At 74.5% G+C, this 56413-nt stretch carries 52 protein-coding genes, 1 tRNA gene and 1 pseudogene (2 of these 54 running past the window's edge); 30 read left to right on the forward strand and 24 right to left on the reverse strand.

Annotation, left to right across the window (positions count from 1 at the left end; all coding sequences use genetic code 11):
- The 3 genes from radA to C5N14_RS00535 all read right to left on the reverse strand — a co-directional run.
- Positions 1–1068, reverse strand: partial view of a DNA repair protein RadA gene (radA, locus tag C5N14_RS00525; protein WP_117664811.1) — the 5' portion only. 381 nt of this gene lie to the left of the window's left edge; only the first 1068 of its 1449 coding nucleotides appear in the window; its start codon is at positions 1066–1068; its stop codon lies off the left edge, out of view.
- Positions 1069–1160: 92 nt separating this feature from the next.
- The gene (locus tag C5N14_RS00530) at positions 1161–1937 is read right to left on the reverse strand and encodes a hypothetical protein (RefSeq protein WP_117664939.1); all 777 of its coding nucleotides are present in this window, start codon (positions 1935–1937) and stop codon (positions 1161–1163) included.
- 137 nt (positions 1938–2074) lie between these two features.
- Positions 2075–2950 carry a UbiA family prenyltransferase gene (locus tag C5N14_RS00535; RefSeq protein ID WP_207892565.1) on the reverse strand — a complete coding sequence of 292 codons (876 nt, stop codon included), beginning with the start codon at positions 2948–2950 and terminating at the stop codon, positions 2075–2077.
- On the opposite strand from C5N14_RS00535, the gene C5N14_RS00540 reads away from it, so the two are divergent.
- The 3 genes from C5N14_RS00540 (at position 2949) to C5N14_RS00555 (ending at position 5739) form a co-directional block, all read left to right on the forward strand.
- Complete coding sequence (locus C5N14_RS00540; RefSeq protein ID WP_117664813.1) at positions 2949–3719, forward strand: methyltransferase domain-containing protein; 771 nt, start codon at positions 2949–2951, stop codon at positions 3717–3719. The genes C5N14_RS00535 and C5N14_RS00540 overlap by 2 nt on opposite strands.
- 200 nt (positions 3720–3919) lie before the next feature.
- On the forward strand, positions 3920–4969 hold the full coding sequence (locus C5N14_RS00550) for a type III polyketide synthase (RefSeq protein ID WP_117664940.1): 1050 nt from the start codon (positions 3920–3922) through the stop codon (positions 4967–4969).
- A 77-nt stretch (positions 4970–5046) separates the two neighbouring features.
- The gene (locus C5N14_RS00555) at positions 5047–5739 is read left to right on the forward strand and encodes a hypothetical protein (RefSeq protein WP_117664815.1); all 693 of its coding nucleotides are present in this window, start codon (positions 5047–5049) and stop codon (positions 5737–5739) included.
- A gap of 14 nt (positions 5740–5753) precedes the next feature.
- On the opposite strand, the gene C5N14_RS00560 is transcribed toward C5N14_RS00555, so the two are convergent.
- Positions 5754–6485, reverse strand: coding sequence for a hypothetical protein (locus tag C5N14_RS00560; protein WP_117664816.1), 732 nt, complete (start codon positions 6483–6485; stop codon positions 5754–5756).
- A gap of 329 nt (positions 6486–6814) precedes the next feature.
- Here C5N14_RS00560 and C5N14_RS00565 point away from each other — a divergent pair, with 329 nt between their 5' ends.
- Genes C5N14_RS00565 through C5N14_RS00580 form a run of 4 tightly spaced genes read left to right on the forward strand, consistent with a single transcriptional unit; the run spans position 6815 to position 9620 of the window.
- Positions 6815–7300, forward strand: coding sequence for a CarD family transcriptional regulator (locus C5N14_RS00565; RefSeq protein ID WP_013288937.1), 486 nt, complete (start codon positions 6815–6817; stop codon positions 7298–7300).
- A 54-nt stretch (positions 7301–7354) separates the two neighbouring features.
- The gene (gene ispD, locus C5N14_RS00570) at positions 7355–8050 is read left to right on the forward strand and encodes a 2-C-methyl-D-erythritol 4-phosphate cytidylyltransferase (RefSeq protein ID WP_117664817.1); all 696 of its coding nucleotides are present in this window, start codon (positions 7355–7357) and stop codon (positions 8048–8050) included.
- A 16-nt stretch (positions 8051–8066) separates the two neighbouring features.
- Complete coding sequence (gene ispF / locus C5N14_RS00575; protein ID WP_117664818.1) at positions 8067–8549, forward strand: 2-C-methyl-D-erythritol 2,4-cyclodiphosphate synthase; 483 nt, start codon at positions 8067–8069, stop codon at positions 8547–8549.
- A gap of 9 nt (positions 8550–8558) precedes the next feature.
- Complete coding sequence (locus C5N14_RS00580) at positions 8559–9620, forward strand: tetratricopeptide repeat protein (protein ID WP_117664819.1); 1062 nt, start codon at positions 8559–8561, stop codon at positions 9618–9620.
- 335 nt (positions 9621–9955) lie between these two features.
- On the opposite strand, the gene C5N14_RS00585 is transcribed toward C5N14_RS00580, so the two are convergent.
- Together C5N14_RS00585 and C5N14_RS00590 are read right to left on the reverse strand one after the other, a co-directional pair.
- The gene (locus C5N14_RS00585; protein WP_243639013.1) at positions 9956–10900 is read right to left on the reverse strand and encodes a hypothetical protein; all 945 of its coding nucleotides are present in this window, start codon (positions 10898–10900) and stop codon (positions 9956–9958) included.
- A gap of 104 nt (positions 10901–11004) precedes the next feature.
- Positions 11005–12192, reverse strand: coding sequence for a homogentisate 1,2-dioxygenase (locus C5N14_RS00590; protein WP_117664941.1), 1188 nt, complete (start codon positions 12190–12192; stop codon positions 11005–11007).
- 94 nt (positions 12193–12286) lie between these two features.
- Between C5N14_RS00590 and C5N14_RS00595 the strand changes: the two genes are divergently transcribed.
- The 5 genes from C5N14_RS00595 to C5N14_RS00615 all read left to right on the forward strand — a co-directional run bounded on the left by C5N14_RS00595 (position 12287) and on the right by C5N14_RS00615 (position 16672).
- Positions 12287–13153 (forward strand): hypothetical protein, encoded by an 867-nt coding sequence (locus C5N14_RS00595; RefSeq protein ID WP_117664821.1) that lies wholly within the window; start codon positions 12287–12289, stop codon positions 13151–13153.
- A complete protein-coding gene (gene fahA / locus C5N14_RS00600) occupies positions 13150–14346 on the forward strand; it encodes a fumarylacetoacetase (protein ID WP_117664822.1) in 1197 nt (398 codons plus the stop codon). Before C5N14_RS00595 ends, fahA begins: the two co-directional genes overlap by 4 nt.
- Before the next feature lie 204 nt (positions 14347–14550).
- Complete coding sequence (locus C5N14_RS00605) at positions 14551–14760, forward strand: DUF397 domain-containing protein (protein ID WP_117664823.1); 210 nt, start codon at positions 14551–14553, stop codon at positions 14758–14760.
- Positions 14761–14886: 126 nt separating this feature from the next.
- The gene (locus C5N14_RS00610) at positions 14887–15369 is read left to right on the forward strand and encodes an SRPBCC family protein (RefSeq protein ID WP_117664824.1); all 483 of its coding nucleotides are present in this window, start codon (positions 14887–14889) and stop codon (positions 15367–15369) included.
- A gap of 49 nt (positions 15370–15418) precedes the next feature.
- Positions 15419–16672 carry a PQQ-binding-like beta-propeller repeat protein gene (locus tag C5N14_RS00615; protein ID WP_117664825.1) on the forward strand — a complete coding sequence of 418 codons (1254 nt, stop codon included), beginning with the start codon at positions 15419–15421 and terminating at the stop codon, positions 16670–16672.
- Between the two features lie 39 nt (positions 16673–16711).
- Here C5N14_RS00615 and hisC read toward each other — a convergent pair whose 3' ends face one another.
- The 4 genes from hisC to hppD are packed head-to-tail and all read right to left on the reverse strand — an operon-like array spanning position 16712 to position 20811.
- Positions 16712–17815 (reverse strand): histidinol-phosphate transaminase, encoded by a 1104-nt coding sequence (gene hisC, locus C5N14_RS00620; protein ID WP_117664826.1) that lies wholly within the window; start codon positions 17813–17815, stop codon positions 16712–16714.
- The gene (locus C5N14_RS00625; protein WP_117664827.1) at positions 17812–18795 is read right to left on the reverse strand and encodes an RDD family protein; all 984 of its coding nucleotides are present in this window, start codon (positions 18793–18795) and stop codon (positions 17812–17814) included. The genes hisC and C5N14_RS00625 overlap by 4 nt, the downstream gene beginning before the upstream one ends.
- The gene (locus tag C5N14_RS00630; RefSeq protein WP_117664828.1) at positions 18792–19583 is read right to left on the reverse strand and encodes an RDD family protein; all 792 of its coding nucleotides are present in this window, start codon (positions 19581–19583) and stop codon (positions 18792–18794) included. The genes C5N14_RS00625 and C5N14_RS00630 overlap by 4 nt, the downstream gene beginning before the upstream one ends.
- A gap of 22 nt (positions 19584–19605) precedes the next feature.
- Complete coding sequence (hppD, locus tag C5N14_RS00635) at positions 19606–20811, reverse strand: 4-hydroxyphenylpyruvate dioxygenase (RefSeq protein ID WP_117664829.1); 1206 nt, start codon at positions 20809–20811, stop codon at positions 19606–19608.
- Between the two features lie 139 nt (positions 20812–20950).
- Here hppD and C5N14_RS00640 point away from each other — a divergent pair, with 139 nt between their 5' ends.
- The 7 genes from C5N14_RS00640 to C5N14_RS00670 all read left to right on the forward strand — a co-directional run bounded on the left by C5N14_RS00640 (position 20951) and on the right by C5N14_RS00670 (position 30671).
- Positions 20951–21454: an Lrp/AsnC family transcriptional regulator gene (locus tag C5N14_RS00640; RefSeq protein WP_117664830.1), complete on the forward strand. Its 504-nt coding sequence runs from the start codon at positions 20951–20953 to the stop codon at positions 21452–21454.
- A 111-nt stretch (positions 21455–21565) separates the two neighbouring features.
- The gene (locus C5N14_RS00645; protein ID WP_371685778.1) at positions 21566–23032 is read left to right on the forward strand and encodes a hypothetical protein; all 1467 of its coding nucleotides are present in this window, start codon (positions 21566–21568) and stop codon (positions 23030–23032) included.
- Positions 23033–23112: 80 nt separating this feature from the next.
- Positions 23113–24780: a fumarate hydratase gene (locus C5N14_RS00650; RefSeq protein WP_117664831.1), complete on the forward strand. Its 1668-nt coding sequence runs from the start codon at positions 23113–23115 to the stop codon at positions 24778–24780.
- Positions 24781–24978: 198 nt separating this feature from the next.
- Positions 24979–27960: an AfsR/SARP family transcriptional regulator gene (locus tag C5N14_RS00655; protein ID WP_117664832.1), complete on the forward strand. Its 2982-nt coding sequence runs from the start codon at positions 24979–24981 to the stop codon at positions 27958–27960.
- Positions 27961–27995: 35 nt separating this feature from the next.
- Positions 27996–29405 (forward strand): class II fumarate hydratase, encoded by a 1410-nt coding sequence (locus C5N14_RS00660; RefSeq protein ID WP_207892566.1) that lies wholly within the window; start codon positions 27996–27998, stop codon positions 29403–29405.
- A gap of 319 nt (positions 29406–29724) precedes the next feature.
- Entirely contained in the window at positions 29725–30039 is a 315-nt protein-coding gene (locus C5N14_RS00665) for a hypothetical protein (RefSeq protein ID WP_128763498.1), read from the forward strand.
- Entirely contained in the window at positions 30036–30671 is a 636-nt protein-coding gene (locus C5N14_RS00670) for a GNAT family N-acetyltransferase (RefSeq protein ID WP_243639015.1), read from the forward strand. Before C5N14_RS00665 ends, C5N14_RS00670 begins: the two co-directional genes overlap by 4 nt.
- On the opposite strand, the gene C5N14_RS00675 is transcribed toward C5N14_RS00670, so the two are convergent.
- On the reverse strand, positions 30638–31183 hold the full coding sequence (locus tag C5N14_RS00675) for a CGNR zinc finger domain-containing protein (protein ID WP_117664835.1): 546 nt from the start codon (positions 31181–31183) through the stop codon (positions 30638–30640). The genes C5N14_RS00670 and C5N14_RS00675 overlap by 34 nt on opposite strands.
- 76 nt (positions 31184–31259) lie before the next feature.
- On the opposite strand from C5N14_RS00675, the gene C5N14_RS00680 reads away from it, so the two are divergent.
- The 3 genes and pseudogenes from C5N14_RS00680 to C5N14_RS00690 form a co-directional block, all read left to right on the forward strand.
- A complete protein-coding gene (locus C5N14_RS00680; RefSeq protein ID WP_117664836.1) occupies positions 31260–32234 on the forward strand; it encodes a DMT family transporter in 975 nt (324 codons plus the stop codon).
- Positions 32235–32273: 39 nt separating this feature from the next.
- A complete protein-coding gene (locus C5N14_RS00685) occupies positions 32274–32975 on the forward strand; it encodes an HAD family hydrolase (protein WP_117664837.1) in 702 nt (233 codons plus the stop codon).
- Positions 32976–33140: 165 nt separating this feature from the next.
- Positions 33141–33584: pseudogene (locus C5N14_RS00690) on the forward strand (S8 family serine peptidase); the annotation flags it as partial.
- Between the two features lie 261 nt (positions 33585–33845).
- On the opposite strand, the gene C5N14_RS32565 reads toward C5N14_RS00690, so the two are convergent.
- Both C5N14_RS32565 and C5N14_RS00705 read right to left on the reverse strand, forming a co-directional pair.
- Positions 33846–35045 carry a hypothetical protein gene (locus C5N14_RS32565; protein ID WP_207892567.1) on the reverse strand — a complete coding sequence of 400 codons (1200 nt, stop codon included), beginning with the start codon at positions 35043–35045 and terminating at the stop codon, positions 33846–33848.
- A 258-nt stretch (positions 35046–35303) separates the two neighbouring features.
- Complete coding sequence (locus C5N14_RS00705; protein WP_117664838.1) at positions 35304–35993, reverse strand: IclR family transcriptional regulator; 690 nt, start codon at positions 35991–35993, stop codon at positions 35304–35306.
- 63 nt (positions 35994–36056) lie between these two features.
- Between C5N14_RS00705 and cysS the strand changes: the two genes are divergently transcribed.
- Positions 36057–37472, forward strand: a complete 1416-nt coding sequence (gene cysS / locus C5N14_RS00710) for a cysteine--tRNA ligase (protein ID WP_117664839.1) — start codon at positions 36057–36059, stop codon at positions 37470–37472.
- Positions 37472–38620, forward strand: coding sequence for a 23S rRNA (guanosine(2251)-2'-O)-methyltransferase RlmB (gene rlmB / locus C5N14_RS00715; RefSeq protein WP_117664840.1), 1149 nt, complete (start codon positions 37472–37474; stop codon positions 38618–38620). The genes cysS and rlmB overlap by 1 nt, the downstream gene beginning before the upstream one ends.
- A gap of 170 nt (positions 38621–38790) precedes the next feature.
- On the opposite strand, the gene C5N14_RS00720 is transcribed toward rlmB, so the two are convergent.
- Entirely contained in the window at positions 38791–39882 is a 1092-nt protein-coding gene (locus tag C5N14_RS00720; protein ID WP_117664841.1) for an ABC transporter ATP-binding protein, read from the reverse strand.
- Between the two features lie 366 nt (positions 39883–40248).
- On the opposite strand from C5N14_RS00720, the gene C5N14_RS00725 reads away from it, so the two are divergent.
- The 3 genes from C5N14_RS00725 (at position 40249) to C5N14_RS00735 (ending at position 41262) form a co-directional block, all read left to right on the forward strand.
- Positions 40249–40325 (forward strand) — tRNA-Thr (locus tag C5N14_RS00725).
- Between the two features lie 84 nt (positions 40326–40409).
- The gene (locus C5N14_RS00730) at positions 40410–40808 is read left to right on the forward strand and encodes a helix-turn-helix domain-containing protein (protein WP_117664842.1); all 399 of its coding nucleotides are present in this window, start codon (positions 40410–40412) and stop codon (positions 40806–40808) included.
- A gap of 34 nt (positions 40809–40842) precedes the next feature.
- Positions 40843–41262, forward strand: a complete 420-nt coding sequence (locus C5N14_RS00735; protein WP_117664843.1) for a VOC family protein — start codon at positions 40843–40845, stop codon at positions 41260–41262.
- A 177-nt stretch (positions 41263–41439) separates the two neighbouring features.
- Here the strand turns inward: C5N14_RS00735 and C5N14_RS31915 are convergent, their stop codons facing one another.
- Positions 41440–41964: a hypothetical protein gene (locus tag C5N14_RS31915; protein WP_165878007.1), complete on the reverse strand. Its 525-nt coding sequence runs from the start codon at positions 41962–41964 to the stop codon at positions 41440–41442.
- A gap of 166 nt (positions 41965–42130) precedes the next feature.
- Between C5N14_RS31915 and C5N14_RS00750 the strand changes: the two genes are divergently transcribed.
- Positions 42131–44509, forward strand: a complete 2379-nt coding sequence (locus tag C5N14_RS00750) for a M4 family metallopeptidase (RefSeq protein ID WP_117664846.1) — start codon at positions 42131–42133, stop codon at positions 44507–44509.
- A 159-nt stretch (positions 44510–44668) separates the two neighbouring features.
- On the opposite strand, the gene C5N14_RS00755 is transcribed toward C5N14_RS00750, so the two are convergent.
- The 4 genes from C5N14_RS00755 to C5N14_RS00770 form a co-directional block, all read right to left on the reverse strand.
- Entirely contained in the window at positions 44669–45112 is a 444-nt protein-coding gene (locus tag C5N14_RS00755) for an HNH endonuclease (RefSeq protein ID WP_117664847.1), read from the reverse strand.
- 223 nt (positions 45113–45335) lie between these two features.
- The gene (locus C5N14_RS00760; RefSeq protein ID WP_243639017.1) at positions 45336–46529 is read right to left on the reverse strand and encodes a hypothetical protein; all 1194 of its coding nucleotides are present in this window, start codon (positions 46527–46529) and stop codon (positions 45336–45338) included.
- A gap of 77 nt (positions 46530–46606) precedes the next feature.
- Complete coding sequence (locus tag C5N14_RS00765) at positions 46607–48148, reverse strand: FAD-dependent oxidoreductase (RefSeq protein ID WP_117664848.1); 1542 nt, start codon at positions 48146–48148, stop codon at positions 46607–46609.
- Between the two features lie 70 nt (positions 48149–48218).
- Complete coding sequence (locus C5N14_RS00770) at positions 48219–48701, reverse strand: MSMEG_6728 family protein (RefSeq protein WP_117664849.1); 483 nt, start codon at positions 48699–48701, stop codon at positions 48219–48221.
- 87 nt (positions 48702–48788) lie between these two features.
- On the opposite strand from C5N14_RS00770, the gene C5N14_RS00775 reads away from it, so the two are divergent.
- On the forward strand, positions 48789–50585 hold the full coding sequence (locus C5N14_RS00775) for a potassium channel protein (protein ID WP_207892568.1): 1797 nt from the start codon (positions 48789–48791) through the stop codon (positions 50583–50585).
- 53 nt (positions 50586–50638) lie between these two features.
- On the opposite strand, the gene C5N14_RS00780 is transcribed toward C5N14_RS00775, so the two are convergent.
- Together C5N14_RS00780 and C5N14_RS00785 are read right to left on the reverse strand one after the other, a co-directional pair.
- The gene (locus C5N14_RS00780) at positions 50639–51889 is read right to left on the reverse strand and encodes an APC family permease (protein ID WP_117664851.1); all 1251 of its coding nucleotides are present in this window, start codon (positions 51887–51889) and stop codon (positions 50639–50641) included.
- 9 nt (positions 51890–51898) lie between these two features.
- Positions 51899–52642, reverse strand: coding sequence for a phosphatase PAP2 family protein (locus C5N14_RS00785; protein ID WP_207892578.1), 744 nt, complete (start codon positions 52640–52642; stop codon positions 51899–51901).
- A 120-nt stretch (positions 52643–52762) separates the two neighbouring features.
- Between C5N14_RS00785 and C5N14_RS00790 the strand changes: the two genes are divergently transcribed.
- Positions 52763–53974: a DUF4032 domain-containing protein gene (locus C5N14_RS00790; protein WP_371685779.1), complete on the forward strand. Its 1212-nt coding sequence runs from the start codon at positions 52763–52765 to the stop codon at positions 53972–53974.
- 230 nt (positions 53975–54204) lie between these two features.
- Here the strand turns inward: C5N14_RS00790 and nagA are convergent, their stop codons facing one another.
- The 3 genes in view from nagA to C5N14_RS00805 are tightly spaced (each overlapping or abutting the next) and all read right to left on the reverse strand, a layout consistent with a single transcriptional unit that may run on beyond the window.
- Positions 54205–55314, reverse strand: coding sequence for an N-acetylglucosamine-6-phosphate deacetylase (gene nagA, locus C5N14_RS00795; protein ID WP_117664854.1), 1110 nt, complete (start codon positions 55312–55314; stop codon positions 54205–54207).
- Positions 55314–56234, reverse strand: a complete 921-nt coding sequence (locus tag C5N14_RS00800; protein WP_117664855.1) for an ROK family protein — start codon at positions 56232–56234, stop codon at positions 55314–55316. Before C5N14_RS00800 ends, nagA begins: the two co-directional genes overlap by 1 nt.
- On the reverse strand, positions 56231–56413 hold the final stretch of the coding sequence (locus tag C5N14_RS00805; protein ID WP_117664856.1) for an SIS domain-containing protein. It continues 747 nt past the right edge of the window; only the last 183 of its 930 coding nucleotides appear in the window; its start codon lies off the right edge, out of view; its stop codon occupies positions 56231–56233. The genes C5N14_RS00800 and C5N14_RS00805 overlap by 4 nt, the downstream gene beginning before the upstream one ends.

Raw genomic sequence — 56413 nt, forward strand, 5'->3', positions numbered from 1 at the left:
CACCATCGCCAGCCGGGCCCCGTCCAGCCCGGACACCGTGCGCCGGGGCGAGCCCGCGACCGTCGCGCCGATCAGCGCCTGAACCTCGGTGACCAGCGCCCGCCGCCCCTCCATCGCCACCGTGACGCAGGTGCCCGGCACCGGCTCCGAGTAGCGGGTCAGGAACAGCCCGGACGGGTCGGCGAGGCTGCTGATCCCGCCCTCGTGCATCTCGAAGCAGCCGACCTCGTCGGCGGCGCCGAACCGGTTCTTCACGCCGCGCACCATCCGCAGCGAGGAGTGCTTGTCGCCCTCGAAGTGCAGCACCACGTCGACCAGGTGCTCCAGCACCCGGGGGCCGGCCACCTGGCCGTCCTTCGTGACGTGACCGACCAGCACGGTGGCGACGCCGCGTTCCTTGGCCACCGCGACGAGGGCGGCGGTGACCGCCCGCACCTGGGTCACCCCGCCGGGCACCCCCTCCGTGCCGGGGGTGGAGATCGTCTGCACCGAGTCGAGCACCAGCAGCCCCGGCTTCACCGCGTCGAGGTGGCCGAGGACCGCGCCCAGGTCGCTCTCGGCGGCCAGCCAGAGCTGGTCGTGCAGGGCGCCCATCCGCTCCGCGCGCAGCCGCACCTGGCTGACCGACTCCTCGCCGCTGACCACCAGGGACGGGCTGCCGGCGGTGGCCGCCCACTGCTGGGCCACGTCGAGCAGCAACGTGGACTTGCCCACGCCCGGCTCGCCGGCGAGCAGCACCACCGCGCCGGGCACCAGGCCACCGCCGAGTACCCGGTCCAGCTCGCTGACCCCGGTCGGCCGGGCCTTGGCCGGGGCGGCGCTGATGGTGGCGATGGGGCGGGCGGGCTCGGCCGGCATCCGGGAGCTGACCACCCGGCCCGAGACGGTCGGACCGGTCACGGTGCATTCGACCACCGAGCCCCACTCGCCGCACTCCGGGCAACGCCCCACCCACTTCGGGGGCTGGTGCCCGCAGGCGTCGCACTCGTAGGCCGGACGGGGCTCACGGGCGCCCCGGCCCGCGCGCGAGGTCGCTCGGGAGGGCGTCGATCGGGAGGGCGTCGTCACACCGGAACGCTAGTCCCCCCGTACGACGAAACACCGCCGGCGTGGCGGGTGCCACGCCGGCGGTGTTGTCGACGGTCGAGTGGTGCGGGGGGTCAGCCGCCGTGGCCGGCACCGGCCTCGGTGCCGCCCGGCTCGCCGTGCGCGCCCTCGCGCTCGACGATCTGGGAGGGCTGCGGGAGCGGGGTCAGCGGGACGCCGATCGGGGCCGGGGTGCTGACGGTCCGGCCGTTGCCGAAGTCGAAGGTCAGGTTGACCTGCTGCCCGACGAGCAGGGCCTCGTTCAGGCCGACGAGTTGGAGGGACCGGCCGCCCTGCACGTTGAGCTGGACGTAGCTGAGGGCCGGGATCTCGATCCGGGCCGGCTCCCCGGCGGGGGCCGAGGGGCTGGCCGAGGCGGACGGGCTCTCCGAGGCGCCCTCGGACGGGGACGGCGTGCCGCCCTCCGACGGGCTGGCGGACCCGGACGGGCTGGCGGACCCGGACGGCGACGCGCTCTCCGACGGCGACGCGCTGCCCGACGCGGACGGGCTGGCCGACCCGGACGCGCCGCCGGAGATCACGATCTCCCGCGCGCTGTCCGTGGTGACGGTCACCGTCACGGGGTTCTGCGTGTCGTTGTAGATCACCGCGTTGACGGCGGCGTTCGCGCCGGACTGGTAGCTACCGCTGCCCGGGTACTCGACGTACAGGCCGCGGACCTTGTAGGCGTTGTCCGGAGTCTGGACGTTGACGCCCTGGACCGACGGGGCCTTCTTGGCGGTCTCGGCCACCTGGCCGGCGCCGCAACCGGTCGCCAGCAGGCCGGTCGCCGCCGCCACGCCGGACAGCAGCAGGGCCGCCCGCCGGGAACCCCTGATCGAGCGCGTCACGTCGGTCCTCCTCGTCACGATCCCCACCCGGCCGTCACCGGGCACGGTGGCCATACCCGCGCAGACCGGCTTCAGGGTAGTTGGGGCTGATCGGGACCCGCACGGCGACCCGGCACCACCACCTTCCCGGGGACCCCTCAGACCACCCGGCCGTTCGCCACCAGCAGCACCACGTCGATCAGCGCCACCAGCATCACCGCCCGGAACGCGGCCACCCCCCGGCGGGCGCCGCGGCCGGCGTACCAGGTCAGGGGCGGCACCAGGGCGGCGGTCGCGACGGCCGACAGCCCGGCCCACGACGGTGGCCCGGGCGGCCCGACGACCAGGGTGACGGTCGCCGCGAGCAGCAGCCCGGCGGCGGCCACCCGGCTGCCCGCCGCGCCGAGCCGGTGCGGCAGCCCGCGCACCCCGGTCCGGGCGTCGTCGGCCAGGTCGGGCAGCACGTTGGCGAAGTGCGCCCCGGCCCCCAGCAGGGCGGCGGCGGCCACCAGCCAGGCCGGCGGGGCGGGCGCGCCGGGCAGGGCCAGCACCACGAAGGCGGGCAGCGCGCCGAAGGAGACCGCGTACGGCAGCACCGAGACCGGGGTCGACTTCAGCGGCCAGTTGTAGGACAACGCGGAGACCAGGGCCACGGCCGCCCAGACCGTCGCCGTCCGGTTGGTCGCCGCCGCCAGCAGGACCGTGGCCAGGGCCGCAGCCAGCGCCGCCAGGCCGACCGCCCGCACGCTGACCGCGCCGGTCGCGACCGGCTTGTCGGTACGCCCCACCACGGCGTCCCGGTCGGCGTCCAGGTGGTCGTTGGACCAGCCGACCGCGAGCTGGCTGGCGAGCACCGTGAGCGCCACCGCGGCGATTCCGGACGGGCCGTGCCCCACGCCCCGGGCGAGCAGCCCGGCGACCACGGTCACCGCCACGGCGGGCTCGGGATGACTCGCCCTGACCAGCCCTAACACCGTCGTCGACATAAGGGAAGTCTGGTCGTTACCGTCCAGTCGTGCCACGCTCGGTGCCATGCGTGACGGTTCGTCCCCGGTGTCCGACCGCCCCCGCCTGCTGCCCGCGAACGATCCCCGGCAGTACGACGACCTGGCCGACGAGTGGTGGCGCCCCGACGGAGCGTTCGCCATGTTGCACTGGCTGGCCCGGGCCCGGGCGGCCCTGGTACCGCCGGCCGCCCGGCCCGACGCCCTGCTGGTCGACCTGGGCTGCGGCGCCGGCCTGCTCGCCCCGCACCTGGCCGGCAAGGGCTACCGGCACGTCGGGGTCGACCTCACCCGCTCGGCCCTGGCCCAGGCCGCCGCGCACGGGGTGCGGCCGGTCAACGGCGACGCCACCGCCGTGCCGCTGGCCGACGGCTGCGCCGACGTGGTGGCCGCCGGCGAACTGCTGGAGCACGTGCCCGACTGGCGGCGCGCGGTGGCCGAGGCGTGCCGGCTGCTCCGTCCGGGCGGGCTGCTGGTCCTGGACACCCTCAACGACACCGCGCTGAGCCGGTTGGTCGCGGTCCAGATCGGCGAGCGGCTGCCGGCGGTGCCCCGGGGCATCCACGATCCACGGTTGTTCGTGGACCACCGGGAGCTGATCGCCGAGTGCGCCCGGCACGGCGTCGACCTGCGGGTCCGGGGCGTCCGCCCGGGGCTGCGCGGGACCCTGGCCTGGCTGCTGCGCCGGATCCGGTCCGGTGGTCGTCCACAGCCGACGCCGTCCGGGCGGGCCCCGCGGATCAGGCCGACCTGGTCGACCGCGGTGCTGTACCAGGGGTGGGGGGTCCGGCGCGGGTAGCCGGGTCGGCCCGGGGTACCAGGGGCGCCGGGAGGGGCCGACGAGGATGCGGGCCGCCGGTGCCCCGCCCGTGGCGCGGGCGGTGCCCGGACCGCGCCGACGCGGCCCTCGTTGGTGAACGTGAGGAAGGCGGTCCCGTGGTCGTCGGACGGAGGCGACGCGGGGACGACATGGGGGTTCGCGGACGAGAGGTGGGGAACGTGGCCGTACCGGTGATCGCGGGCATGGGGACGGCGCAGCCGCCAGGTGCCACGCAGGACGAGCTCTGGCAGGGCTTCTTCTCGAAGCACTTCTCGGGCCGGACCCAGACGCTGGCAGAACGGATCTTCGCCAACTCCGGGGTGAACCGGCGGCAGGCGGCGGTCAACCCGTTGCTGGAGGACGTCTCGGACTGGTCGACCGAGCGCCGGCTGCGCCGCTACCAGGTCGAGGCGCTGCCGCTCGGCAAGGAGGCGGTCGGCCGGGCGCTCACCGCCGCCGGCCTGGACGCCCGCGACGTCGGCCTGTTCGTCGTCTGCTCGTGCACCGGGTACGCCACCCCCGGGCTGGACATCCTGCTCGCCCGGGACCTGGGTATGGCGCCGGACACCCAGCGCATGTTCGTGGGGCACATGGGCTGCTACGCCGCCCTGCCGGGGCTCGGCGCGGCCGGCGACTTCGTCACCGCCCGGCAGCGCCCCGCGCTGCTGCTCTGCGCGGAACTGACCAGCCTGCACATCCAGCCGGCCACGGCCCGGCTGGACACCCAGCAGATCGTCTCCCACGCGCTCTTCTCGGACGCCGCCGTCGCCGCCGTGGTCCTCCCCGGCGGCCGGGGGTACGCGCTGCGTGAGGTCACCTCGGTCACCGACACCTCGACGGCCGACCACATGACCTGGGAGGTCACCGACACCGGTTTCCGGATGGGGCTGTCGCCGCAGGTGCCGCAGGTGCTCTCGACCCACGTCCGGGGGCTGGTCGACGCCCTGCTGGCCCGGCACGGCGCCCAGCTCGCCGAGGTGGACGGCTGGGCGGTGCACCCGGGCGGCCCGCGCATCCTCGACGTGGTGGAACGCGAGCTGGCCCTGCCACCGCGGGCGCTGTCCGCGTCCCGGGCCACGCTGGAGGAACACGGCAACTGCTCCTCGCCGACGGTGCTGCTGATCCTCGACCGGCTGCTGCGGGCGGCGCAGCCGCCCGACCGGGTGCTGATCCTCGCCTTCGGGCCGGGCCTGACCCTCTACGCGGCCCTCCTCGACCGCGCCGCCTGACCGCCCCGCCCCGCGCCGAGCGCCGGCCGGCGTGGGGCGGCCGGCGGGACCGGTGCCGGGTGGCTAGGCTCGACCGCGTGGGCGGCGACGTGGTTGACCGGCTCCGGGGCGGAGGACTCGCCGCGCTGGCCGTCCTCGTCGTGGCCGCCGGTGTCGGATGGTGGCGGGCCGAGGCCCCGGCGGTCGGCCCGGTGGGCGGTCCCACCGCGACGTCCGGCGTCGACGGGCCGGCTCGCGGTCCCGGGGACGGCGCCGGGACCCCGCGCACCGGGTCCACGTCCGGCGATCTCGTCCGGGTGTCCCCGGGCGAGCCCCTGGTCTTCATGGTCGACCCGGCCACCGGCCGGGTGACCTCCGCCGGCCCTCGCCGGCGCGCCGTCGTCGTCACGGAGCCCGGACGGGTGACCGTGCGGTACGACGCGGGCACCGCCTACGACGAAAACCCCGACGGCGGGCTCGGCGGGTTGTCGACCGGGACCGTCTGGCAGGCCCGGCTGACGCTGCGCCCCGGCCAGCCCTCGCAGCGACGGGTCGTCGAAGCCACCACGCGACCGCACCTGGTCCAGTACCGGTGCGTCGGTCCGGGGCAGCTCCTGCTGGTGACCGTCCGCGCCGGCCACCGGGACAGCCGCCGGGCGACCTGCGACGGCTCGCTCGCCACGATGTGGCTGAACCGGGGGGACGGTCCGATCCGGATCGAGCTGGCCGCGGGCGCGCCGGGAGCCGTCCCGATCGTGGTCGACGCCCGGGTGGCGGCCCTGACGTTCTGACCACCCTGACCGGGTCAGGTGCCGAGGCGGGCCAGGTCGGCGCGGTAGTCGTCGGCGGAGCGCAGGTCCGGCACCACCCGGACCAGGGTGCCGGTGCGGCCGACCAGCAGCGCGGTCGCGGTGTCGGGGCGGGACGACAGGCGCAGGAACGCGCGCAGCCCGCCGCCCGGATCGGCGAGCGGGCGTACGACCGCGCCGGACGGCACCGGGGTGGGGCGCGGCGCGCGGGTGCCGTGGACGGTGACCACGGTGACCCCCGGCGGCGCGAGCGCGGCGGCCTCGGCCACCCGGTCGGGGCAGGGACAGCCGTCCACCAGGATGATCACCGCGGGGAGCAGCGCGCGCAGCGACACGGTCGACTCCTCGGCGTCGACCAGTTCCAGGGCCGGCAGCGCCCGGCCGGTCAGATCGGTCGCCGTCGGGTACGGCACGACGGTGGGGCGGTCGCCGGAACGGGGGGTGCGGGGCCAGGTGACGGCGAACAGCCCGGCGACCGTGGTGAGCAACGCCACCATCAGCACCAGCAGCGGCAGGCCGAGCGGTGGCCGTCCGGCCCGCCGGGCGGCCAGGCCGAGCAGCCGCCGCCACCGGCTCCGGCCGGCCTGCCGGCGTAGCTCGCGCCGGACCTGCGCGGCCTCCTCGGCCAGCGCGGACGCGTCGTCCGGCACCACCACCCGGCCCCACTCCGGGGGCAGGCCGGGCAGCCCGTCGGTGGGGCCGTGACCATCTGCGTCGGGCATGCCCATCGGACCCCCTCGAACCGGTTCGGTGTGCGGACGGCGGTTCGCCTCAAGGGTCCCGCACCGGCCCCTCCTCCCGCTACACCTGGGCGGGGCTGGTGCGGCCGGGCTACCATGGAAGGAGCGCATCGCCCGAGAAATCCACGCTTCGACCACCCCCCACCGGGGTGTCATAGATCAGTCACGGAGCGTGTTCGGACCATCGGTTTGGCCGCCTGTCAAGCTGAAGAAATACCTCTCACAGGGCCCCTGAGCTGCGCCAACGGTCAGGACAGCGGTGGGACATCGGTGCCTGAGCGTGTTACTCTAGACACAGCGAAAGGGGTTTCGAACCTATGGTTTTCAGTGTCGGCGAGACCGTTGTTTACCCCCACCACGGGGCCGCACTCATCGAGGCAATCGAGACTCGGGTCATCAAGGGCGAGCCCAGGGAGTACCTCGTCCTGCGGGTCGCGCAGGGTGACCTGACCGTCCGGGTGCCCGCTGAGAACGCCGAGATCGTGGGCGTGCGTGAGGTGGTCGGCGAAGAGGGCCTCGGCAAGGTCTTCGACGTTCTCCGGGCTCCGCACACCGAGGAGCCGACCAACTGGTCGCGGCGTTACAAGGCGAATCTGGAGAAGCTGGCCTCCGGCAACCCGCTGAAGGTGGCCGAGGTCGTCCGCGACCTGTGGCGTCGGGAGCGGGAGCGGGGCCTGTCCGCAGGCGAGAAGCGCATGCTCGCCAAGGCCCGCGACATCCTCGTCGGCGAGGTCGCGCTGGCCGAGAAGAGCACCAAGGACGAGGCGGAGACGTTGCTCGACAAGGTGCTGACCGAGGCCTAGTTCGCACAGCATCGTCGTACCCACCCCGTAGCAAAGAAACCCGAGGACCGCGACGTGACCGCGCAGCTCAATCCGCGCGGTGACGTCGCGGTCCTCGTGCCTGCGGCCGGTGCCGGCGTACGGCTCGGCCCGGGCGCCCCCAAGGCCCTGCGCCTGCTCGCCGGCGAGCCGTTGCTCGTGCACGCGGTCCGCCGGATCGCCGCCGCCGGCTCCGTGCACACCATCGTGGTGGCCGCCCCGGCCGGCGAGGTCGGGGCGGTCCGCCAACTCCTCGCCCCGGTCGCCCCGGTGCTGGTCGTCCCCGGCGGGGCGGAACGGCAGGCGTCGGTGGCCGCCGCGCTCGCGGCCGTCCCCGCCGGCCCGGAGATCGTCCTGGTGCACGACGCGGCCCGCGCCCTGACCCCGCCCGAGCTGGTCGAGTCGGTGGCCGAGGCGGTGCGCTCCGGACACGAGGCGGTGATCCCCGTCCTCCCGGTGGTCGACACGATCAAGGAGGTCGGCACCGGCGAGGTGGTCCTCGGCACCGTGGACCGGTCCGCCCTGCGGGCCGTGCAGACGCCGCAGGGGTTCCGCCGGTCGGTGCTGGCCGCTGCCCACGCGGCGGCCGGCGACCCGCTCACCGACGACGCCGGCCTCGTGGAGAAGCAGGGCGTCCCGGTGGTGTGCGTCCCCGGCTCCGAGTACGCCCTCAAGGTCACCCGCCCGTTCGACCTGGCGCTCGCCGAGCACCTGCTGGCCGCAGGCGCGTGACGCGTACCCTCGGCGCATGATCGTTCCTCGGGTGGCCATCGGCACCGACGTGCACGCCTTCGAGGCTGGCCGGCCCTGCTGGGTGGCCGGCCTGCACTGGCCCGACCAGGACGGCCTGGCCGGTCACTCCGACGCCGACGTGGCCGCGCACGCGGCGTGCAACGCGCTGCTCTCCGCCGCCGGGCTGGGCGACCTCGGGTCGAACTTCGGGGTGGCCGAACCGCAGTGGGCGGGCGCGTCGGGGGTGGCGCTGCTGACCGAGAGCGCCCGCCGGGTCCGGGCGGCCGGCTTCCAGATCGGCAACGTGTCGGTGCAGGTGATCGGCAACCGGCCGAAGATCGGGCCCCGTCGGGCCGAGGCCGAGGCGGTGCTGTCCGAGGCGGTCGGCGCCCCCGTCACCGTCTCCGCCGCCACCACCGACGGCCTGGGCTTCACCGGGCGCGGCGAGGGGCTCACCGGGATCGCGGTCGCCCTGGTCCACCAGGCTCCGGCCGCCTAGGCCCGCCGGATGTCCAGCGACGCCACCGCCGAGGGTTACCTCCAGCGCGCCCAACTCCTCGCCGACCTCGGCCGCTACGACGAGGCGGCCGGCGAGGTCGGCTTCGCGCTGGCCCTGGAACCGGCGAACGCCGTCGCGCTGACCACCCTCGGCCGGGTGCACCTCGCCGGCGGGCGGCCCGCCGAGGCGCGTGCCGCCGCCGACGCCGCCCTGGCCGTCGCCCCGGACGCGGTCGACCCGCTGGTGGTGCGCGGGCTGGCGCTGGCCGACCTGGGCGAGTACGCCGAGTCGGCGCGGACCGCCGAGCGGCTCCTCGCCGTGGGTCCCGCCGACGCGTACGCCCAGCGCAGCGCCGCCGCGCTCCTGTCCGGCGCGCGTAACGGGCAGCCGGCGCTCAACGCGGCCTGGCGCGGGGTGGAGCTGGCCCCGGAGGAGGCCCAGGCGCACCTGGTGCTCGGCCTGGTGGCCGCCCGGCTGCGGCTCTACGACCTGGCCGAGCGGGCGTACCGGGAGGCGCTGCGGCTCGACCCGGAACTGGACGGGGCCGCCGCCGAGCCCGGGGTGATCCGGCTGGAGCGGCGCCGGTACGCCGAGGCGCTGGCGGAGCTGGCCGAGAGCGTCCCGCTCGGCCCGGCGCCGCCCGACCCGCGCCGGGGGGCCGACTTTGACCCGCGCCGAGGCGCCGGCTTTGACCCGCGCCGGAGTGCCACCGACGAGCTGCGCCGCCTGGTGTTGTACGGCGCGGGATGGTCCCTGGTCGGCACCGTCCTGGTGGCGGTCGCGGCGGCATCGGGCGGGGCCGGCCCGTCCCGGTTCCTCGCGGTGCTGGTGGCGCTGAGCGGTGCGGTGCTGGGCTGGCTCCTCGCGGCGCGGGTGCCGGGGCTGACCCGTACCGTGCTGCCGGACCTGCTGCGCTCAGACCGGGCGCTGGCCCTGGCGGTGTACGCGGTGGCCGCCGCGCCGCTGTTGTTGCTGGTCTACGCGGCGGTGGGGACGCCGTGGCCGCTGGTGCTCGGGATCGTGGTGGCTGCGGTGGCGGAGTTGGCGGTGTTCTCCCGTACCGTCCGCTGAGCTCTTTGGTACCGGGTGGGGTACGCCTGGCCTGCTTCCGGGTGGGGGTTCGCCGGGGCCCGCCCGCTCCGGGCGGTCAGGCTTGATCCCTCCGCGGGCGGGCCCCGGCGAACCCCTGACGTGGTCGCCGTCCGCGCGGGTGGTAACCCTCGCAGATCTTGGACGCAACCAGCCCCTCTGGGAGCCATTTCGATTCCCAGATTCCTCGCCGGACTCTAGGGCGTGGGGAGGTCGGGGCGGTGTTGCTCGATCCACGCCTCCACGTCGGACTTCAACCACACCTTGCCCTGCATCAAATCGGCTACCGGGGCGTGCCTGTCGCCTCGGCTCGGCGGTCAGTCCGCAGGGCGGTTAGTGGCGGCGAGGGCGGCGAGGCGGTCGACCGACACGCAGGAGGTCAGGCAGCGTTCCTTGGCGTCGCTGGTGAGCTGGGCCGTCCACGTGGTGAACCCGCCGTCGCCGAGGTCGATGGCCTCGCCGTCGTGCGCTGCGGTGATCCGCAGGGCGGCGTCGACGTAGTAGCCCCGTCCGCGGGTGCGGTCGGGCTCCTCCACGAGCGGCACTCCGCCGGCCGCTAGGGCGGGCCGGACCGTGTCGGCGACGCGTTCCCGCACCACAGGGGAGTCGAGGACAGTGAACCGCAGCTGCGGTGCGGCGGACGGAACCAGGCGCGCGAGGACCCGCTGCCAGTAGCCGAGGTGCAGCGTCAGCAGCCGGGCCTCGGTGTGGCCCGAGCCGGTGTCGCGGGCGCTGGACACCAGGGCGAAGAGGCGGAAGTGTGCCTGCATCCCCGCGTCGAATCGCTGCGCCCGCAGTACCCGGTGGCTGGCGGCAAGGTGCACCTCGCCCGGCCCGCTCCCGCCCAGCCGCCGGTCGGCGGCCTCGACCGCCAGCGCGTTGGTGGGGTCGCTGACGACCTCGATCGGGCGCGTCGCCGTGACGATCCGGTTCTGGCTGCCCGGCGTGACCGCCGCACAAGTGCCCAGCGGTACGACGGGGGACAGCTCGACGCCCGCCACCTCCGTGGGCAGCAGGTCCCACAGCAGCGTCTGCACGGCGGCCGTCGCGCGCGGGTCGCAGTCGGCCGGGCGTACGAAACGGTCCTCCCGCCAGCGGCGCAGCACCTCGGCCGGCCGTACCCGCGCGGCCCGCGTCCGGGCCAGGGAGAGCAGGAGCGTGGTCAGGCCCGAGGCCGGCAGGGCGTCCAGCCTCTCGCGTACGTCGGCGGGCAGCGCCGCCCACACCCGCCGCTCGGCGTCCGACATTCCGTCACCGCTCATCCGGCCACGATGGCCGATGCCGGCCGGGCCGGTCCACCGACTTACGCCGGCCGTTGACCGGGGCACCCCGACCGCCGAGTGGACGAGACCGTGGTCGTCAGGCCCTAGCCGCGGCGGGACCAGGTCCAGGCGTAGCCCGGGTCCTCGCATTCCGACGCCGCGTTGCAGAGGTCGAGGGGGCGGAACGTGTCGACCATGACGGCCAGCTCGTCGAAGAAGTCGGCGCCGATCGACCGCTCGGCCGCGCCCGGCTGGGGGCCGTGGGTGAAGCCGGACGGGTGCAGCGAGATCGAGCCCTGCTCGATGCCGGAGCCGCGCCGGGCCTCGTAGTTGCCGCCGGTGTAGAAGAGCATCTCGTCGGAGTCGACGTTGTGGTGGTTGTACGGCACCGGGATGGCGGCCGGGTGGTAGTCCACCTTGCGTGGCACGAACGAGCAGATCACGAAGTTCGGGCCCTCGAACGTCTGGTGCACGGGCGGCGGCTGGTGGACCCGGCCGGTGATCGGCTCGAAGTCGTGGATGGAGAACGCCCACGGGTAGAGGTGGCCGTCCCAGCCGACCACGTCGAATGGGTGGCGGGCATAGACGTGCCGGGTCCAGGCGGTGCCGTCGCGTCCCGCCCGGGACCGGTGCCGGACCAGCACCTCCACGTCCTCGCCGTCCACCTGCAACGGCGCGTCCGGTCCCCGGACGTCCCGCTCGCAGTACGGCGAGTGCTCCAGGAACTGGCCCCGGACCGAGAGGTAGCGCTTGGGCGGGCCGATGTGCCCGGCGGCCTCGACGGCCAGCAGCCGGACGGGTCGGTCGCCGGTCGGCACGAGGCGGTGGATGGTCGAGGTGGGGATGACCACGTAGTCGCCGGCCACGGCGTCCAGCACGCCGAACGGCGACTCGACCCGTAGCGCGCCGGACTCCAGGTAGAGGCAGTGGTCGCCGGTGGCGTCGCGGAACAGCGGGGACGGCCGGTCGGCGAGCACGTACGCGATTCGGACGTCGTCGTTGGCGAGCAGGTACCGCCGGCCGAGCACCGGGTCGGCCCCGGTGCCGTCGAGCTTGTGGGTGCGCAGGTGGCGGGGCTTGAGCGGCAGGTTGGGCGCCCGGGTGACGGCGGGCGGGGCGTACTCCTCGGCGGCGACGATCGCGGTCGGGGCGTACCGGTGGTAGAGCAGGGACGAGTCGGAGGAGAAGCCCTCCTGGCCGACCAGCTCCTCTGCGTAGAGGGTGCCGTCGGGCTGGCGGAACTGGGTGTGCCGCTTCCGGGGCACCTCGCCGACGCTGCGGTAGTACGGCATGTCGCCTCCCGATTCGTCCCGTTCACCGGCCATTGGCGTCCGATAATCGGACACTGTTGTCCGTTCCTTGTAGCGTCCCGTATGTTCTTGTCTCGTGTCAACGCAGGTGCCCCGCCTCCTCGCCGGCCTCGTCGACGACGCCGCCGTCTTCCCGCCCGGCAACGCGTCGCTGCCCGACGCGGTCGCCGCCCACCGCCGGCACCGCGCCGCCTGGTACGCCGGCCTGGTCGGCCCGCTGCTCGTCCCGGCCTCGGCCGTCGTGGCCGGCGAGCTGGACCCGCTGGTCGACCCCGCCGAGGGCCTCGTGGTCGGGCTGATCGGCGACACCGGTGTGGAGGGACTGCCCGCCGCACTGTCGGCCCTGGCCCCGGCCGGCGTCACCGCCCGCCAGATCGAGGTGGCCGTCGCCAGGCGCGGCGAGGATCCGCAGCCCGGCCTGGCCGAGCTGCTGAAGCTGACCGGGCGGCGGGACGGCGTCGACGTCTACGCCGAGATCCCGCTGACCTTCGGGCTGATGGGGGCGCTGGACACGGTCGCCGCCGCCCGCGCCGACGGGCTGCCCGTCGCGGCCAAGTTCCGCACCGGTGGGCTGGCCGCCGAGCTGTTCCCGACCCCGGTCGAGCTGGCCGCCGTCATCTGCGCCTGCCGGGACCGGGAGCTGCCGTTCAAGCTGACCGCCGGGCTGCACCACGCCGTGCGGCACCGGGATCCGGAGACCGGCTTCACCCACCACGGCTTCGGCAACGTGCTCGCCGCGACGCTCGCCGCCGCCGGCGGCGTCGAGGTGGACGGGGTGGCCGCCCTGCTCGCCGCGACCGATCCGGTGCCGCTGGTCGAGCGGGCCCGTGCCGGGCGGGCCGGCGACCGGCCGCTGTGGGTGGGCTTCGGCTCGTGCAGCATCGAGGAACCACTGACCGATCTGATCCGGCTGGGGCTGGTGAACGGGGGGTACGAGGCATGACCTGGGTGACGGGGGCCGACGGCTCGGCGTACGGGGTGCGCAACCTGCCGTACGGGGTGTTCCGGTGGGGCGGGGACGACCCCCGGATCGGCGTACGCATCGGGGACTTCGTGCTCGACCTGGCCGGCGCCGAGGCGGCCGGGCTGGTGCTGGCCGCCGGGGCGCTGGGCCGGACCACCCTCAACGCGTTCCTGGCGCTGGGCCGTCCGCAGTGGACGGCCGTGCGGCAGCGGGTGACCGAGCTGCTCACCGACGAGGCCCACCGGTCGGCGGTGGAGCCGCTGCTCGTCCCGCTCGCCGAGGCCGAGCTGCTGTTGCCGTTCGAGGTCGCCGACTACGTCGACTTCTACTCCTCCGAGCAGCACGCCGGGAACGTCGGGCAGATCTTCCGCCCCGGCCAGCCGCCGCTGCTGCCCAACTGGAAGCACCTGCCGATCGGCTACCACGGCCGGGCCGGCACGGTGGTGGTCTCCGGCACGCCGATCGTCCGCCCCACCGGGCAGCGGGCCACCCCGCAGGGGCCGGTCTGCGGCCCGTCCGTGCGCCTCGACATCGAGGCCGAGGTCGGCTTCGTCGTCGGCGTGCCGAGCGCGCTCGGCGACCGGGTCGCCGCGGCCGACTTCGCCGACCACGTCTTCGGGGTGGTGCTGGTCAACGACTGGTCCGCCCGGGACATCCAGGCTTGGGAGTACCAGCCGCTCGGCCCGTTCCTCGGCAAGTCCTTCGCCACCTCCGTGTCGGCCTGGGTGACCCCGCTGGACGCGCTGGCCGACGCGTTCGTGCCCGCGCCCGCGCAGGACCCGCCGGTGGCGGAGTACCTGCGCGACGTGCCGCACCTCGGGCTGGACCTGCGGCTGGCCGTGGAGTGGAACGGCGAGAAGGTCAGCGAGCCGCCCTTCGCCACCATGTACTGGACCCCCGCCCAGCAGCTCGCCCACCTCACCGTCAACGGCGCCAGCCTGCGCACCGGCGACCTGTACGCCTCCGGCACCGTGTCCGGTCCCGAGCGGGGGCAGGTCGGCTCGTTCCTGGAGCTGACCTGGGGTGGCGCCGAGCCGGTCAAGGTCGGCGGCGAGACCCGGACCTTCCTGGAGGACGGCGACACCGTCACCCTCACCGCCACCGCACCCGGTCCGGACGGCACCACCGTCGCCCTCGGCGAGGTCACCGGGACCATCCGCCCGGCCCGCTGACCGGGACCGAACCCGCTGCGCCGCAGCACCGCAACGCCGCCCCCGGCGCACCACCGAACCCCGGTCGCACCCGCTGTGCGACCGGGGTTCGGTGTATCCGCGTTGAGCGTGCCGGGCTCGCCCGTCGCGGCGTGCCCCCGGCCGGCGGCGCAGTGTGGCGGCACCGGCCGTCGTGGACGTCCCAGCGGACAGGAGGTAACGAGCATGACCGATCTCGCGGGCGCCGTCTGGCGTACCAGCAGCCGCTCCAACGACCAGGGACTGTGCGTGGAGGTGGCGGACAACCTGGTCGACACCGTCGGCGTGGTCGCGGTACGCGACTCGAAGGACCCGGCCGGTCCAGCGCTGGCTGTGAGCCCGCCGGGCTGGGCCGCCTTCGTCGGCGCGATCCGGGTCGGGCGGATCCGGACCTGAGCACCGATTCCCCGGGGAGGGGCCCGGTACCGCCTCGCCCCGGGACGGCCACCAGCGGCGGAAATCCCGCCGCTGGGGCCCCGCCGCGCGTTCACCCCCCGTACCGTGGAGGACACGGGAGGTGTCATGTCGACGGTCACGGTCACCCAGTTCATCCAGGCACCCGCCGTCGACCTGTGGCGGCTCCTGGTCGACCTGCCGGTCCGCGCGGACTGGCTCCGCACGGTCGGCCGGGTCGAGCTGCTCACCCCGGGCCGGCTCGCCCCCGGCACGGCCTGGCGGGAGACCCGCACCCGGCCGGACGGCGGCGCGCAGGCGGAGGAGTTCGTCGTGCTGGAGGCCGTGCCGCCCCGCCGGCTGGTGCTCACCTCGCCCGGCATCGGCGTGAGCTACCGGACCACCTGGACGCTGCGTACCGTGCAGCGGCGCCGCCGGGCCTGCACCGCCGTCACCGTGCACCAGGAGGCGGTGTCCACCGCCCCGTACGGTCGCGTCCTCGCCCTGCTCTTCGGCGGCCTGGCCGCCCGCGCGGTCGAGGGCGCCTTCCGCCGGGACCTCGCCGACCTCGCCCGTGCCGTCGACCCGGAGGCTGCCGCCGAGGCGGCCTGACCGGGTCGACGGCGGCCCTCCTGGGTAGGGTGCCGGGCGGAGGTGCGGCATGGGGTTCGCGAGGGGGCGGCGGCGGGTCGCGATGGCGGTCGGGGCGCTGCTCGGCGCCGGGGCGGTCGCGGTGGTCGTGCACCGGGTGCTCGCGCCCGCCGAGGTCGACACGCCCGCCCGGGCCGGCTACCCGGCGGCGGTCACCCCGGCGATCGGGGTGGTGGGCCGGCTGCCGGTGGCCCCGCTGATCGTGGACGGCCGGCTCCGCGTCTACGCCGCCACCCGCCAGGTGTACGCCGACCAGCCGGCCGACAGCCGGTACCGGGTCACCCCGTACTGGTCGTACCGGCGCTGGCCGGCGGAGGTCAGCGGGGTGGTGGCGGACGGGACCACGGTGGTCAGCCGCTGGTCGGACGGGAAGCTGGTGGCGCTGGACGCGCGTACCGGACGGGTGGCCTGGCAGGCCGACGGTCCCGCCCCCGCCGAGGGCTGGACCGCCCGCCGCACCGGGGCCGGCGCGGTCTGGGAGCCGCCGGGACTCTTCCTCGCCCGGGGCGCCGACGGCCGGCCCGGGCTGGTGGTCTCCGGGCCGACCGGGGTGGGTGGCTTCGCGCTCGCCGACGGCCGGCGGCTCTGGTCCGTCGACGTGGACGGCGGGTGCCGCACCGACGTGGGCACCACCGCGGCCGGGCAGTTCGTCGCCGTCGACCGGTGCGCCGGGCCGGCAACGGTCGAGTTCCGCGACGTGGCCACCGGGACGCCGACCACCCGCTGGCAGCCGCCCGGGGCGACCGCCGAACTGGCCGTCACCCCGGTCGGCTGCGTGAGCCACCGCTCCCGGTGCCGGGGCCTGCGGACCACCGGCCCGGCCGACGGGGCGGGCCGCGGCTGGCTGGCCGGTGCCGGCCAGCCGGTCGCCGCCCCGGCCCTGGATCCGGCCGGGTCCGAGTTGGACGGCGAGCGGGCCGTCGGGGTGGCCGTCGGGGTGGTGACCGGCCGGTCCGCCCGGACCGGCGGGGAACTGTGGCGTCGGGACGACCTCGGGCCGGCCCGGATCGTCGCCGTCCAGCCCGGCCGGGTGCACCTGCTCACCGAGGCCAACGACCTGGTCACCCTGGACCCGAGCACCGGCGCGGAGCGCTCCCGCTTCCCGCTGAACGTGGGCCGGGACGGCATCGGCTGGGCCCCCGGGCTGGTGTACGCGGGGGGCGGCTACCTGGCGATGGAGCGGCTCCGTGAGCCGGTCGACCCCGACGCCGACGACCAGCGCTACTTCCTGATGTCCGAGCCGGTGGTGCTCGCGGCAAGCTGAGGCGGTCGGTGCCCAGGGCCGCCACGCGGCGGGGACCGCTCAGGCCAGCGCCGACTCGGCCGCCGCCAGGAAGGCGTCGTTCTCGGCCGGGGTGCCGATGGTGACCCGGACGCCGTCGCCGGGGAACGGCCGGACGATCACGCCGCGCGCCTCGCACGCCCGGCCGAACTCCATCGCCCCGTCGCCCAGCGGCAGCCAGACGAAGTTGGCCTGGCTCGACGGCACGTCCGGGACGAACTTGCGCAGCGCCGCGGTGACCCGGTCCCGCTCGGCCACCACCAGCGCGCAGCGCCGCCGGACCTCGTCGGTCTGGGCCAACGCGGCGAGCGCGCCGGCCTGGGCGGCCATGCTCGTGGAGAACGGGGTGACCACCTTGCGCACGGCGGCGGCCACCTCGGGCGCGGCGACGAGGAAGCCGATCCGCAGGCCGGCCAGCCCCCACGCCTTCGACAGGGTACGCAGCACCACCACGTTCGGCCGGTCGGAGTAGGTCAGGCCGTCCGGCACCTCGGGATCGGTGACGAACTCCCGGTACGCCTCGTCGATGACCACCAGCACGTCCTCGCCGACGGAGTCGAGGAACCGGTCCAGCTCCGGCTTGCGGACCGCCGTGCCGGTCGGGTTGTTCGGGTTGCAGACCAGCACCATCCGGGTCCGGTCGGTCACCGCTGCGGCCATCGCCGTCAGGTCGTGCCCGTGCCCGGCGTCGTTGGGCACCCGTACGCTGGTCGCGCCGCTGGTCGCCGCGATGATCGGGTACGCCTCGAACGAGCGCCACGGGTACAGCAGCTCGTCGCCGGGCAGGCAGGTGGCCCGGACCAGGTGCTCGGCCAGCGCCACCGACCCGCAGCCGGTGGCGATCCGGTCGGGGTCCACCCCGTACCGCTCGGCGAGTACCGCGCGGAGCGCGACCACCCCCATGTCCGGGTACCGGTGTGAGCCGGCGACCGCCTCGGCGACCGCCTCCACCACGCCGGGCAGCGGGCCGTACGGCACCTCGTTGCTGGCCAGCTTGATCGCCTCGGTCAGGCCCAGCTCGCGGGCCAGGTCGGCGGGGCTGCGCCCGGGCACGTAGTTGGGCAGCGCGTCGAGGTCGGCGCGGGTCAGCCGCAGTGGCGGGTGGTGTCGGCCGGTGTCGGTCATGGGGTGTCTCCCGGAGGGTTGGCGGGGTCGGGCGGGGTCTCGGTGTCACGGCTGGCACCGGGTACGCGGGGGAGCTGGACCACCACGGTCTGCGCGCGCTTGTCGTGCAGCGCCTGACGCAGCGGGTGGTCGAACAGCGGCGACACCGCGTCGACGAACTGGAGCAGCAGGCCGAAGCCGCAGCAGTACCAGAGCAGGGTGGGCAGGCCCAGGGTGCTCCACCGGCGCAGCGCCCGGCCGAAGCCGAGCGGCTGGTCGGCCTCCACCGGCACGGCCCGTACGCCCATCAGCCGCTTGCCGAGGGTCTGCCTGTTGCCGGCCATCGCCGGCACCTCGTACGCGAACCAGAGCGCGGTGGCGATCAGCAGGATGGCGACCTGGAGCCCGCCGGCATGCTCGCCCGGCTGGGGCAGCCCTTCGGTGGAGGAGTCGCCGGCCATGGCCCGGCGGAACACCTCCCGGAAGTACGGGGTGATCTCCTCGACGTACCGGTAGACGAACCAGCCGTTGACGACCGCGTTGAGCAGGAACACGGCACCGAAGTCGATCAGCCGGGCGGACAGCCGGGCGCCGAAGGAGGCCAGCGGCAGCCCGTGCGGGCGGGGCGCGGGCGGGCGTCCCGGCCAGGTCGGGTACGGCCAGCCGGGCGGCGGCCCCTGCGGGTGCCCGTACCCCGGGGGCGGCCCGTAGCCCGCACCCGGCTGTGGTCCGTGGCCCGGCTGTGGCCCGTGGCCCGGTTGCGGGCCGGCGGGCTGGCGCGGGCCGGCGGCCGGGACCGGGCCGGCCGGCGGCCCGGACGGCTGGCCGGGCGGCCCGGGCGGGGCGGCGGGGCTGACCGGGGGCGGGGGCTCGACCGGGGGCGGCCCCTCCGGCGGGGTGGCGTCGACCGGGATCGGCGCACCGATCCAGCCCTCACCGTCCCAGTACCTCCTGGTCTCGGGCTCGGCGGGGTCGACGTACCAGCCTGGTTGCACGCTCACGGAGCAACCTTAACGACGACCGTCCGGGCGAACTTGTCGTGGAGGCACTGCTGCCAGGGCTTGTCCCAGAGCTGCCAGAGCCCGTCGACGTAGCTGAGCCCGGGCACCAGCGAACAGCCGACGAACTGCACCAGGTACCGCCGGCCGGCCATGCCACGGTCCAGCGTCCGGGTCGGGTCGAGCGGGACGACCCGGATCCGCATCACCTTCTTGCCCAGCGTCTGCCCGGTCCGGCGCAGGTACTCGACGTGGTAGAGCCAGTAGAGCCCGAGCATCAGGACGAACAGCCCCAGCTCGGCCAGGAGCAGCGGCAGCATGATGTCGGTCAGGAACGTGCTCGGGTCGGGCTCGACGAACGTGCCGTCCGGGTTGGTCCGGGTGAACTCGCCGAACATCCTGAACCAGATGAACACCATGACCGGCAGGAACAGCGCCATGACGACCAGGCCGGAGACGGCGCTGTCGATCAGGAAGGCCAGCAGGCGGTCGCCGAAGCTGGCCAGCGGCTGCCCGCCGGGGCTGACCGGCACCGGCGCGAACCCGGGGCGCGGTGGGGCGTACCCGGGCGGTGGGGCCCAGCCGGGCGGTGGGGCGTATCCGGGCGGGCCGGCCCACCCGGGCGACGGCGGCGGGCCGGCGGAAGCGCCCGGCGGGGCGTAGCCGGTGGGGCCGGGCTGCGCCGGGACGGCGTACCCCTGCGGGACCGGGGCGGGGGGCGGCGCGACGCCACCGGCGGCGGGCGGCTGCCCGCCGGCCGGCGGCGTCGGGTACGTCGGAGGCTGGGTCACGCTCGACAGTGTCGCAGGTGGGCTACAGGTTGCCCCGCTTCTCCTGCTCCCGCTCGATGGCCTCGAACAGGGCCTTGAAATTGCCCTTGCCGAAGCCCAGCGAGCCGTGCCGCTCGATCAGCTCGAAGAAGACGGTCGGGCGGTCCTGCACCGGCTTGGTGAAGATCTGGAGCAGGTAGCCGTCCTCGTCCCGGTCGACCAGGATCTTGCGGGCCTTCAGCTCCTCGATCGGCACCCGCACCTGGCCGATCCGGCCGCGCAGCTCCGGGTCGTCGTAGTACGAGTCCGGGGTCTCCAGGAACTCGACGCCGGCCGCGCGCATCGCGTCCACGCTGGCCAGGATGTCGTTGGTGGCCACGGCGATGTGCTGGGCGCCGGGCCCCTGGTAGAACTCCAGGTACTCGTCGATCTGCGACTTCTTGCGGGCCACGGCCGGCTCGTTGAGCGGGAACTTCACCTTCCGGGTGCCGTTCGCGACGACCTTGCTCATCAGGGCCGAGTAGTCGGTGGCGATGTCGTCGCCGACGAACTCCGCCATGTTGGAGAAGCCCATCACCCGCTTGTAGAACTCCACCCACTCGTCCATCCGGCCCAGCTCCACGTTGCCGACGACGTGGTCGACGGCCTGGAAGAAGCGCTTCGGCTGGAGGCCGGCGTCGATCATCGGCTGCCGGTCCACGATCGGGCCCCGGGCCACGAAGCCGGGCAGGAACGGGCCGGTGTACCGGGACCGGTCGAGCAGGGTGTGCCGGGTGTCGCCGTACGCGGCGATGGCTGCCATCCGCACGGTGCCGTGCTCGTCGGCGACGTCGTGCGGCTCGATCAGGCCGGTCGCGCCCTGCGCGGTGGCGTGCGCGTACGCGGCGTCGACGTCGGGCACCTCCAGCGCGATGTCGCTGACGCCGTCGCTGTGCTTCGTGACGTGGTCCGCGCCGGCCGCGTCCGGGCGTACCGCGCCGGTCAGCACGAACCGGGCCGATCCGCTGGTCAGCACGTACTCGGAGTGGTCCCGGTAGCCCTGCTCCGGCCCCCGGTACGCCACGCACGTCATGCCGAACGCGGTCGAGTAGTAGTGCGCCGCCTGCTTGGCGTTGCCGACCAGGAAGTGCAGGTGGTCGAGCCCCTGGACCGGGAACGGGTCGCGGCTGATGTCGTGGTCGACGGCACCGATCAGCACGTCGACGTCGAGTTCCTCGGCCGACTGGGGTCGGTTGATCGCCTGGGTCATGCTGACCTCCCTTGCGTACCGGCCGGCCTCGTGGGCCGCCGTCGGTGGGTTATGTGGCGAGGATCGCCGGATCGCCTGCGGTTGGGCAACAGTTGGCCGAAATCCTGGTCAGGTTGCGCATTCGGTATGGTCTACACCCGTGACTGCTGCACAGGATGTCCAGCTCGACGAACTGGACGCGCGCCTCATCGAGCTGCTCGCCGAGGAGCCCCGGATCGGGGTGCTGGAGTGCTCCCGGCGGCTCGGGGTGGCCCGGGGCACCGCCCAGGCCCGGCTCGACAAGCTCGTCGACCGGGGCGTGATCGGCGGCTTCGGGCCGGACGTCTCCCCGGCCGCGATCGGCTTCGGGGTGACCAGCTTCGTCACCCTGGAGATCAGCCAGCGGTTCGGGCACGACCCGGTCACCGCGCACCTCGCGGCGATCCCCGAGGTGCTGGAGGCGCACACCATCACCGGCTCCAGCGACCTGCTCTGCCGGATCGTCGCCCGGTCCAACGCCGACCTCCAGCGGGTGATCGACCAGATCGTCTCGTACGAGGGCATCCGCCGGGCGTCGACGATCATCGCGCTCGCCCAGCAGCTCCCGTACCGGGTGCTCCCCCTCGTCCGCTCGGCGGTCAGGGAGGCGAGGGCGTCGTCCTGACGTCTCCCGGGCGCGGCCGGACCCCCATTAGCACGCCGGTCGCCGAGAAAAGCGCCGCGACACGGCGCGCGGGCGGCGGACCCGGCGGTGATCGTCGTTACCGTGTCCGGTGTGGCGAAGGTGGGCGGCCTCAGGTTGCGTGGCTGGCTGCTGCTCGCCCTCGTCACGGTGGTCGTCCTCGCCGCCGCCGGGGTGTGGAACCCGTGGCCCGGGGTGTGGGACTGGGTCGACCGCAGCGAGCCGATCTCCGAACCCGACGTGGTCTGGCAGCAGCGGATCGGCGGGACCCCGAAGAGCGTCACGATCGCCGGCGGCGCCGTCGTCGTCGAGCAGCGCACCCGGGTCGAGGCCCGCAGCCTCGCCACCGGCGTCCAGCTCTGGGAGCGCAAGGCCGACTGGTCCGCGGTGGCCGGCGGTGACCGCGACCCGGTCGTCGCCGTGGGCAAGCTCCTGGTCAAGGGGTACGAGCTGCTCGACCCGATCACCGGGGCGACCCGCCGCCGCGACGACGACGCGGTGGCCGTGTGGACGTACCGGAACCTGCTGCTCGACGCCCGGTGCACCGAGGCGACCGACTGCACGCTGAGTGCCTGGGACCCGCGCGGCACCGCGCCGCTGTGGACGGCGTTCCTGCCCGGCGTCAGCACCGGCCTCTTCGCCGACAACCCGGACCTGCTCGGCACCCGCCGGCTGAGCACCACCCGGGTCGACGACGGGGTGGCCGGCCCGGAGGCGGTGCCCCCGCTGCTCGGCTTCCCGGTCGACGGCCGGGTGCACGTCGTGGACACCGCCACCGGGCGGGTGCTCCAGGACGTCGAGCCCGGCCGGGACGAGCGGCTCGCGGTGGTCGGCGGCCGGATGCTGCGGATCCGGGCGGTCTCGCAGGACGGGGCGTGCGCGTTCACCCTGACCGCCCAGGACCCGGCCACCGGCCGGGAGGTGTGGCGGCGCACCGGGATCAACCTGCGCACCGCCGACAGCGCCGGCTGCGCCCAGCGGGAGGATCCGCAGGGCGCGCGGAACGTGCTGATCGGCGTGGCCCCGGACGGCCGGGAGGCCGTCATCGACGGGTACGACGGCCGGCTGCTCCAGGTCAACGGCGAGGGGGCGAAGCTGATCGCGGTCGACGACCGGTACGCCCTGGTCCGCACCGCCGACAAGCGGTCGATCGTCGCCCGGGAGCTGGGCGCGGACCGGAACCGGTGGACCCGGGCGGCCGGCGGCAGGAGCGGCGGAACGCTCACCCCGTACGCGGCGGTGCTCGCCGAGGAGAAGCCGAGCCGGCTGATCGCGCTGGACCCGCGTACCGGTAGGGAACTGGTCGTGCTGCGGACCTCGGCGAACGCCCTGGCCGTCGGCCCGGCCGGCATGGTCATCGGCGAGGGCCGGGAGATCGGGTACGTCCGCTTCGGCGCGGGCGGGGCGGCGCCCGCCCGGCCCCCCGGCGACGGTGGCGTCCCCGGCCCGGGCGACCCCGGTGGGGGTCCTGACGGGGGCGCCGACGGGGGGCCCGGCGCCGACAGCAGTTGCGGGCCGAAGCGGGAGCTCTGCCCCGGGCGGGACGACAAGGACGGCTGAGCGCGACGGGTGAGAGCGGCGTCCCAGGACCGACCCGTCGGGTGCCACCGATCCAGCGGACTGCCCTAGGCTTTCCGCTCATGAGCAGTGCCGCCGCGTTCTCCCACGCTCCCTTGCTGCCGACCGGGCCCGACCAGACCGAATACCGCCTGGTCACCGACGAGGGCGTCGACGTCGTCCACGGTCCGGGCGGGCGCCGGTTCCTCACCGTGGAGGGGGCCGCGCTGACCGCGCTGACCGCCGAGGCGATGCACGACATCGCCCACTTCCTGCGCCCCGCGCACCTGGCCCAGCTCCGGGCGATCATCGACGACCCGGCGGCCTCGCCGAACGACCGGTTCGTCGCGCTGGACCTGCTACGCAACGCGAACATCGCCGCCGGCGGGGTGCTGCCGATGTGCCAGGACACCGGCACGGCCATCGTGATGGGCAAGCGCGGCCGGCACGTGCTGACCGACGGCGGCGACGTGGAGGCGATCTCCCGGGGCGTCTACCAGGCGTACACGAAGTTGAACCTGCGCTACTCGCAGCTCGCCCCGCTGACCATGTGGGAGGAGCGCAACACGGGCAGCAACCTGCCGGCGCAGGTGGAGATCTACGCCGAGGACCCGGACGGCCACCCGGACGCGTACAAGTTCCTGTTCATGGCCAAGGGCGGCGGCTCGGCCAACAAGTCCTACCTCTACCAGGAGACCAAGGCGCTGTTGAATCCGACGCGGATGATGCAGTTCCTGGAGGAGAAGCTGCGGCTGATCGGCACCGCGGCCTGCCCGCCGTACCACCTGGCCGTCGTCATCGGCGGCACCAGCGCCGAGTACGCCCTGAAGACCGCCAAGTACGCCTCGGCGAAGTATCTCGACGCGCTGCCCACCTCCGGCTCGATGACCGCACACGGCTTCCGGGACCTGGAGCTGGAGGCCGAGGTGCTGGAGCTGACCCGTAACTTCGGCATCGGCGCACAGTTCGGCGGCCGGTACTTCTGCCACGACGTGCGGGTGGTCCGGCTGCCCCGGCACGGCGCGTCCTGCCCGGTGGCGATCGCCGTGTCCTGCTCCGCGGACCGGCAGGCCGTTGCCAAGATCACCCCGTCGGGCGTGTGGCTGGAGCGCCTCGAAACCGACCCGGCGCGCTATCTGCCCGACGTCACCGACGAGACGCTCGACGCGTCCGAGGTGGTCCGGGTGGACCTGAACCGGCCGATGGACGAGATCCGCGCCGAGCTGACCAAGTATCCGGTGAAGACCCGGCTGTCGCTGACCGGCCCGCTGGTCGTCGCCCGGGACATCGCGCACGCGAAGATCGCCGAGCGGCTGGACGCGGGCGAGGAGATGCCGCAGTACCTGCGCGACCACGCCGTCTACTACGCCGGCCCGGCCAAGACCCCGGAGGGGTACGCCTCCGGCTCGTTCGGCCCGACCACGGCCGGCCGGATGGACGCGTACGTGGAGAGGTTCCAGGCCGCCGGGGGCTCCCAGGTGATGCTGGCCAAGGGCAACCGGTCCGCCCAGGTCACCCGCTCCTGCCAGCAGCACGGCGGCTTCTACCTCGGCTCGATCGGCGGCCCGGCGGCCCGGCTCGCCCAGGACTGCATCCGCCACGTCGAGGTGCTCGAATACGCCGAGCTGGGCATGGAGGCGGTCTGGAAGATCGAGGTGGAGGACTTCCCGGCCTTCGTCGTCGTCGACGACAAGGGCAACGACTTCTTCGCCGAGGTCACCAAGCCGGTGCTCACCGTCGGCCGCCGCTGACGTCGACATCGGTGCGCCCATCCACCAGGATGGACGGGCGCACCGCCCCCGTCGGATGCCGTCGCCGACAACCGCGACCGATTGTGCGGTCCGGCGCTGCCGATCCACTCTCATCTCGCTATCGGCCTGCAAGTGGCGGCCCGTCATCATCGGGTTACGCTGCTGGATGTTCCACGGGCCAGCGGGGGGGCAACGGTCATGCGGTTCGGAATCCTGGGACCACTGCGGGTGGGCGGCGGCGAGGCCACCGTCACCGCGGCCCGGGACCGCACCGTGCTCGCCGTGCTCCTGCTGCGCTACGGCCGGGTGGTGTCGGCCGAGGAGCTGATCGACGCCGTGTGGGAGGAACGTCCCCCGGCCACCGCCCGGGCGCAGCTCCAGACCTGCGTGTCCCGGCTCCGGCGGCGCCTCACCGAGCTGGGCATGCCCGCCGACCTGATCCTCACCGACCCGGCCGGTTACGGCATCCGGGTCGCCCCGGTCGACCTGGACGCGGAACTGTTCGCCGAGCGGGTCGACGCCGCCCGGGCCGCCGTGGCGGCAGGTCGGCTTCCGGAGGCGCAGCGCCAGTTCCGGGCCGCGCTCGGCCTGTGGCGCGGGGCCGCCCTGAGCGGCGTCACCAGCCGTACCGTCCGACGCCGCGCCCAGGTCCTCGACGAACAGCGGATCGCCGCACTGGAGGAGTGCGTCGACGTCGAGCTGCGGCTCGGCCGCGCCGCCGACCTCGTCGACGAGCTGACCGAGGCGGTGGACCGCAACCCGCTGCGGGAGCGGCTGCGCGGCCAGGCGATGCTCGTCCTCTCCGCGGTCGGCCGGCAGGCCGACGCCCTGGCCGTCTACCGGGAGGGCCGGCGACTCTACGCCGAGGAGCTGGGCATCGAGCCCGGCGCGGCGTTGCAGGAGCTGCACCAGCGGGTCCTCGCCGGCGACCTGGCGCTGGCCGGTCCCGGGCGAGGGCCGACCGCCCCGGTGCGGGGCCTGCCCCGGGCGATCAGCGACTTCACCGGGCGGCAGCAGACGGTCGCCCGGCTGGTCAAGGACATCGAGGAGGACGACGCCCGGGTCCAGCTCATCGACGGGATGGCCGGCAGCGGCAAGACGACTCTCGCGGTGCACCTGGCGACCGCCCTCGGCGACCGCTATCCGGACGCGCACCTCTTCGTCGACCTGCACGGGCACAGCGAGCGGGAGCCGCTGTCGCCGGCCGCCGCGCTGGCTGGGCTGCTGCGCCAGCTCGGGGTGTCCGGCGAGCGTATCCCCAACGACGCCGACGAGCGGGCCGCGCTCTGGCGCAGCGAGCTCGCCGGCCGGCGGGCCGTGGTGGTGCTCGACAACGCGGCCAGCGCCGCCCAGGTGGCGCCGCTGCTGCCCAGCGGCCGGGGTTGCCTCACCCTGATCACCAGCCGGTGGCGGCTGACCGGTCTGGACGGTGGGAAGCCCTCCTCGCTGTCCGTGCTGGACCCGGACGAGGCGGTTGAGCTGCTCGCCCGGGTGGTGGGCGTCGACCGGGTGTCCGCCGAGCCGGTCGCCGCCGCCGAGGTGGTCCGGCGCTGCGGCCACCTCCCGCTGGCGATCCGGCTCGCGGGCGCCCGGCTCGCCCACCGGCCGAGCTGGCGGGTCGCCGACCTCGCCGGCCGGCTGGCCGCTGGCCGCGACGTCCTCACCGAGCTGGTCGCGGGCGAACGCTCCGTCGGCCAGGCCTTCGCCCTGTCGTACGCGCAGGTGAGCCCGGCGGCGCAGCGGATGTTCCGGCTGCTCGGGGTGATCCCGGGGGCGTTCTTCGACAACCGGGTGGCGGCGGCGGTCGCCGACCTGGCCCTGTCCGACGCGCAGGACCTGCTCGACGACCTGGTCGACGCCCACCTCGTCGAGGAGCCGGAGCCGGGTCGGTTTCGCTTCCACGACCTGGTCCGCGACTACGCCCGGCACCGGCTGGCCGAGCCGGGGGCGGTCGACGCGCGACAGGCGGCGCTGGAGCGGCTGCTCAACTTCCACCTGCACACCGGCGCGGAACTCGCCCGCCTGGTCAACCGGTCGGCCAGCAACGCCCCCTTCGCGCTGCCGCCGGTGGGACGTCCCGACCTGGTCCGCTCCTGCCTGACCGAGGGCCAGGACTGGCTGGACGAGAACCGGGCGATGCTGGTGGCGCTGGTGCGGCTGGCCGAGCAGGAGGGCCGCGACCGGTACTGCTGGCAGTTGGCCCGGGCCTGCTGGAGCTACTGGTTCGCCGAGGGGCACCTCGACGAGCTGATCGAGGCGCACGAGGCCGGGCTGCGCGCCGCCGAGCGGCTGGGCGACGACGTCGCCATCGCCACCATGCACAACTACCTCGCCTCCGGCCACCACCGCCTCGGCCGCTACCGGGAGGCGCTGGCGTCGATGCGGGTCGCCCTGCGGCTGCGGGAACGCCTGGGCGACCGGATCGGTCAGGCCGGCACCCACAAGAACATGGCCGCGGTCCACTCGGTCACCGGCGACCTCCCCACGGCGCTGGCGCATCTGGACAAGGCGCTGGCGTTGCTGCGGGCCGAGAGGCACGACGGCGGGATCGTCGCCACCTTCACCAACCAGGCGTCGATCCTGCTGATGGCCGGCCGGCCGGAGGGGTCCCTGGCGGTCTCCCGCCGGCAGCTCGCCCTGGCCCGGGCCGTCGGCACCCTCTACGACGTGGCGAACGCGATGGGCCACGTCGGCATGGCCCGGGCCCGCCTGGGGCACGGCGAGGTGGCCGTGCGTCGCCTGCACGTCGCGCTGCGGCTCAAGCGCCGGCTCGGCAACCGGTACGGCGTCGGCGAGCTGCTCAACGAGATGGGCGTGATCGAGCGCTCGGCGGGTCGTCCCGAGGCCGCGGCGGCCCGGCACCGGGAGGCGCTGGTCGCGATGACCGAGGTGGGCGACCGGGCCGGGCAGTGCGCGTCCCGAAACCTGCTGGCCCGGGCGCTGCTCGACCAGGGGGACCGGGCCAGCGCGCTGGACCTGCACCGCCGGGTGCTCGGCGACGCGCTGCGGCTCGACGTCCGCTACGAGCAGGGCCGGGCGCTGGACGGCATCGCCCGCTGCCTGCGGCCCGTCGACCCGGCCTCCGCCCGGTCCCACTGGCACCGGGCCCTGGAGCTGTTCCGGCAGGTCGGCTCGCCGGACCGGCACGAGGTCGAGCGGCTGCTCGCCGGGCTGGACTGAGCGATCATCTGCGGCCCGGCGGCGGTCGGGGCAGGATGGTGGGCGTGACGACTCCAGAGGCAGCGGGCTACCGGATCGAACGCGACTCGATGGGCGAGGTGGAGGTGCCCGCCGAGGCGCTGTGGCGAGCGCAGACCCAGCGCGCGGTGCAGAACTTCCCGATCTCCGGGCGGGGGATCGAGCCGGCCCAGATCAAGGCCCTGGCCCAGATCAAGGGCGCGGCTGCTCAGGTCAACGGCGAGCTGGGCGTCATCGACGCCGACGTGGCCGCCGCGATCGCCGCCGCCGCCGCGCACGTGGCCGACGGCGGGTACGACGACCAGTTCCCGATCGACGTGTTCCAGACCGGCTCGGGCACCTCGTCCAACATGAACACCAACGAGGTGATCGCCACCCTGGCCGGCCGGGAGCTGGGCCGGGACGTGCACCCGAACGACGACGTGAACGCGTCCCAGTCCAGCAACGACGTCTTCCCGTCCTCGATCCACCTGGCCGCCACCCAGTTCGTCGTGGAGGACCTGGTGCCGGCGCTGACCCACCTCGCCGAGGCGCTGGAGGCCAAGTCGGCCGAGTTCGAGACCGTGGTGAAGGCCGGCCGTACCCACCTGATGGACGCCACGCCGGTCACCCTGGGCCAGGAGTTCGGCGGGTACGCCGCCCAGGTCCGCTACGGCGTCGAACGGCTGGAGGGGGCGCTGCCCCGGCTGGCCGAGCTGCCGCTTGGCGGCACCGCCGTGGGCACCGGGATCAACACCCCGCTCGGCTTCGCCGCCGCGGTGATCGCCAAGCTGCGCGAGTCCACCGGCCTGCCGCTGACCGAGGCCCGTAACCACTTCGAGGCACAGGGTGCCCGGGACGCGCTGGTGGAGACCTCCGGGCAGCTCCGCACCATCGCGGTCGGCCTCTACAAGATCGCCAACGACATCCGGTGGATGGGCTCGGGCCCCCGGGCCGGGCTGCGCGAGCTGCGCATTCCGGACCTCCAGCCCGGCTCGTCGATCATGCCCGGCAAGGTGAACCCGGTGGTCGCCGAGGCCGTCCGGCAGGTCTGCGCCCAGGTGATCGGCAACGACGCGGCGGTCGGCTTCGCCGGCTCGCAGGGCGACTTCGAGCTGAACGTCATGCTGCCGGTGATGGCCCGAAACCTGCTGGAATCGATCCGGCTGATCGCCGCGTCGAGCCGCCTGCTCGCCGACCGCTGCGTAGCCGGCCTGATCGCGAACGCCGACGTCTGCCTGGCGTACGCCGAGGGCTCGCCCTCGATCGTCACCCCGCTCAACCGTCACCTCGGGTACGACGAGGCCGCCTCGATCGCCAAGGAGGCGCTGGCCAAGGAGATGGCCATCCGGGACGTGGTGATCGCCCGGGGCCACGTGGTCAACGGCAAGCTCACCGCCGACCAGCTCGACGAGGCCCTCGACCTGCTCCGGATGACCCACCCCTGACCGGGTCCCGGCAGCCGGCCGGGCGTGGGCGCAGGCCCGGTAGAGCCAGAGCGGCCGCAGCGCCATGTGCGGCGAGGTGTGGCTGGGGTGCGAACCGCTGGTCGCGCCGGGGGTCGGGGCATGAGTTGGTCTGCCTGTGGAGCTGAGCCGTCTGCGTCATCACCCCGGCAGTGGGACCACACCGGCGGCCTTTCGGCCGGACGAGTCGCCGCACCTCACGCCGGCCTGGACTTCCCGGCCGGGGCCGCGCGCCGGTTGATCGACTCCGTGTCAGTGACCTAGCGGAATCCGGGTGCTGTTGAGGCACCATGTCAGTGACATGGAGTGGATCACGGCGCGCGGCGATATCCGGTCGACGGCCGGGCCCGGCGGCGGCATCATCCGGGCCATGGTGGACATGGGCGCGGGTGGGCACGATCCAGCCGCCGCAGGGGCGCCCGGCGTCGAGCCCGGCGATGGCGTAGCCGGTGCTGGCAGGGCCGGTGGTGGCAGGGCCGCCGGTGGCGTGGCCGGCGATGGCGTAGCCAGTGCTGGCAGGGCTGGCGGTGGCCGGGCCGCTTGTGGCGTGGCCGGTGTGGTGGCAGGGCTGATGGCGGCGTGGCTGGCGACGGCAGGGTTGGTGGTGGTGACGTGACCGGTGGCGGTGGCGGTGGGATTGGGATCGGCGAGGTGCTGCTGGAGACCGCGCGGCTGCGGCTGCGGAGGTTCACGGAGGCCGACGCCGACGCCCTGGTGGAGCTGGACTCCGATCCGGCGGTCATGCGTTACCTGACCGGGGGCCGGCCCACGCTGGCCGAGGTGGTCCGGGCCGAGGTGCTGCCTCGGCTGCTGACCGGGTACGACCGTCACCCCGGGATGGGCCGGTGGGCCGCGACCGACCGGGCGACCGGGAGCTTCCTCGGCTGGTTCGCCCTCGACGCGGAGGCGGCTGACGCCTCCCGGGGCGGAACTGCGGGGCAGGCGGAGCTGGGGTACCGGCTGCGGCGGGCGGGGTGGGGGCGCGGGCTGGCCACCGAGGGGTCCCGGGCCCTGGTCCGGTACGGGTTCACCACTCTCGGCCTACGCCGGATCTGGGCGGAGACGATGGCGGTCAACGTCGCCTCGCGTCGGGTGATGGAGAAGGCGGGCCTGCGGTACGTGCGGACGTTCCACCTGGATTGGGACGACCCGATCGAGGGCACCGAGCACGGCGAGGTCGAGTACGAGCTGCTCCGCGACGAGTGGGACGCGGGTCAGGGGCGGGCGGCGGCCCTGCGGGCCCGGTAGGCGGTGACCGCGGCGCGGTTTCCGCAGCCCGCGTCGCAGTACCGCCGGGAACGGTTCTTCGACAGGTCGACCAGTACGTTGTCGCAGTCCGGGTGGTCGCACACGCGCAGCCGGGACAGTTCGCCGCTGCGTACCAGGTCGGCCAGGGCCATCGCGGCCTCGACCGCCATCCGGGTGGCCAGCGGCGCGTCCGTGGGCACGGCGTGCAGGTGGTACGGCTCGTCGTCGTGCCGGATGAGCTGCGGCAGTGCCCCGGCCTCACGCAGCAGCCCGTTGACGATGGCGACGATCCCGTCGGTGTCGGCGTGCCAGATCCGGCGCAGCCGGGGCCGCAGGTCCCGCACCGACCGTAGCTCCGCCTCGGTGTGCTCGTGCCGGCCGGTCCAGCCGTGCGCGCCGAAGAACGCGTCCAGGGCCGCCACGTCGGGCAGCGCCTCCCCGCAGCCACCAGCGGTGTTGACCAGGGCGGCGGCGGCGATCAGCCCGCACTCGGTGTCATGGGCGAAAAGCAACTTGACTCCTATCAGGTGACCCGTCTAGCGTCATCGGTCTAAGGCTACTTCACTCATGACGTACTGGGGAAATTCGATGCGTCCACGACCTGCCGCCGGCACCGGTCTCGGCCTGGTGCTGTTGTCGGCCGTCACGTTCGCCACCTCGGGCACCTTCGCCCGGTCGCTGATCGAGGCCGGGTGGTCCGCGGAGGCCGCCGTGGTCGCCCGGGTCGGCATCGCCGCCGCCGTCCTCGCGGTGCCCGGGGTGCTGGCCCTGCGCGGCCGGTGGGGCGTGCTTCGGCGCAACCTCGCCCCGGTCGGTGTCTTCGGGCTGCTCGGCGTCGCGCTCGCCCAGGCGTGTTTCTTCAACGCCGTCCGCTATCTCCCGGTCGGCGTGGCGCTGCTGCTGGAGTATCTGGGCATCATCCTCGTGGTCGGCTGGATGTGGCTGGTCCACGGGCAGCGTCCGCGCCGGCTGACCGTGGCCGGGGCGGTCGCGGCGCTGGCCGGCCTCGTCGGCGTCCTCGACCTGACCGGCGCCGGCCGCCTCGACCCGGTCGGCGTGCTCTGGGGACTCGGCGCGGCGGTCGGGCTGGCCGGGTACTTCGTGATCGCCGGCCGCCTCGACGACAGCCTGCCGTCCGTGACGATGGCCAGCGCCGGCATGGCCGTCGGCGCGGCGGTCCTGCTTCTGCTCGGCCTGGCCGGGGTGCTGCCGCTGCGGGCGACCTTCGGCGAGTTGACCTTCGCGGGGCAGCGCACCAGTTGGCTGGTCCCCATCGCCGGCCTGTCGCTGGTCGCCGCCGTGGTCGCGTACCTGTCCGGGATCGCCGGAACCCGGATCCTCGGGGCCCGGCTCTCCTCGTTCGTCGGGCTGACCGAGGTGATGTTCGCGGTGCTCATCGCCTGGCTGGTACTGGGCGAGTTGCCGACCGTCGTCCAGCTTTTCGGCGGCGCCCTGATCATCGCAGGGGTCGCCCTGGTCCGCCTCGACGAGCTACGCGAGTCGCGCGTCGACGACCGGCCGGCCGGCCCTCCCGTCGAACCCGCGCTCGCCGTCGACTGCTGACGGTCCCACGATCGCGCCGACGGGTGGGAGGCTGGCCGGATGCTGACCCATGTCGTGTTCGACGCCGACGAGACCCTGATCGACCTGCGCCCGGCGGTCACCGGCGGGCTGGTGGCCGTACTGGAGGAGATGCGGCGGCTGACCCCGGCGGCGGCCGGGGTCAGCCTCGCGGAGCTGGAGTCCGACTGGCACGCGGTGTTCGCCGCCATGAGTGCCGTCCCCGTCATGGAGATCCGGCGGACCGCGCTGGCCCGGTCGCTCGCCCGGGCCGGCCTCGACGCGCACCTGGACGACGTCGCGGCACTCTTCTTCGCCCGGCGTTTCGCGCTGACCCGTCCCTTTCCCGACGTGCTGCCGGCGCTCACCGCCCTGCGCGGCCGGTACACCCTGGGCTACGCCACCAACGGCAACAGCCGCGCCGAGCGCTGCGGACTCGCCGGTGAGTTCGCCTTCGAGCTGTACGCGCACGAGAACGGCCTGCCGAAGAAGCCCGCCCCCGAGTTCTTCGCCGCGGTGGTCGAGGCGGCCGGGGTGCCGGCGGAGCGGATCCTGTACGTCGGCGACTCGCCCAGCCACGACGTGCTCGCGGCCCGGCGCGCCGGGCTGCGGGCGGTCTGGCTCAACCGCCTCGGCCTGCCCCGCCCGCCCGGTGTGCCGGCCGACGCCGAGGTCTCCACCCTGGCCGACGTGCCGGACGCGATCGGCCGGCTCTCCGCCGAGCGGGAGATGAGTGAGGCGTAACCCGCCCGCCGAGTCCCCCGTCGCCGTCCCGATGACAGCAGGCGGACGAAAGTTCGATTGCCGTGTAATACGGACTCCCATCTAGCGGAACGCCCGTCGGCGATATGGGATGGCTGCCGCGTCCCTCAACGAGAGGAACTGATGTGGTGAGCAGCGCTTCACCGCCGCCTCGACGCCAACATGATCCTTTCCACGTACCCAAAGCACGTGCTCCAGGAGGAGGGGTCGGTCGACGAGAACGGCAACATCGTCGAGGGCTTCGAGGAGTCGGTGTTCAAGCAGTGCAAGGTCAACGGTGCCTGCGGCTACTACACCTACCTCCAGGGCACCTCGATGGCGTCGCCGCACGTCAGTGGCGTCGCCGCGCTGATCGTCAGCAAGTACGGCAAGAAGACCAGGGACGGCCTGGGTCTGGACCCGGTCAAGGTCGAGCGGCAGCTCTACCGCGCCGCCACGGAGCGCGCCTGCCCGGAGCCGCGCCTGCAGACGTACACCAACGAGGGCCGGGACGCCGAGTTCAACGCCTACTGCGCCGGTGACGCCAAGTTCAACGGCTTCTACGGCCACGGCATCATCGACGCGTACGCGGCGGTGACGACCCGGATGTGACGACCGGTGCCACCGGGAGGGGCCCGGACGACCACCGTTGCCCGGGCCCCTCGCCGTCCCGGGCCCTCCGCCGTCCCGGGCCCTCCGCCGTCCCGGGCCCTCGTCGTCCCGGGCCCTCGTCGTCCGCCGGGGACGACGGGTCGCCGGGCCGGGTCGACTGACCCACTTCTCGGGTCCGGCACATGGCAGTCGTCCAGGTGGGGGAAGGCGCGACGTGCCGCATGCCGAGCTGGTCACCGGCGTGCGCCGGGGCGGGCGGGGTCAGCGACGCCAGCCCCGGGACGCCAGGGTGGCATGGACCTCCCGGGCCAACGCGGGGAAGTCGTGCCGCAGCCGGCGGCCGGTCACGTGCAGCACGAGCCAACCCGCGCCGACGAGCTGGTTGAGCCGCTGGCGGTCGCGGTGCAACTGCTCGGCGTCGGCGTGCCAGGTGCCGTCGTACTCGACCGCGACGCGGAACTGCGGCCAGGCCAGATCCGGATGCAGGACGAGCCCCGACGCCAGTCGGACCGGGTGCTGTGCGACCGGGCGGGGCAGCCCGGCGAGCACCAGCCGGACCCGCAACTCGGACTCCGGCGGGGACTGTGCACCGGGATCGGCCAGGTCGAAGACCCATCTCGCCCGGCGGCCACCGGGGCGCTCCGCGTTGCGGGCGCCGATCCCGGCGAGGGCGGCCCGGGTGGTCAGGCCCTTGCGGAGCAGGCTGTCGACGATCCCGACGGCCCGGAAGGGCTCCAGCCAGACGGCGGTCTCCCAGGCTGCCATCGCCGGGTCGGTGCGGGGCAGGGCCCACGCCGCCTCCGCCACCATCAGCGACGAACCCTGATCGAGGGGGCGGCCGGGCCGCCGCTCGGCGATGCCCACCCCACCCCTGCCCGGCGGCGGTGCCGTGCCACCGGTGTCCCGGCTGATTACGGCCGGGCGCATGACGGCCGGGTTGGTGGCAGGCGGGACGCCGGTGGCCAGGACGGCCCCGGCGGCGACGGTGGGTTCAGGGGCCAGGACGGGCCCGGGGGCGATGGCGGGTTCAGGGGCGAGGACGGCCCCGGGGGCGAGGACGAGGGCGGCCGTGGTGGCGAGCATCGGCGCGGGGGTGGTGGGCGGGCTGGTGACGGGCAGGTCGGTCAGGTGCACCCGCAGCCCTCGCTGGCTGCGCAGCCCGGCCGTGCGGGGGCTGGCCACGTGCACGTCGGCGGAGAACTCGGCGGCGTGCTCGACACCGTGCAGCAGGGCCGCCGACGGCCCGGCGAACGCCGCACCCGGGGGCAGTTGCAGGGACACCGCGCGACAGGAGAGGGCGTGGTCGTGGTCGAGGCGTGAATCGGCGTAGATGTCGCGGCGCAGGTTGACCCAGGCCGAGCTGCGCAGCCGGTGCGCGGTGACGAGGCCCAGCCGGATCGCGTCGGAGGCGCGGAAGACCTGCCAGGCGAGGGCGGACGGGCGATCAGCGTGTCGGGGCATGTGCCCAGGCTGCCGGCTGCCGCCGGCCACCCGACACCCCTGTGGAAAACCGCTCCGCCCCGTCCTCCTGTCGCCTGTGGACAGTCCATCGGAGGGCCTTCACCTGTGGTAATGGGCTGACCCGCTCGACGAGCCACCAGCAGGCCGGGGTGGGTGCGACGCGATGTGCGGCAAGTCGGGGCATGTGGCGCACGAGAGGCCGCGTTGTGCCGTACCCGAAGTTGGTCAAGGCGTGCGTCGACCGAGCCCGCAGGCGGGTCAGGGGGCGAGGGCGGTGGCGATGGCGGTGGCCGCCGCGAGCACCTGCTCGCCGACCACCTCCGGGTCCAGCGGGGCCAGGGCCACCACCCCCACGCTCGCCTCCAGGCCCGGCACGCCGAGCACCGGGGCGGCCACCCCGTACGCGCCGGGTTGCAGCTCGCCGCTGGTGCCCACCGGGCCGGCGGAGCCCGACCGGCCGGCGAGGATGGCCCGGCCGGCCGCCCCCCGCTCCAGCGGGTGCCGCGTCCCCGTCCGGTACGCCACGTGCAACGACGTCCAGCTCGGCTCCACCACCGCCAGGGCGATGCCCTCGCCGCCCTCGACCACGGTGAGGTGGGCGGTCGCGCCGGCCTGTTCGGCGAGCCGGCGCAGGGCCGGCAGCGCGCCCTCGGCGAGCAGCGGCTGGGCCCGCCGGGCCAGGTGCAGCACCCCGGCGCCGAGGCGCAGCCGGCCGTCACCGTCCCGCCGCACCATGCCGTGTCCGCTCAGCGCGCCGACCAGCCGGTAGACGGCCGCCCGGCCGATGCCCAGCCGGTTCGCCGCCTCGGTGACGGTCAGCCCGCCAGGGGCGTCGGCGACCAGGTGCAGCAGCCGCAGCCCCCGGTCCAGCGTCTGGGCCGTCTCGCCCCCGCGCCCCCTGTCGCCGGGCCGGGCCGTCGTGCCGTCCTGCCGTGCCGCCTCATCCACGAGGGGCAGCGTACGACCCGGCACCGGACGACCCGGGAACGCGTGGGCGGCTACCCTGATACGGTGACGCTACGCCTGTATGACACCGCCACCCGATCGGTGCGGGACTTCGTCCCGCGGGAAGCCGGCAAGGTGGGGGTCTACCTGTGTGGTCTCACCCTCCAGGCACCCCCGCACATCGGCCACCTTCGCTCCGGCGTCAACTACGACGTGCTGCGCCGCTGGCTGCTGGCGAAGGGTTTCGAGGTCCGGTTCATCCGCAACCTGACCGACATCGACGACAAGATCCTGGTCAAGGCCGTCGAGCAGGGCCGGCCGTTCTGGTCGATCGCGTACGCCAACGAGCTGGCGCTGGCCGGGGCGTACCGGGCGCTGAACGTGCTGCCGCCGACGTACGAGCCGCGGGCCACCGGGCACGTCCCGGAGATGCACGAGCTGATCGCGAAGCTGATCGACACCGGGCACGCCTACCCGGCCACCGACGGCTCCGGCGACGTCTACTTCGACGTGGCCTCCTGGCCGGCGTACGGCGCGCTCTCCGGCCAGTCGCCGGACGCCATGCAGGCCGCCGACGACGCCCCGGAACGGGGCAAGCGCGACCCGCGCGACTTCGCCCTGTGGAAGGGCGCGAAGCCCGACGAGCCGGCCGACGCGTACTGGCCCTCGCCGTGGGGACGGGGGCGGCCCGGGTGGCACATCGAGTGCTCGGCGATGTGCTGGCGCTATCTGGGCGCCGAGTTCGACATCCACGGCGGCGGGCTCGACCTGACCTTCCCGCACCACGAGAACGAGGTCGCCCAGTCGCAGGCCGCCGGCCTGCCGTTCGCCCGCTACTGGGTGCACCACGGGTTGCTCGGCATCGGCGGGGCGAAGATGGGCAAGTCGACCGGCAACGCCCTCGACCTGGCGTACGTGGCGGCGCTCGGGGTACGCCCGATCGAGCTGCGCTACTACTACGCGGTCGCGCACTACCGGTCGCTGATCGACTACACCGAGGACGCGCTGCGCGAGTGGGCGACGGGCTTCCGGCGGATCGAGGGGTTCGTCCAGCGGGCCGCCGAGCGGGTCGGCGCCGGGACGCTCGGTGAACTGCCGGACGCCTTCGTCGCCGCGATGGACGACGACCTGAACACCTCGGCCGCGTTCGCGGTGCTCCAGGAGGTGATCCGGGACGGCAACACCGCGCTGGCCGCCGCCGACGATGTGACCGTCCGCACGGCGCTCGGCTCCGCGCGGGCCATGCTGGATATCCTCGGGATCGACCCCCTCGACGACGCGTGGACCGGCGGTGGTCGCGTGGACGACCTGCGCGGCGTGGTGGACTCGCTGGTCGCGTTGGCCCTGGACCAGCGGGCGCAGGCCCGCGGTCGGAAGGACTGGGCCGCCGCGGACGCCGTCCGCGACCAGCTCAAGCAGGCCGGTGTGCTGGTCGAGGACACCCCTCAGGGCCCCCGTTGGACTATTGGAGAGCAGGACTGATGGCCGGCAACTCGCAGCGCCGTGGCCGGCGACTGACGCCGAAGGCGGGTGCCCCGAAGGGCTCCGGAGGCAAGAACAAGGACGCCCTCGCGGGCCGGGGCAAGACCCTGCCCGCCGACGAGCGTCCCTGGCACAAGGCGTACTCGGGCACCGAGAAGCTGCCCCAGCGCACCGCCTGGAAGCAGGACAAGGAGCGCCGGGCGGCGGCCGAGGAGGGGCGGGTCCCCAAGATCGGCAAGCCGGGCTCCAAGGACACCACCTGGGGCCGGGGCGGCGGCCGGGGCGTGCCCACCGCCCGGGGCGGCGCCGGCGGCCGGGGCGGCGCCGGCGGCCGGGGCGGCGGGCCGACCGGCCGCACCGGTCCCCGGGTCGCGCCGGGGCGCAAGTCCAACCCGGCGAAGGACAGCCCGGAGCTGCTGGTCGGGCGGAACCCGGTGCTGGAGTCGCTGCGTACCCAGGTGCCGGCCACCGCGCTCTACATCGCCCAGGGCATCGAGACCGACGACCGGGTCAACGAGATCGTCCGCACCGCCGCCGACCGGGGCATCGCCATTCTGGAGATCAGCCGCGCCGAGCTGGACCGGATGACCGGCGGCGTGCTGCACCAGGGCGTCGGCCTCCAGGTGCCGCCGTTCGCGTACCAGCCCTTCGAGGACCTGGTCGCCGCGTCGCTGGAGCAGACCGCCCCGCTGCTGGTGGCGCTGGACGGCGTCACCGATCCGCGCAACCTCGGCGCGGTGATCCGGTCCGCCGCCGCGTTCGGCGCGCAGGGGGTCTTCGTACCGGAGCGGCGGGCGGCCGGGATCACCGCGACCGCCTGGCGGACCAGCGCCGGCGCGGCGGCGCGGGTGCCCGTCGCCCAGGTCACCAACCTGACCCGGTCGCTCAAGGCCTGCCGGGACGCCGGCTTCATGGTCGTCGGCCTGGACGCCGACGGCGAGACCGACCTGTACGACCTGGAGGCGGCCGTCGGGCCGCTGGTCGTGGTGGTCGGCTCGGAGGGCCGGGGGCTGTCCCGGCTGGTCGGCGAGACCTGCGACCTGACCGTGAGCATCCCGATGGTCTCCGAGGTGGAGTCGCTCAACGCCAGCGTCGCCGCCGCGGTTGCCCTCGCCGAGGTGGCCCGCCGCCGCCGCGCGGAGGCGTGAGCCCGGAACACGAGTGACGCGGCGGGCCGTCCCCATCCGGGGGCGGCCCGCAGCGCGTACTGCCGAGACGGTACGACCGGCCCCGGAGCATCCACCCGGCCGCGCCCGACACCCGGGTACGACGAAGGGGCGGCCCGCCGGCTGGCGGACCGCCCCTTCCCGCTGCTACGTCAGATCCGCTTGCCGGTGGCGGCGTTGAAGGCGTGGATACGGCCGGCCCGCGGCTTGACGAACACGGTGTCGCCCATGTTCGGCATGGTGCGCCGGTCGGTGCGGACCACGAAGCGCTCGTTGTGGCCCTCCAGTGCGGCGTGGCCGTAGACGTTCGCGTCCGAGCCGAGGTCCTCGACCAGCTCGACCACGACCGGCATGCCGCCCTCGTTCGGGCTCACCAGGTCGCAGTCCTCCGGACGGAAGCCCACGGTCACCTTGCCGTTGCTGCCCTCGGCGCGGGCCGCCTCGGCCTGCTCGCGGGTCAGCGGCAGGTTCAGCTCGGCGAACGCGGCGCACTGCTCGGTCAGCGGGACGGTCTTGATGTTCATCGCCGGGGAACCCATGAAACCGGCGACGAACACGTTGGCCGGGGTGTCGTAGAGCGCCCGCGGGGTGTCCACCTGCTGGAGGACGCCGTCGAGCATGACCGCCACCCGGTGGCCCATGGTCATGGCCTCGACCTGGTCGTGGGTGACGTAGACCGTGGTGATGCCGAGCTTCGCCTGCAACGACGCGATCTGGGTACGGGTCTGCACCCGGAGCTTGGCGTCGAGGTTCGACAGCGGCTCGTCCATGAGGAAGACCTGCGGCTCGCGGACGATCGCCCGGCCCATCGCGACCCGCTGGCGCTGACCGCCGGAGAGGGCCTTCGGCTTGCGGCTGAGGAACTCCTCAAGCTGGAGCAGCCCGGCCGCCTCCTTGACCCGCCGGTCGATCTCGTCCTTGGGGGTCTTGCGCAGCTTCAGGGCGAACGCCATGTTCTCGTACACCGACATGTGCGGGTAGAGGGCGTAGTTCTGGAAGACCATCGCGATGTCGCGGGCCTTCGGCGGGAGGTGGGTGACGTCGCGCTGGTCGATGTAGATCGCGCCGTCGTCGACGTCCTCCAGGCCGGCGAGCATGCGCAGGCTGGTGGACTTGCCGCAACCGGAGGGGCCGACCAGGACGAGGAACTCGCCGTCGCCGATCTCGAGGTCGAGCTGGTTCACTGCGGGACGCTCGGTGCCCGCGTAGATGCGGGACGCCTTCGCGTAGGTGACCGTGGCCATGCTGGAGCGCTTCCTTTCACCGGCAGGAACGTGCCGGACGATCCGAGTGAAGGAGCAACCGGCGCCGTGCGGCGTCGGCCTTCCGGACGACGCTTCCGGGCAGCGGGGGCCGCCGGAGGTGTCATCCGTGTCACTGCACGGTAAACGGGTTTTCGCAACCTGCCAAGACTGGAAGCATCGGATGGGACGGACGGCTTTCACATTCCGGTCAGTCGAGCACAGCCAGGCATCAATCTCCGCCCTATTTCGCCCGCCCGCCGTCGAATGATCACCGGCAGGGTCGGCAAATCGGCGTTTTCCGTGCTGGGAGGGCCTGCCGAGGGACAAGTCCCGAGGTCTGTCGCTTATGCTGGCCACGCACGACCTGCCCCTGTAGCTCAGCTGGCCAGAGCACTCGCCTTGTAAGCGAGATGTCGCCGGTTCGATCCCGGCCGGGGGCTCCACAGTTTCGCGGTGTCCCGGAGGGCGGGATTCCGGCCTCCGCGCCGGAAGTCCGCAGGCCTCCAGCCGCGCCGGACGGAGGTGGGATGAGCCGAGCGGTGGAGGAGTCCAACCGGGCCATGCTCCGGGCCCGGGACGCCATGGACCGGGCGTACGCGGAGCCGCTGGACATCCCCGCCCTGGCCCGGATCGCGCACGTCTCCGAAGCGCACTTCATCCGTACCTTCCGTGCCACCTTCGGCGAGACGCCGCACCGTTACCTGCAACGGCGCCGGGTCGAGCGGGCCATGTACCTGCTCACCCAGACCGACCTGGACGTCACCGAGATCTGTTACGCGGTCGGGTTCGGCAGCCTCGGCACGTTCAGCCGCACGTTCCGGCAGATCGTCGGCGAGCCGCCGACGGAGTACCGCCGGCGCAAGGGCCCGGCGGACGTGCCCGCGTGCTTCGCCAAGGCCTGGATGCGACCTAGCAGTTTTGGATAAGCAGCAGCTCAGCGGGTCGCATAGCGTCTTCGGCATGACGATGAACGCGATCAGCCGCTCCCAGATCTACGTGCTCGACCAGGACGAGGCCCTCGACTTCTACGTGGGCAAGCTCGGCATGGAGGTCAACACCGACCAGGACCTCGGCTTCATGCGCTGGCTGACGGTCAACCTGCCCGGCGACCCGGAGCGGGAGATCCTGCTGGAGACGCCCGGCTCGCCGGCCCTGGACCCGGCCACGGCCGAGCAGGTCCGCGAGCTGCTCACCAAGGGAGCGCTGGGCGGCTACCTCTTCATGACCACGGACGACGCGCACAAGACGTACAAGGAGCTGGTGGCGAAGGGGGTGGAGATCACCGACGAGCCGACCGACCGCCCGTACGGCATCGACTTCGGCATCCGGGACCCGTTCGGCAACAAGATCCGCATCGGCCAGATGTTCTCCCGCGCCTGAGCGCGCGCGGCGGTAGGTAGGGGCGGGTTGGCTGCCGCCCAGGGGCGAAGGCAGGCGCCGGCCCCTGGGCGGCAGCTTCGCGTTCAACCGGTGTCGCCGCTGCCGCCGAGGAGCTGATCGCCGACCGGCCGGGCCTCGTGGCGACCGGCGTCGGTGGCGGGGGCGGCCGGCGGCGGATCAGCTGATGGCGGTGAACACGATCTCGGCCAGTGCCGACGCGGCCTGCGGCGGTTCGCCCGCGACCGGGCAGTCGGTCCAGTCGACCGTGCGGGTGCCGACGGTGAGCCGGTACTCGTAGGTGTCGGAGCAGTGGCCTTCGGAGTCGGTGCTGCCGCCCTCGGTGAGCCGGGGTTCGGCGGTGAGCCGGCGCAGCCGGTCGAGGTTCGCCCCGGTGAGCCGGCCGGTGCGCCGGGCGCCGGCGCGGTCGACCGCCGTCCACCGTCCGTCCGGTTCGACCGTGACCGTGTCGTCGCGCCCGGCGATGCCGCCCGAGCGGTGCAGCACCACCCGGGTGCCGGGGGACGCCTCGGCCGGGGCGGTGGCGGCGGTCGGGTCCGCCCCGGTGTTCGGCCCGGTGGTGGCGGTCGCGGCGGACGACGGGGGGCCCGCCGGCGTGGGCGGGCCGGGGGCGCCGGCCGCGCAGCCGCCGACCGCCGCGAGGAGCGCGACGATCAAGGCGGCGCGCAGGTGGGTCGGTCTCATGTCGGTCGGACGTGTCCCGACTCCGCCCGGTTCCGTCACCTTGTGCTCCTCACCCGTTCGGCCAGTGTTTGATCTGAGAGCGCTTCCCCCCTTCCCTCCACTTCGATGTATCACTATATCTACATGCGTGACTACCCCCGTCACACATTCCTTGCCAGGAGGGCACGTGAAAAGAACCCTCGCCGCTGCCAGCGCAGCGCTGCTCACCGGCGGCCTGCTCACCGGCGCCGCCACCACGGCGCAAGCGGCAGCTCCCCCCGCCCCCGCCCCGGACCGCGCCGAGTCGGTCCTCTCCAGCAACCCCGGCACCGTCCAGGGTGCCAGCGGAGAGGCATACCAGGCCGTCCGGACGAAGGTGGACGCGAACGGCGCCTCGCACACCCGCTACACCCGGACGTACCAGGGCCTGCGCGTCTACGGTGGCGACTTCGTCATCCACGCCAAGGCGAACGGCGAGTACGCCGGGGCCTCGGTGGGCCTGGCGGCCCCGCTGACCCTCACCACCAGCCCCAAGGTCACCTCGGCCAAGGCCAAGGAGGCCGCCCGCAAGGAGTTCTCCGGCTCGCTCACCGCCGTGGGCGCCCCGGAGCTCTTCGTCGACGCCAGCTCCGGCACGGGCCGGCTCGCCTGGGAGACCGTCGCCTCCGGCTGGAAGGCCGACAAGCAGACCCCCTCGAAGCTGCACGTCATCACCGACGCCGTCACCGGCAAGGTGATCGGCTCGTACGACGAGATCGAGTCGGTCACCGGCAGCGGCACGGGCATCTACACCGGCGCGGTCAGCGTCGACACCACGCTCTCCGGCAGCACGTACCAGATGATCGACCCGGTGCGCGGCAACGGCCGTACCTGTGACATGAACAACGGCACGTCGACCTGCACCACGTTCACCGACGCCGACAACGTCTGGGGTACCGGCGCGAACACCAACCGGCAGTCCGCCGCCGTCGACGCCCACTTCGGCGCCGCGATGACGTTCGACTACTTCAAGAACGTGCACGGCCGTAACGGCATCTTCGGCAACGGCGCCGGCGTGCCGTCGCGGGTGCACTACGGCAACGCCTACGTCAACGCCTTCTGGGACGGCGCCCAGATGACCTACGGCGACGGCGCGGGCAACTCCCGCCCGCTGGTCTCCCTCGACGTGGCCGGCCACGAGATGAGCCACGGCGTCACCGAGGCGGTCGCCGGCCTGGTGTACTCCGGCGAGTCCGGTGGCCTCAACGAGTCCACCAGCGACATCTTCGGCAACATGGTCGAGTTCTACGCCAACGCGCCGAGCGACCCGGGTGACTACCAGGTCGGCGAGAAGATCAACATCAACGGCAACAACACCCCGCTGCGGTACATGTACAACCCGACGCTGGACGGCTCCTCCGACTCGTGCTGGTCGACCAGCACGAAGAACAAGGACGTGCACTACTCCTCCGGCGTGGGCAACCACTTCTTCTTCAACCTGGCCGAGGGCACCGGCGCCACCGCGTACGGCACCTCGCCGGTCTGCGGCACCGCCCCGGCGGTCACCGGCATCGGCCGGGCCAAGGCGGAGAAGATCTGGTTCCGGGCGCTCGACGTGTACTTCACCTCCAACACGTCGTACGTCAACACCACCACCCCGTCGAACACCGCCCGCGCGTACAGCCTCAAGGCGGCGACCGACCTGTACGGCAACTGCTCCACCGAGTACAAGGCCGTCCAGGCCTCGTGGACCGCGGTGAACGTGGCCGGCAGCGACGCGCCCTGCTCGTCGACCGGCAACGACTTCTCCGTCACGCTTTCCCCGACCGCTGGCTCGGTGACCGCCGGTGGCTCCGTCGCCACCACCGTGGCCACCGCGACCACCAGCGGCACCGCGCAGACCGTGACGTTCTCCGCGTCCGGCCTGCCGACCGGCGCGACCGCGTCGTTCAGCCCGGCCTCGGTGACCTCGGGCGCCTCGTCCACCCTCACCATCGCCACCACGACCGGGACCCCGGCGGGCAACTACACCGTCACGGTCACCGGCACCGGCTCGGTGCCGCACAGCGCCACCTACTCGCTGACCGTCAACGGCACCGGCGGCGGCTGCACCGGCGCGGGCCAGAAGCTGGGCAACGCCGGCTTCGAGTCCGGAAACACGGTGTGGACGGCCAGCTCCGGCGTCATCGCCCAGCACGGCACCAGCCAGCCGGCCCGCACCGGCACCTGGAGCTCCTGGATGAACGGCTACGGCAGCACCCACACCGACACGCTCGCCCAGTCGGTGAGCCTGCCGGCCGGCTGCACCTCGTACAACTTCAGCTTCTGGCTGCACATCGACTCGGCCGAGACCACCAGCGGCACCGCGTACGACAAGCTCACGGTGCAGGTGCTCAACTCGTCCGGGACCGTGCTGGCGACCCTGGCCACCTACTCGAACCTGAACAAGGCCACCGGGTACAGCCAGAAGTCGTTCTCGCTGGCCTCGTACGCCGGCCAGACCGTCACCCTGAAGTTCACCGGCACGGAGGACGTCTCGCTCCAGACCTCCTTCGTCGTCGACGACACCGCGGTCAACGTCGCCTGACGTAGCCGTACCCCCGGCGGGCCCGGCGGCCACCCCACTCGGGTGGTCGTCGGGCCCGCCTCGTATGGTCGCCGCACCCACCCGGCGGGCACCGGGGCCGGCGGGCGCCGCGCCGGGGCGTACCCCGGACGCGGCCCCCCGTTCCCGCCGGCCGGTCCGTCACCGCCCGGCGAGCGCCGCCCAGCTCGGCACGACCGGCTCGTGCCGCAGCGGCATGCCCGCCTCGGCCGGAGTCCGGTCGCCCTTGCGCTGGTTGCAGCCGTAGCAGGCGGCGGTGGTGTTCCGCCAGGTGTTCCGGCCGCCGCGCGAGCGGGGCAGCACGTGGTCGACGGTGCCGGCGGGCCCGCCGCAGTAGGCGCAGCAGTGGCCGTCGCGGCGCAGCACGCCCGCCCGGGACCAGGCCGGGCCGGCGCTGAACCGCCAGCGGGTCACCACGTACCGGACGAGCCGGACCACCCGGGGGACCGGGAAGACCCCGATCAACCGGTCCGGCTCGGCCTCGTGGATCTCGGCGACCCGCCGGCAGAGCATCCGGATCGCGTGCTGCACGGTGACCCGGTGCAGCGGGCCGAGGTCGGCGTTGATGACGAGAACGGCGTCCACCGGGCACTCCCTCCAAGATCGACGGTGGGTGGGCCGGACGGCGAGGAGCGGCCCGGTCCGGCGGTGGGACGGGGCGGCTCGACGCGTGCGGGCACGCGTCAGTCGGGCCACCCGTCCCGGGGGGCCTCACGGCGACAACCGTCGACGGGCAGCATTGTCGGCACGGTGCTGACGTGCGACAACGACATGGCTTGCTCCCGGCGGGCTGGTTGACCTTGCCCGATCACGGTAGGTCGGCGGAGGCGAGGCCGGCAACGTATTTCGATCCCCCGGCGACCTCGCCGGGCCCGTGCCGGCGGGACCGGGCGGTGGCGCGGGCGGTGGCCAGCGGTCGGGTGACCCGGGCGGCCATCCGGACGGCCAGCTCACCCTCCAGTAGCGGCCGGTTCACCTCCCCGGCCACCGCGAGGGCCGGCCCGGAGACCGTCCGCCAGATTGCGGTCAGCCCGGCGCCCAGGCCGACCAGGGCGACGGCGGCCCGGGTGGCGGGGGAGCCGGCCGCCGCGGCGGCGCTCACCCCGACCACGGCGAGGAGCACCACCACCAGCGGGGCCAGCACCGGCCAGAAGATGCCCCGGGCCGCCTGCGCCACCAGCTTCCGGTCCCGGATGATCACGTTCCGCGCGACGACCGCGTAGTCCTCCTCGTCGAGCAGGTCCCGGGGGTGCAGCCCGCCGGTCAGCACGCTGCGCCACAGGTCGCCCTGGTTGCGCAGCTCCCGGGCCAGCTCGCCGAGGCCGGCCTCGGCCGGGTCGCCGACCCCGGCCCGGGTGACCGCGTCGGCCCACGCCCGCAGCGACCGGCGTACCACCGTGGCCGAGTACGGCGGCAGCACGCTGGCCAGTTCGTCGAGCCAGCGGCTGATCTCGATCTGGCGGCCGGCGAAGCGCCACGGCACCTGGTCGGCGTCGCCGTGCCGGACGGTGTCGGCCAGCGACCGGCCGAGCCGGTAGGCCAGTCCGACCCGGTGGTTGGCCGCCATCGCCCAGCGCAGCACGTCCACGTTGAGGTCGTCGAGGGCCAGCAGCAACGTCCCCGCCCCGGCCGACAGGGCGGCCCGGGTGTCCCCGGTGGACGGGGCGACCGCGGGCGGGGCGGCCGGGCCGCCGCGGGTCAGCCCGGCGATCTGGGCGAGCGCCACGTCGACCCCGTCCAGGTACATCCGCAGCCGCCGCCGGCCGGACATCTCGGTGAAGTTGGTCAGCTTCGCCGGAGGTTGCGCCGGCCGCTCGTCCGTCGACAGGTCGGCCGTGCGCGCGTGGTGGTACGCGTCCGCCAGCCACCAGCCCAGCCGCAGCGCCGTCACGATGCAGGCCCGCTCGTCACGCAGCAGCCCGTACGCGTCGTCGTACCGGCCGCCGCCCGCCTCGTCGCCGGGCGGCCCGCCGGCCGCGTCGCGCCGGTGCACCGTGGACACCCTCTCGACCTCCCGTGCCGGCGATGCCGGTGGATGTCAGTCGAGGGTAGATCAGATTTACGGCGTCTTGCGGCGAATCACGGCTTTTGTAGCATTCGCCCAGCGAGCAGGCCGCGCGGGCGGATCGAGCGGACCGGCTCGGCCGCCGCCCCCTCGGCCCGCAGGACGTGGTTCGCCGCGATGATCCCGGTCGCCGCCGACCGCTCCATCAGCGCGCTCGGGAAGTCGGTCCGGACGCCGTCGCCGGCCAGGTAGAGCCCGTCGGCGTCGGTGTGCACCCCCGGCCGCCCCGCGTGACCGCCCGGGGCGAACGCCGGGGCCCGCGCCTCCACCCGGGCGCGCAGCTCGCGCACCCGCAGCCGGGCCGCCTCCGGCCAGAGCGCGGCCAGCTCGACCCGCATCCGCTCGGCCAGTTCCTCGGCCGGCACCCCTTCGTCGCAGGCGTACGCGTGCAGCTCCACCACCGAGCCGCCGGTGCGCTCCGCCCAGCGGCGCGACTCGTTCTCCAGCCGGTGGTACAGGGTCACCGAGTCGAGCGTGGGCTGCCGGGACACCCCGCTGAACACCGCCCGCCCAGGGTCGACGTCCCCGTCGCACCAGTACCGGGCGACCGCGTACGGCGGGCCCGGGGCGCCGAACGCGGGCATGGCCGCCACCAGCTCCGGGGCGGCCCCGGCGAGCACCGGCGAGGCGCCGACCAGCGCGGCCAGCGCCGGCGGGTCGACGGCCAGGACCACGTGCCCGGCCGGGTACGCCCTGCCGTCGGCGGCGGTCACCCGCCACCCGTCCGGGCCCCGGTCCAACCGGGTCGCGGCGGCCCCCGTGACCACCCGCCCGCCGTGCTGCTCCACGTGCCGGGTCAGCGGCTGCCAGATCGCGGTGGCGTAGTCCTCGTCCGGGCAGTCGAAGGCCAACCCCTCCGGGTTGCCGAGCAGATAGAAGTGGAACTGGGCGATCATCTCGGCGGCTGACATCTCCGCCTCGTGGTTGAAGAACGAGTGGGAGAAGACCTCGAACAACATCGCCCGGGCCCGGTCCGGCAGCCGCAGCGAGGTGAGCAGTCCGTCGGCGGTGGCGCCGTCGAAGTCGGCGTACGTGCGCACCGGGTCGTAGCTGAGCAGCGGCAGCGCGGCGTCCCGGTCCATCCCGCGCAGGTCGGCCAGGCGCAGGCTCGGGCTGCGCAGCAGCAGGGCGAGCAGGTTCGCCGGCGGGGCCGGCGGCAGCCGCCCGAACTCCTCCGTCGGCCACTCGGCGCTCAGGACCGGGTACCCGGGGACCGGCCTGAGGAACGCCAGCTTCGGGTCGATCCGGCGCAGGATCGACCGCCAGTTGTAGTACTGCCGGAAGAACGCATGGAAGCCGTGCTCGTTGACCTGGACGCCGTCGGCCAGCGGCTCCGGCCACGCGCCCAACCGGCCGCCGAGGGCGGGCGCGGCCTCCAGCACGGTCACCCGCACCCCGCGTTCGGCGAGCACCACCGCCGCCGACATGCCGGCGATCCCGCCGCCGACCACCACGGCCTCGACCGGGCGCGGCACGCGCGGGGCACCACCGCCGCCCGGCTCCACCACGTGCTCCCGTACGCCGATGAGCCGGCCCACCACCCGCGACAGCGCCATGGGCCTCAGTCTGGCCGAGGCGCAGGCTCGGGGCACCTTCCGGCGCGGGCCGGTCGGCGAGGACCTTTCCTCACGACGGGCGGCAGCGCGGCTCGCGGTCGGAGGCGGGCCAGACGTACTCCAGGTCGGGCCCGACGTCGCCGAAGAGCGGGCGGTAGTGCGCCGGGTCCTTGCGCAGCAGCGAGGAGCGGTGGCTGCGGTGCAGGTCGTCGCGGCCCAGCCAGGGCGGCAGCTCCCCGGCCTGCGCCAGCACCCCCTGGGTTCGTACGGTGCTGACGCCGCAGGCGGCGGCGAGGTCGGTGCCCAACGTCGCCGCGCAGGTGTCGGCCCGGCCCGGCTCGCACCACACCGCGCAGACGTCCAGGCCGTAGCGGACCAGCGCCTCCTCGTACCCGGTCCACATCTTGACCGCCGGGTGGTTGCGCCAGCCGTATCCCGGCCGGGTCAGCCCGCGCAGCACCTGGATGGCCTCCACCCGCTGCTTGCCCAGCCGCTTCTGGTCCAGCGTCCGGGCGCTGGCCAGGAAGTCCGGGTACGGCAGGAACGTCTGCATGGCGCTGCTCTACCCGTCCCGGGCCGCGACATTCGTTCATGATCGCGGGGCTGCGCGGTCTCCCGACGGCTGACTACGATTCGGCGCATGACGGAGCCCCTGCGTGACCGTGCGCGTCGCGCGACCGGCTGGCGGTTGCGGATGAACGGGGAGAGCCGCCCGCACTACGTCGTCTGCGGGGCGGACCCGCTGGCGTACTGGGTGGTGCGGGCGCTGCTCGCCACCGAGCTGGACACCGGCCGGGTCCGGATCACCCTCGTGGTGCCCGAGCGGCGCCGCTCCGAGGGCCCGGACGGCCGGGACGTCGACGGCATCCAGGTGGTCCGGGCGGACCGGCTCGACGAGGCGACGTTCCGCCGGGCCGGGCTGGCCGGCGCGGACGGGCTGGCCCTGCTGCACCAGGACGATGTGGGCAACATGCACGCCGCGCTCTGCGCCCAGGAGGTGGAACCCCGGCTGCGGCTGGTGGTGCGGATGTTCAACACCAGCCTGGCCAACGGGCTGCGGCAGCTCTTCCCCGACTCGGCGGTGCTCTCCGACGCGTCGATGGCCGCCCCCGCGTTCGTGGCCGCCGCGCTCGGCGAGGTCGCCCCGACCCACTTCCGGCACGGCGGGCGCACCCTCTACGTGGCCCGCCGCGTTGACGTCCGTCCGCAGGACGTGGTGTGCGGGGTGGCCGACACCGGCGACCCCGCCCGGGCCCGGGTGCTGCCCGCCGACGAGACGACCGCCGACGTGGTGCTCGCCGAGGCGACCGGCCAGCCGCCCGGCACCGAGCTGGCCGCCCGCCGGCTGGTCCGCGCCCGGCGCCGCCGCCGGCCGGTCGCGGTGCTGCTCCGGGCGGCCCGCAGCTTCGCCACCCGCAAGATCGGCATCGCGGTGCTGGTGCTGCTCGCGCTCATCGCGCTGCTGGGCTGGCTCAACGCCGGCGCGGCCCAGGTGGACTGGGCCGATGCGCTCTACCTCACCCTGGTCACCACGCTCACCGGCGAGGATCCGGACGTCACCAAGCCCGTCGCCGCGCAGGTCATGCAGGTGGTGCTCAACCTGGCCGGGCTGGCGCTGATCCCGCTGATCACCGCCGTGGTGGTCGACGGGATCGTCAACGCTCGGCTGGCCCTGCACGCCGGCCGGATCCAGCCCCACCGGTCCGGGCACGTCGTGGTCGTCGGGCTGGGCAACATCGGTACCCGGGTGATGGCCCAGCTCAACGACTTCGGCGTCGAGGTGGTGGCCATCGACCGGACCCCGGACGCGCGGGGCGCCTCGCTGGCCCACCGGCTCGGGGTGGCGGTGGTGGTCGGCGACGCGGCGCTGGAGGAGACGCTGCGGTCCGCCTCCGTGGAGACCTGCCAGGCCCTCGTCGTGGTCTCCACCGACGACGGGGTCAACCTGCGGGCCGCGCTGAACGGCCGGGGGCTCAACCCGGACCTGCGGGTGGTGCTGCGGCTGTTCGACGGCGACTTCGCCGAGCGCATCCAGAAGGCGTTCGACATCGGCATCTCGCGCAGCGTGTCGTACCTGGCCGCGCCCTCGTTCGCCGCCGCCCTGCTGGACCGGGCGGTGATCGCCACCATCCCGGTGGGCCGGCACGCGCTGCTGGTCACCGAGGTGCCGGTGGCCGCCGGGTCGCCGCTGGACGGCCGCCCGCTCTCCGCCGTGGCCCACCCCGGCGAGGTACGCCTGCTCGCGTACACCCGCGCCGGGCAGAAGGCGGACTGGTCGGCCGATCCCCGCCTGGTGATCACCGCCGGCGACCGGCTGACCGTGGTGGCCCGCCGGGCCGGGCTGACCGCCCTGCTCCGCGAGACCACCCCGCCCCCGCCGGACCACCTACCCGACGATCCCGTGGGCCCGCCGTCGCCCCGGTCCGGCGGGGACTGACCCGAGCCGCGTCCTGCCCCCCACCGGCGGGCCCGGCGGGCCCGTCCCGGCCGTCAGTGGCGCAGGGCGTACCACGCGGCGCCGAGGGCGAGCACGCCGAACCCGGCGAGGACGCTGGTCAGGGGCAGGCTGACCGCGAGCACCACGCAGCCGACCAGCCCCAGCGCGGCGAGCAGTTGCACGGGCAGCCGCCGGGCCCGGTCCCGGCCCAGCGTCAGCGCCGAGGCGTTGGCGATCGCGTAGTACACCAGCACCGTGACGCTGGAGAAGCCGATCGCCCCGCGCACGTCGCCCACGGAGACGACCAGGATCACCACGGCGGCCACCGCCAGCTCCGCCCGGTGCGGCACCCGGTGCACGGGGTGCACGGCGGCCAGCCCGGGTGGGACGTCCCGGCGGCGGGCCATCGCCAGCAGCGTCCGGCCCACCCCGGCGAGCAGGGAGAGCAGCACGCCGGTCACCGCGATGGTCGCGCCGGCCCGGACCACCCAGGCCAGGCCGGGCAGCTCGGCGGCGGTCACCACGTCGACCAGGGGCGCGACGGAGGCGGCCAGCCGGTCGGGGCCGAGCACGCCGAGCGCCACCACCGCCAGCACCAGGTAGATCGCCAGCACCACGCCGAGCGCCAGCGGCACCGCCCGGGGGATGGTCCGCCCCGGGTCGCGCACCTCCTCGCCGAGGGTGGCGATCCGGGCGTACCCGGCGAAGGCGAAGAACAACAGGCCGGCGGCGGCCAGCACGCCGTGCACGCCGAAGCCGCCGAAGCCGCCGGGGCCGCCGGGGCCGCTGATCCGGTCCGGGACGAAGCCGCCGCCGAGCAGGCCGGTCGCCGCGACCAGGGCCAGCACGGCCAGCACGACGCCGACCAGGATCTTCGTGGCCGTCGCGGTCTTCCCGATGCCGCGCAGGTTCACCGCGGTCACCGCGACCACGGCGACGGCGGCGACGAGCCGGGCCTGCCCCGGCCAGAGGTACGCCCCGATGGTCAGCGCCATCGCCGCGCAGCTCGCGGTCTTGCCGACCACGAATCCCCAGCCGGCCAGGAAGCCGGCGAACGCGCCGAGCCGCTCCCGCCCGTAGACGTACGTGCCGCCGGACTCGGGGTAGCGGGCCGCCAGCCGGGCCGAGCTGGTCGCGTTGCAGAACGCCACGAACCCGGCGATGGCCAGCGCCACCAGCAGGCCGGCGCCGCCGGCGGTCGCCGCGGCCGGGGCGAAGACCACGAAGACGCCCGCGCCGAGCATCGACCCCAGCCCGATGACCACCGCATCGCGTACGCCCAGCCGCCGCGCAAGCCGCTCCACGCCCGGAGCCTAAGGGGCCGAGGTGAACAGCGCGGGTCGGTTCCAGGGGCCCAGCCGTCCGGGCAGCGGCACGTCGTCCCACGGCACCCGGCGCAGCAGCCGGTCGAGGACCAGCCCGAGCAGCAGCCCGGCGACCGAGTCGGTCAGCCAGTGCCAGCCCAGGTACGTGGTGGTGCAGAGCACGACCACCGGTGGCACCGACCGGACCACGGTGACCAGCACCGGCGGGATGGTCCGGCCGAAGGTGGCCAGCAGCGGCACCAGCAGCAGCGCGATGACGCCGTACCAGACGATCGCGTTCGCGACGTGTCCCGACGGGTACGACTGGGCGAACCGCACCGGCAGGTCGTGCTGGAACAGCGGCAGGGTCGCCTCGGCGGGTAGGAACGGCTCCTTGACGTTGGCGCTCGGCGCGGGCCGGGCGGTCCACACCTTCAGGGGACCGATGGTGAGGGAGGTGAGGACGAAGGCGAGCACCGGCGGCAGCACCGGTCGCACCGACCGCACCCGAACGGCCAGCAGCACCCCCATGCCCAGTGCGATCAGGGTCAGCGGGGTGCCCTGGCCCAGGTAGTTGAACACCACCGCGACCCAGTACGCCGCCGTGGGCCGGTGCGCCGCGGCCCAGTCGGCCACCGCGCGGTCGACGCCGAACAGCCGGTCGGCGGCGAGCGCCGCCGTCAGGCCGACCAGGGCGACCAGCAGCAGCGCGTCCCACCGCCAGCCGGCCGGCCGTACCGGCCTGAGCTGCACTTTCCGCCGTACCGTCTGGGTTTCCCGCACGCGACCACGCTACCGGCCCGCCGCGCGGCGGTTGTGGGGCGAGCCACGAAGGGAAGCGCTCGGCCGGGGTGAACCGGCATGCTTGTCGGCGTGCGGATCACCTCTGCCCTCGTGGACCCGGCGTTGCTCGACCTCCCCTGGTCGACCCCGCTGGCCCAGTGGCCTGCGGAGCATCTGGTGGCGCTGCCGCAGGGCATCTCCCGGCACGTCGTCCGGTTCGTCCGGCTCGGCGGGTACGTCTACGCCGTCAAGGAGACCGGCGAGCGGGTCGCCGAGCGGGAGTACGACCTGCTCCGGGCGCTGGAACGGATCGACTTCCCGTCGGTCGAGGCGGTGGCCATCGTCGCCGACCGGCAGACCGACGCCGGGGAGTCGCTGGACCCGGTGCTGATCACCCGGCACCTCCAGTTCTCGCTGCCGTACCGGGCGTTGTTCTCGCACACCCTGCGCCCGGAGACGATGGGCCGGCTCCTCGACGCGCTGGCCGCCCTGATCGTCCGGATGCACCTGACCGGCTTCTTCTGGGGCGACTGCTCGCTGTCGAACACCCTGTTCCGCCGGGACGCCGGCGCGTTCGCCGCCTACCTTGTGGACGCCGAGACCGGGGCGCTGCGCAACTCCCTGTCCAACGGCCAGCGCGGCGAGGACCTGGAGATCGCCCGGGTCAACATCTTCGGCGAGGCGCTCGACCTCCAGGCCGCCGGGCTGCTGCACGAGTCCATCGAACCCGAGGTGGTCTGCGAGGAGGTCGTGCAACGCTACGAGCGGCTCTGGCACGAGATCACCTACGAGCAGCAGATCGAGCGGGAGGCCCGGCACGACATCGAGGGCCGGATCCGCCGCCTCAACGAGCTGGGCTTCGACGTGGCCGAGGTGGCCATGTCCACCATCGCCGACGGGCGGTACCTGGTCCGGCCGAAGGTGGTCGACGCGGGCTACCACACCCGCCGGCTGTTGCGGCTGACCGGCCTGGACGCCGAGGAGAACCAGGCCCGCAGGCTCCTCAACGACCTGGACGCGTACCGGGCGGAGAGCGACCTGACCGACGAGCAGCAGGCCGCCCACCGCTGGCTGACCGAGGTCTTCGAGCCGGTGGTCCGGGCGGTGCCGGCGCACCTGCGCCACAAGCTGGAGCCGCAGGAGCTGTTCGCGCAGATCATCGAGCACAAGTGGCTGCTCTCCGAGCGGGCCGGCCGGGACGTCGGCATGGGCCCCGCGGTGCAGTCGTTCCTGTCCGACGTGCTGGTGCACCGTCCCGACGAGCAGGCCGTCCTCGGCGTCGAGGTCGACGCCCTCGGCTGACCGGCCGGGCCGCCGCCGCAGGTGGATGCCACGGCGGGCGGGCGGTTGCCACGGCGGGCGGGCGCTGTCTCCGGCCGGCCCCTTTGGAGCTGATGTCGCTGATGGATCAGCCGGCCCGCCGAGGGCGTGGGGCCCGCTGCCCGCGCCCTGATGTCGTGACCGAGTCAGCTCCAAAGCGCGTGTGGTGACCCTGCTCGACAGCTGGTCGGCGCGCCGCCCGGCCCTGCGGGTCACTCCACCCAGGAGCCGCCGCGCATCACCCGGACCACGTTCAGGTCGTCGTCGAGGACGACCAGGTCGGCGCGGAGGCCGACCTGGAGCGCGCCGACCCGGTCGCCGAGGCCGATGGCCCGGGCCGGGGTGGTGGCCATCATCCGGCAGGCGTCCGCCATCGGAATTCCGGCGTGCACGGCGTGCCGCAGGGCGGCGTCCATGGTGAGGGTGCTGCCGGCGATCGCGCCGTCCCGGGCCAGCCGGGCCACCCCGTCGGCCACGGTGACGGCCTGGCCGCCCAGCTCGTACTCGCCGTCGGACATGCCGGCGGCGGCCATCGCGTCGGTGATCAGCGCGGCCCGGTCCGGCCCGGCGGTCGAGGTGACGAAGTTGAGCATCCCGTCGTGCAGGTGCACCCCGTCCGCGACCAGCTCGCAGACCACGTTCGGGGCGTCCAGCAGGGCCACCACCGGGCCGGGCTCCCGGTGGTGCACCGGGCGCATGCCGTTGAACAGGTGGGTGCCGACGCTCGCGCCGGCCGCCACCGCGGCCCGGGTCTGGTCGTACGTGGCGTCGGTGTGGCCGATCGCGGCGACCACCCGGTGGGCGGTGAGCAGCTTGATCGCCTCCAGCGCGCCGTCCCGCTCCGGGGCCAGGGTGACCATCCGGACCGCACCGCCGCCCAGCTCGACCAGCGCGGCCAGCTCCTCGGTGGACGGGTCACGCAGGAACTCCGGGTTCTGCGCGCCGCACCGGGCCGAGGAGAGGTACGGCCCTTCGAAGTGGACGCCGGCCAGCACGCCCTCCTCGACGAGCGGCCGGAACGCGGCGGTGGCGTCCCGCATCAGCTCGTACGACGAGCTGACCAGGCTGGCCAGCAGCGTGGTGGTGCCGTGTCCCAGGTGGAAGGCCGCAGCCTGCCGGGCGGAGTCGGCGTCACCGGTGGTGAACGTGTGCCCACCCCCGCCGTGGGTGTGCATGTCCACGAAGCCCGGCACGATCCAGTGCCCGTCGCGCACGGACGGGTACTCGGCGACGGCGCTGATCCGGTCGCCGTCCAGCTCGACGCAGCCCTGCCGGACCACGCCGGTCGGGGTCACCACCTTGCCGTTCACCCGCAGGGCCATCACTTCTCCAGACTGTCGAGGGCGAGCAGGGCGGCGCCGAGGCAGCCGGCCTCGTCGCCGAGGGCCGCCGCGACCAGGCGCGGCTCCCGGTGGAAGGTCATCCGCTCGTGCAGCGCGGCGCGCAGTGGGTCGAACAGCCGGGGTCCGGCCTGGGCCAGGCCGCCGCCGACCACGACGGTCTCCACGTCGAACAGGGACTGGCCGGTGGCCAGCCCGTCGGCCAGCGCCTCGACGGCCTCCGCCCAGACCCGGACGGCCGCCGCATCGCCGTCGGCGGCCCGGTCGGCCACCTCGGCGGCGGTCGCGGGCCCGCCGGTCAGCTCGGCGTACCGGCGGGCGATCGCCGAGGCCGAGGCGACCGCCTCCAGGCAGCCGCGCCGGCCGCAGCCGCAGCGCGGGCCGCCGGGGCGGACCAGGATGTGGCCGATCTCCCCGGCGGCGCCGTGCGCGCCGGTGGCGGCCGACCCGTCGACCACGTGGGCGGCGGCGATGCCGGTGCCGATCGCGACGAACAGCACGTGCCCGGTGCCCCGGCCCGCGCCGAGCCGGGCCTCGGCCAGCCCGCCGACGCGCACGTCGTGGCCGAGCGCCGTGGGCAGCCCGAGCCGCGCCACCGCCAGGTCCCGCAGCGGTACGTCACGGAAGCCGACGTTCGCCGACCACACCGCCACCCCGGCGGCCTCGTCGATGACGCCGGGGACGGCGACGCCGAGCGCGAGCGGCTCGAACCCGTCGGCCCGGGCCTTGCCGGCGAGCCCCTCGGCGACGTCCAGGATGGCGTCGACCACCGCGTCCGGGCCCCGGCCCGCGTCGGTGGGGTGGCGCTCGGCGCACACGGTGCCGCCGTCCGGGCGGACCAGGGCGCACTTCATCCCGGTGCCGCCCACGTCCAGTGCGACGACGACATCGGCTGGGCTCACGCGAGCACCACGGAGCGGCTCAGGTGCCGGGGCGCGTCCGGGTCGAGGCCGCGGCTGGTGGCCAGGGCGACGGCGAAGCGCTGGGCGAGGATCAGGTCGGCCATCGGGTCGACCGGGGTCCGCCCGGCCGCCCAGCTCGTGAGCACCGTGTGGCAGCCGTGGGTGCGGCTGTGCACGAA

This window comes from Micromonospora sp. MW-13, from assembly GCF_003434305.1.
Lineage (GTDB): Bacteria > Actinomycetota > Actinomycetes > Mycobacteriales > Micromonosporaceae > Micromonospora.

Excerpts from the sequence above, each read along its gene's own strand:
- C5N14_RS00775 (WP_207892568.1), top strand. The coding sequence starts at position 48,789 with ATGACGGAGCCCCTGCGTGACCGTGCGCGTCGCGCGACCGGCTGGCGG.
- C5N14_RS00580 (WP_117664819.1), top strand. The coding sequence starts at position 8,559 with ATGTCCAGCGACGCCACCGCCGAGGGTTACCTCCAGCGCGCCCAACTC.
- C5N14_RS00665 (WP_128763498.1), top strand. The coding sequence starts at position 29,725 with ATGGAGTGGATCACGGCGCGCGGCGATATCCGGTCGACGGCCGGGCCC.
- C5N14_RS00585 (WP_243639013.1), bottom strand. The coding sequence starts at position 10,900 with ATGAGCGGTGACGGAATGTCGGACGCCGAGCGGCGGGTGTGGGCGGCG.
- C5N14_RS00650 (WP_117664831.1), top strand. The coding sequence starts at position 23,113 with ATGAGCAGTGCCGCCGCGTTCTCCCACGCTCCCTTGCTGCCGACCGGG.
- C5N14_RS00735 (WP_117664843.1), top strand. The coding sequence starts at position 40,843 with ATGACGATGAACGCGATCAGCCGCTCCCAGATCTACGTGCTCGACCAG.
- C5N14_RS00535 (WP_207892565.1), bottom strand. The coding sequence starts at position 2,950 with ATGGCACCGAGCGTGGCACGACTGGACGGTAACGACCAGACTTCCCTT.
- fahA (WP_117664822.1), top strand. The coding sequence starts at position 13,150 with ATGACCTGGGTGACGGGGGCCGACGGCTCGGCGTACGGGGTGCGCAAC.
- C5N14_RS00605 (WP_117664823.1), top strand. The coding sequence starts at position 14,551 with ATGACCGATCTCGCGGGCGCCGTCTGGCGTACCAGCAGCCGCTCCAAC.
- C5N14_RS00765 (WP_117664848.1), bottom strand. The coding sequence starts at position 48,148 with ATGGCGCTGTCGCGGGTGGTGGGCCGGCTCATCGGCGTACGGGAGCAC.
- rlmB (WP_117664840.1), top strand. The coding sequence starts at position 37,472 with ATGGCCGGCAACTCGCAGCGCCGTGGCCGGCGACTGACGCCGAAGGCG.
- C5N14_RS00730 (WP_117664842.1), top strand. The coding sequence starts at position 40,410 with ATGAGCCGAGCGGTGGAGGAGTCCAACCGGGCCATGCTCCGGGCCCGG.
- C5N14_RS00565 (WP_013288937.1), top strand. The coding sequence starts at position 6,815 with ATGGTTTTCAGTGTCGGCGAGACCGTTGTTTACCCCCACCACGGGGCC.
- hisC (WP_117664826.1), bottom strand. The coding sequence starts at position 17,815 with ATGACCGACACCGGCCGACACCACCCGCCACTGCGGCTGACCCGCGCC.
- C5N14_RS31915 (WP_165878007.1), bottom strand. The coding sequence starts at position 41,964 with ATGAGACCGACCCACCTGCGCGCCGCCTTGATCGTCGCGCTCCTCGCG.
- C5N14_RS00685 (WP_117664837.1), top strand. The coding sequence starts at position 32,274 with ATGCTGACCCATGTCGTGTTCGACGCCGACGAGACCCTGATCGACCTG.
- C5N14_RS32565 (WP_207892567.1), bottom strand. The coding sequence starts at position 35,045 with ATGCCCCGACACGCTGATCGCCCGTCCGCCCTCGCCTGGCAGGTCTTC.
- C5N14_RS00655 (WP_117664832.1), top strand. The coding sequence starts at position 24,979 with ATGCGGTTCGGAATCCTGGGACCACTGCGGGTGGGCGGCGGCGAGGCC.
- C5N14_RS00540 (WP_117664813.1), top strand. The coding sequence starts at position 2,949 with ATGCGTGACGGTTCGTCCCCGGTGTCCGACCGCCCCCGCCTGCTGCCC.
- C5N14_RS00560 (WP_117664816.1), bottom strand. The coding sequence starts at position 6,485 with ATGGGCATGCCCGACGCAGATGGTCACGGCCCCACCGACGGGCTGCCC.
- C5N14_RS00720 (WP_117664841.1), bottom strand. The coding sequence starts at position 39,882 with ATGGCCACGGTCACCTACGCGAAGGCGTCCCGCATCTACGCGGGCACC.
- C5N14_RS00615 (WP_117664825.1), top strand. The coding sequence starts at position 15,419 with ATGGGGTTCGCGAGGGGGCGGCGGCGGGTCGCGATGGCGGTCGGGGCG.
- C5N14_RS00590 (WP_117664941.1), bottom strand. The coding sequence starts at position 12,192 with ATGCCGTACTACCGCAGCGTCGGCGAGGTGCCCCGGAAGCGGCACACC.
- hppD (WP_117664829.1), bottom strand. The coding sequence starts at position 20,811 with ATGACCCAGGCGATCAACCGACCCCAGTCGGCCGAGGAACTCGACGTC.
- C5N14_RS00770 (WP_117664849.1), bottom strand. The coding sequence starts at position 48,701 with ATGCAGACGTTCCTGCCGTACCCGGACTTCCTGGCCAGCGCCCGGACG.
- ispF (WP_117664818.1), top strand. The coding sequence starts at position 8,067 with ATGATCGTTCCTCGGGTGGCCATCGGCACCGACGTGCACGCCTTCGAG.
- nagA (WP_117664854.1), bottom strand. The coding sequence starts at position 55,314 with ATGGCCCTGCGGGTGAACGGCAAGGTGGTGACCCCGACCGGCGTGGTC.
- C5N14_RS00610 (WP_117664824.1), top strand. The coding sequence starts at position 14,887 with ATGTCGACGGTCACGGTCACCCAGTTCATCCAGGCACCCGCCGTCGAC.
- C5N14_RS00680 (WP_117664836.1), top strand. The coding sequence starts at position 31,260 with ATGCGTCCACGACCTGCCGCCGGCACCGGTCTCGGCCTGGTGCTGTTG.
- C5N14_RS00660 (WP_207892566.1), top strand. The coding sequence starts at position 27,996 with ATGGTGGGCGTGACGACTCCAGAGGCAGCGGGCTACCGGATCGAACGC.